The sequence below is a fragment of the Pseudomonas sp. KBW05 genome, from assembly GCF_003852405.1.
In the GTDB taxonomy this organism is placed as follows: Bacteria; Pseudomonadota; Gammaproteobacteria; order Pseudomonadales; family Pseudomonadaceae; genus Aquipseudomonas.
Window position 1 is genome coordinate 217,314 of the sequence record NZ_QAJM01000016.1, and the last position, 57,671, is coordinate 274,984.

Annotated in this window: 49 protein-coding genes and 1 pseudogene (2 of these 50 cut by a window edge); 32 read left to right on the plus strand and 18 right to left on the minus strand. The window is 62.5% G+C overall.

Annotated elements, in window-relative coordinates; all coding sequences use genetic code 11:
* Positions 1-123, minus strand: the beginning of a protein-coding gene (radC, locus tag DBR46_RS15600) for a DNA repair protein RadC (RefSeq protein ID WP_124526914.1). It extends 552 nt beyond the left edge of the window; the window shows 123 of its 675 coding nt (coding positions 1-123); the start codon lies at positions 121-123; its stop codon lies off the left edge, out of view.
* Between the two features lie 145 nt (positions 124-268).
* Between radC and coaBC the strand changes: the two genes are divergently transcribed.
* The 4 genes and pseudogenes from coaBC to argB all read left to right on the plus strand — a co-directional run bounded on the left by coaBC (position 269) and on the right by argB (position 4,528).
* Positions 269-1,477, plus strand: coding sequence for a bifunctional phosphopantothenoylcysteine decarboxylase/phosphopantothenate--cysteine ligase CoaBC (gene coaBC, locus DBR46_RS15605; RefSeq protein ID WP_015886530.1), 1,209 nt, complete (start codon positions 269-271; stop codon positions 1,475-1,477).
* Positions 1,478-1,482: 5 nt separating this feature from the next.
* Positions 1,483-1,938 carry a dUTP diphosphatase gene (gene dut, locus DBR46_RS15610; RefSeq protein WP_124526915.1) on the plus strand — a complete coding sequence of 152 codons (456 nt, stop codon included), beginning with the start codon at positions 1,483-1,485 and terminating at the stop codon, positions 1,936-1,938.
* 246 nt (positions 1,939-2,184) lie between these two features.
* Positions 2,185-3,600: pseudogene (locus tag DBR46_RS15620) on the plus strand (phosphomannomutase/phosphoglucomutase); the annotation flags it as partial.
* A 22-nt stretch (positions 3,601-3,622) separates the two neighbouring features.
* Positions 3,623-4,528: an acetylglutamate kinase gene (argB, locus tag DBR46_RS15625; RefSeq protein ID WP_017735763.1), complete on the plus strand. Its 906-nt coding sequence runs from the start codon at positions 3,623-3,625 to the stop codon at positions 4,526-4,528.
* A 217-nt stretch (positions 4,529-4,745) separates the two neighbouring features.
* Here argB and pyrE read toward each other — a convergent pair whose 3' ends face one another.
* Positions 4,746-5,390 carry an orotate phosphoribosyltransferase gene (pyrE, locus tag DBR46_RS15630; RefSeq protein ID WP_057975296.1) on the minus strand — a complete coding sequence of 215 codons (645 nt, stop codon included), beginning with the start codon at positions 5,388-5,390 and terminating at the stop codon, positions 4,746-4,748.
* An 82-nt stretch (positions 5,391-5,472) separates the two neighbouring features.
* Here pyrE and DBR46_RS15635 point away from each other — a divergent pair, with 82 nt between their 5' ends.
* Complete coding sequence (locus DBR46_RS15635; protein ID WP_003195493.1) at positions 5,473-6,252, plus strand: exodeoxyribonuclease III; 780 nt, start codon at positions 5,473-5,475, stop codon at positions 6,250-6,252.
* A 58-nt stretch (positions 6,253-6,310) separates the two neighbouring features.
* Here DBR46_RS15635 and DBR46_RS15640 read toward each other — a convergent pair whose 3' ends face one another.
* Complete coding sequence (locus DBR46_RS15640; RefSeq protein ID WP_017735761.1) at positions 6,311-6,679, minus strand: DUF4870 domain-containing protein; 369 nt, start codon at positions 6,677-6,679, stop codon at positions 6,311-6,313.
* A gap of 23 nt (positions 6,680-6,702) precedes the next feature.
* Entirely contained in the window at positions 6,703-7,425 is a 723-nt protein-coding gene (gene rph, locus DBR46_RS15645; protein WP_017735760.1) for a ribonuclease PH, read from the minus strand.
* A 176-nt stretch (positions 7,426-7,601) separates the two neighbouring features.
* On the opposite strand from rph, the gene DBR46_RS15650 reads away from it, so the two are divergent.
* The 7 genes from DBR46_RS15650 to DBR46_RS15680 all read left to right on the plus strand — a co-directional run bounded on the left by DBR46_RS15650 (position 7,602) and on the right by DBR46_RS15680 (position 13,694).
* Entirely contained in the window at positions 7,602-8,465 is an 864-nt protein-coding gene (locus tag DBR46_RS15650; protein WP_017735759.1) for a YicC/YloC family endoribonuclease, read from the plus strand.
* 10 nt (positions 8,466-8,475) lie between these two features.
* Positions 8,476-9,096: a guanylate kinase gene (gene gmk, locus DBR46_RS15655; protein WP_124526918.1), complete on the plus strand. Its 621-nt coding sequence runs from the start codon at positions 8,476-8,478 to the stop codon at positions 9,094-9,096.
* Positions 9,097-9,263: 167 nt separating this feature from the next.
* On the plus strand, positions 9,264-9,527 hold the full coding sequence (gene rpoZ, locus DBR46_RS15660; RefSeq protein WP_017735757.1) for a DNA-directed RNA polymerase subunit omega: 264 nt from the start codon (positions 9,264-9,266) through the stop codon (positions 9,525-9,527).
* Between the two features lie 60 nt (positions 9,528-9,587).
* On the plus strand, positions 9,588-11,693 hold the full coding sequence (spoT, locus tag DBR46_RS15665; protein WP_124526919.1) for a bifunctional GTP diphosphokinase/guanosine-3',5'-bis pyrophosphate 3'-pyrophosphohydrolase: 2,106 nt from the start codon (positions 9,588-9,590) through the stop codon (positions 11,691-11,693).
* Positions 11,694-11,717: 24 nt separating this feature from the next.
* Positions 11,718-12,098: a RidA family protein gene (locus tag DBR46_RS15670; protein ID WP_003176922.1), complete on the plus strand. Its 381-nt coding sequence runs from the start codon at positions 11,718-11,720 to the stop codon at positions 12,096-12,098.
* A 56-nt stretch (positions 12,099-12,154) separates the two neighbouring features.
* Entirely contained in the window at positions 12,155-12,898 is a 744-nt protein-coding gene (locus DBR46_RS15675; RefSeq protein WP_124526920.1) for a hypothetical protein, read from the plus strand.
* A 73-nt stretch (positions 12,899-12,971) separates the two neighbouring features.
* Positions 12,972-13,694, plus strand: coding sequence for a hypothetical protein (locus DBR46_RS15680; RefSeq protein ID WP_124526921.1), 723 nt, complete (start codon positions 12,972-12,974; stop codon positions 13,692-13,694).
* 125 nt (positions 13,695-13,819) lie between these two features.
* Here DBR46_RS15680 and DBR46_RS15685 read toward each other — a convergent pair whose 3' ends face one another.
* Positions 13,820-14,671, minus strand: coding sequence for an SDR family oxidoreductase (locus tag DBR46_RS15685; protein WP_124526922.1), 852 nt, complete (start codon positions 14,669-14,671; stop codon positions 13,820-13,822).
* Between the two features lie 187 nt (positions 14,672-14,858).
* Here DBR46_RS15685 and exbB point away from each other — a divergent pair, with 187 nt between their 5' ends.
* From exbB to DBR46_RS15715, 6 genes are all read left to right on the plus strand, one after another.
* A complete protein-coding gene (gene exbB / locus DBR46_RS15690) occupies positions 14,859-15,842 on the plus strand; it encodes a tonB-system energizer ExbB (RefSeq protein WP_124526923.1) in 984 nt (327 codons plus the stop codon).
* Positions 15,843-15,848: 6 nt separating this feature from the next.
* Entirely contained in the window at positions 15,849-16,274 is a 426-nt protein-coding gene (gene exbD / locus DBR46_RS15695; RefSeq protein ID WP_017735752.1) for a TonB system transport protein ExbD, read from the plus strand.
* Entirely contained in the window at positions 16,271-17,017 is a 747-nt protein-coding gene (locus DBR46_RS15700) for an energy transducer TonB (protein ID WP_124526924.1), read from the plus strand. Before exbD ends, DBR46_RS15700 begins: the two co-directional genes overlap by 4 nt.
* 184 nt (positions 17,018-17,201) lie before the next feature.
* Positions 17,202-18,122, plus strand: coding sequence for a hydrogen peroxide-inducible genes activator (locus DBR46_RS15705; RefSeq protein ID WP_124526925.1), 921 nt, complete (start codon positions 17,202-17,204; stop codon positions 18,120-18,122).
* Between the two features lie 8 nt (positions 18,123-18,130).
* Positions 18,131-20,206, plus strand: coding sequence for an ATP-dependent DNA helicase RecG (gene recG, locus DBR46_RS15710; RefSeq protein ID WP_124526926.1), 2,076 nt, complete (start codon positions 18,131-18,133; stop codon positions 20,204-20,206).
* A gap of 77 nt (positions 20,207-20,283) precedes the next feature.
* The gene (locus DBR46_RS15715; RefSeq protein WP_124526927.1) at positions 20,284-21,684 is read left to right on the plus strand and encodes an aminoacyl-tRNA deacylase and HDOD domain-containing protein; all 1,401 of its coding nucleotides are present in this window, start codon (positions 20,284-20,286) and stop codon (positions 21,682-21,684) included.
* A 108-nt stretch (positions 21,685-21,792) separates the two neighbouring features.
* On the opposite strand, the gene DBR46_RS15720 is transcribed toward DBR46_RS15715, so the two are convergent.
* The 13 genes from DBR46_RS15720 to tagH form a co-directional block, all read right to left on the minus strand.
* On the minus strand, positions 21,793-22,173 hold the full coding sequence (locus tag DBR46_RS15720) for a helicase (RefSeq protein WP_124526928.1): 381 nt from the start codon (positions 22,171-22,173) through the stop codon (positions 21,793-21,795).
* A 123-nt stretch (positions 22,174-22,296) separates the two neighbouring features.
* Positions 22,297-23,232 carry a type VI secretion system-associated lipoprotein TagQ gene (gene tagQ / locus DBR46_RS15725; protein ID WP_124526929.1) on the minus strand — a complete coding sequence of 312 codons (936 nt, stop codon included), beginning with the start codon at positions 23,230-23,232 and terminating at the stop codon, positions 22,297-22,299.
* Positions 23,233-23,315: 83 nt separating this feature from the next.
* Positions 23,316-25,025, minus strand: coding sequence for an SUMF1/EgtB/PvdO family nonheme iron enzyme (locus DBR46_RS15730; RefSeq protein ID WP_124526930.1), 1,710 nt, complete (start codon positions 25,023-25,025; stop codon positions 23,316-23,318).
* Complete coding sequence (locus tag DBR46_RS15735) at positions 25,018-26,202, minus strand: ABC transporter permease (RefSeq protein WP_124526931.1); 1,185 nt, start codon at positions 26,200-26,202, stop codon at positions 25,018-25,020. Before DBR46_RS15735 ends, DBR46_RS15730 begins: the two co-directional genes overlap by 8 nt.
* Complete coding sequence (locus DBR46_RS15740; protein ID WP_124526932.1) at positions 26,202-26,906, minus strand: ABC transporter ATP-binding protein; 705 nt, start codon at positions 26,904-26,906, stop codon at positions 26,202-26,204. Before DBR46_RS15740 ends, DBR46_RS15735 begins: the two co-directional genes overlap by 1 nt.
* Positions 26,906-29,845, minus strand: coding sequence for a serine/threonine-protein kinase (locus DBR46_RS15745; protein ID WP_124526933.1), 2,940 nt, complete (start codon positions 29,843-29,845; stop codon positions 26,906-26,908). The genes DBR46_RS15740 and DBR46_RS15745 overlap by 1 nt, the downstream gene beginning before the upstream one ends.
* Complete coding sequence (locus DBR46_RS15750; protein ID WP_124526934.1) at positions 29,842-30,561, minus strand: PP2C family serine/threonine-protein phosphatase; 720 nt, start codon at positions 30,559-30,561, stop codon at positions 29,842-29,844. The genes DBR46_RS15745 and DBR46_RS15750 overlap by 4 nt, the downstream gene beginning before the upstream one ends.
* On the minus strand, positions 30,562-31,215 hold the full coding sequence (gene tagF, locus DBR46_RS15755) for a type VI secretion system-associated protein TagF (RefSeq protein ID WP_124526935.1): 654 nt from the start codon (positions 31,213-31,215) through the stop codon (positions 30,562-30,564).
* Positions 31,212-34,712, minus strand: a complete 3,501-nt coding sequence (gene tssM / locus DBR46_RS15760; protein WP_124526936.1) for a type VI secretion system membrane subunit TssM — start codon at positions 34,710-34,712, stop codon at positions 31,212-31,214. The genes tagF and tssM overlap by 4 nt, the downstream gene beginning before the upstream one ends.
* Positions 34,709-35,998, minus strand: a complete 1,290-nt coding sequence (locus DBR46_RS15765) for a DotU family type VI secretion system protein (protein ID WP_124526937.1) — start codon at positions 35,996-35,998, stop codon at positions 34,709-34,711. The genes tssM and DBR46_RS15765 overlap by 4 nt, the downstream gene beginning before the upstream one ends.
* A gap of 6 nt (positions 35,999-36,004) precedes the next feature.
* Complete coding sequence (tssK, locus tag DBR46_RS15770; protein WP_124526938.1) at positions 36,005-37,339, minus strand: type VI secretion system baseplate subunit TssK; 1,335 nt, start codon at positions 37,337-37,339, stop codon at positions 36,005-36,007.
* Between the two features lie 18 nt (positions 37,340-37,357).
* On the minus strand, positions 37,358-37,867 hold the full coding sequence (gene tssJ / locus DBR46_RS15775; RefSeq protein ID WP_124526939.1) for a type VI secretion system lipoprotein TssJ: 510 nt from the start codon (positions 37,865-37,867) through the stop codon (positions 37,358-37,360).
* A gap of 54 nt (positions 37,868-37,921) precedes the next feature.
* Positions 37,922-39,187, minus strand: coding sequence for a type VI secretion system-associated FHA domain protein TagH (tagH, locus tag DBR46_RS15780; protein WP_124526940.1), 1,266 nt, complete (start codon positions 39,185-39,187; stop codon positions 37,922-37,924).
* A 394-nt stretch (positions 39,188-39,581) separates the two neighbouring features.
* Here tagH and tssA point away from each other — a divergent pair, with 394 nt between their 5' ends.
* The 14 genes from tssA to DBR46_RS15855 all read left to right on the plus strand — a co-directional run.
* Complete coding sequence (gene tssA / locus DBR46_RS15785; RefSeq protein WP_124526941.1) at positions 39,582-40,592, plus strand: type VI secretion system protein TssA; 1,011 nt, start codon at positions 39,582-39,584, stop codon at positions 40,590-40,592.
* A gap of 54 nt (positions 40,593-40,646) precedes the next feature.
* Positions 40,647-41,153 (plus strand): type VI secretion system contractile sheath small subunit, encoded by a 507-nt coding sequence (gene tssB, locus DBR46_RS15790; protein WP_003195557.1) that lies wholly within the window; start codon positions 40,647-40,649, stop codon positions 41,151-41,153.
* Positions 41,154-41,155: 2 nt separating this feature from the next.
* Positions 41,156-42,652: a type VI secretion system contractile sheath large subunit gene (tssC, locus tag DBR46_RS15795; RefSeq protein ID WP_017735733.1), complete on the plus strand. Its 1,497-nt coding sequence runs from the start codon at positions 41,156-41,158 to the stop codon at positions 42,650-42,652.
* Positions 42,653-42,766: 114 nt separating this feature from the next.
* The gene (locus DBR46_RS15800; protein ID WP_017735732.1) at positions 42,767-43,255 is read left to right on the plus strand and encodes a type VI secretion system tube protein Hcp; all 489 of its coding nucleotides are present in this window, start codon (positions 42,767-42,769) and stop codon (positions 43,253-43,255) included.
* 78 nt (positions 43,256-43,333) lie between these two features.
* A complete protein-coding gene (gene tssE, locus DBR46_RS15805; RefSeq protein ID WP_005792513.1) occupies positions 43,334-43,849 on the plus strand; it encodes a type VI secretion system baseplate subunit TssE in 516 nt (171 codons plus the stop codon).
* Complete coding sequence (gene tssF / locus DBR46_RS15810; RefSeq protein ID WP_124526942.1) at positions 43,846-45,705, plus strand: type VI secretion system baseplate subunit TssF; 1,860 nt, start codon at positions 43,846-43,848, stop codon at positions 45,703-45,705. Before tssE ends, tssF begins: the two co-directional genes overlap by 4 nt.
* Positions 45,669-46,712 carry a type VI secretion system baseplate subunit TssG gene (gene tssG / locus DBR46_RS15815; RefSeq protein ID WP_124526943.1) on the plus strand — a complete coding sequence of 348 codons (1,044 nt, stop codon included), beginning with the start codon at positions 45,669-45,671 and terminating at the stop codon, positions 46,710-46,712. Before tssF ends, tssG begins: the two co-directional genes overlap by 37 nt.
* Complete coding sequence (gene tssH, locus DBR46_RS15820; protein ID WP_124526944.1) at positions 46,705-49,365, plus strand: type VI secretion system ATPase TssH; 2,661 nt, start codon at positions 46,705-46,707, stop codon at positions 49,363-49,365. Before tssG ends, tssH begins: the two co-directional genes overlap by 8 nt.
* A gap of 159 nt (positions 49,366-49,524) precedes the next feature.
* Positions 49,525-51,468 carry a type VI secretion system Vgr family protein gene (locus tag DBR46_RS15830; protein WP_124526946.1) on the plus strand — a complete coding sequence of 648 codons (1,944 nt, stop codon included), beginning with the start codon at positions 49,525-49,527 and terminating at the stop codon, positions 51,466-51,468.
* 15 nt (positions 51,469-51,483) lie between these two features.
* Positions 51,484-51,918 carry a DcrB-related protein gene (locus DBR46_RS15835; protein WP_124526947.1) on the plus strand — a complete coding sequence of 145 codons (435 nt, stop codon included), beginning with the start codon at positions 51,484-51,486 and terminating at the stop codon, positions 51,916-51,918.
* 12 nt (positions 51,919-51,930) lie between these two features.
* Positions 51,931-56,295: an RHS repeat-associated core domain-containing protein gene (locus DBR46_RS15840; RefSeq protein ID WP_158619156.1), complete on the plus strand. Its 4,365-nt coding sequence runs from the start codon at positions 51,931-51,933 to the stop codon at positions 56,293-56,295.
* Positions 56,292-56,732 (plus strand): SMI1/KNR4 family protein, encoded by a 441-nt coding sequence (locus DBR46_RS15845; protein WP_124526948.1) that lies wholly within the window; start codon positions 56,292-56,294, stop codon positions 56,730-56,732. The genes DBR46_RS15840 and DBR46_RS15845 overlap by 4 nt, the downstream gene beginning before the upstream one ends.
* Positions 56,733-56,895: 163 nt before the next feature.
* A complete protein-coding gene (locus DBR46_RS15850; RefSeq protein WP_124526949.1) occupies positions 56,896-57,447 on the plus strand; it encodes a hypothetical protein in 552 nt (183 codons plus the stop codon).
* A protein-coding gene (locus DBR46_RS15855; RefSeq protein WP_124526950.1) for a hypothetical protein crosses the window boundary here: on the plus strand, positions 57,444-57,671 show its 5' portion. 81 nt of this gene lie beyond the right edge of the window; the window shows 228 of its 309 coding nt (coding positions 1-228); the start codon lies at positions 57,444-57,446; the stop codon falls past the right edge of the window. The genes DBR46_RS15850 and DBR46_RS15855 overlap by 4 nt, the downstream gene beginning before the upstream one ends.

Consider the following 57,671-nt stretch of genomic DNA (forward strand, 5'->3'; position numbering starts at 1 on the left):
TCTGCCGGAAACCCCGGTACGCAGGAAGATCGCCAACAGTTCGGCGTCAGACAGGCTTGCCGCGCCCCATTCCAACAGTTTCTCCCGTGGCCGTTCCGTCACAGGCCAGTCCCGAATACTCATCCCACCTCCCTCTGCACATGCGCGCCGCTGTTGCCCGACGGGCGCTGTGTTATCGTAAGCCCTCTTTTTTGCATGTGATTTCCCCTGGGGAGGGGGCATCGCAGGCGTCACTGAACTGGCATCACTGAACTGGAAAGGCAAACCAATGCAGCGTCTGTATCGGAAACGCATCGTTCTCGGCGTCGGCGGCGGCATTGCCGCCTACAAGAGCGCAGAACTGGTTCGCAGGCTCCTGGACCAGGGCGCCGAAGTGCGCGTGGTCATGACACGCGGCGGCAGTGAGTTCATCACCCCGCTGACCATGCAAGCGCTATCCGGCCACCCGGTTCACCTCGACCTGCTGGACCCGGCAGCCGAAGCCGCCATGGGCCATATCGAGCTGGCCAAATGGGCCGACCTGGTGCTGATCGCCCCGGCTACCGCCGACCTGATCGCCCGCCTGGCCCAAGGCATCGCCGATGACCTGCTGACCACCCTGGTACTGGCCACCGACGCTACCGTGGCCATCGCCCCAGCCATGAACCAGGCCATGTGGCGCGACCCGGCCACCCAGGCCAACACCCAACTCCTGCAAAGCCGCGGCCTCAAGGTGTTCGGCCCGGCGTCCGGCAGCCAGGCCTGTGGCGACGTCGGCATGGGCCGCATGCTTGAAGCCACCGACCTGGCGTTGTGTGCCGCGGAGTGCTTCCAGCACCTGGCCCTGACCGGCAAGCACGTGCTGATCACCGCCGGCCCAACCCAGGAAAACATCGACCCGGTGCGCTACATCACCAACCATAGCTCAGGAAAAATGGGCTTTGCCTTGGCAGAAGCGGCGGTCGAGGCAGGCGCACGCGTCACCCTGATCACCGGCCCGGTGCACTTGCCCACCCCTGATCGGGTCACGCGAATCGACGTGGTCAGCGCCCGGGACATGCTTGCGGCCTGCGAGGCAGCCATTCCCTGCGACCTGTTTATCGCCTCGGCAGCGGTTGCGGACTACCGTCCGGAAGTCGTCGCCCCGCAAAAGCTCAAGAAAGACCCTACGAGCGGTGACGGCCTGCTCCTGCAAATGGTGCGCAACCCGGACATCCTGGCCACCATCGCCACGCGTCCCGACCGCCCGTTCAGTGTCGGCTTCGCCGCCGAGACCGAGCATTTGCTGGACTACGCCGCACGAAAATTGAAAGACAAAAACCTCGATCTGATCGTTGCCAACGATGTCGCCAACCCGAGCATCGGCTTCAACAGCGAGGAAAACGCTTGCAGCGTGATCGACCGCGAACTGCACGCGACCCTTTTCGCCCAGACCAGCAAGGGCAAGATTGCCCGCCAACTGATCTCTTTTATCGCCCAACGGCTGAACCAGGTTTAATTTCCATGCACGCTTTGCAAGCCAAGATCCTCGACCCTCGCATCGGCACCGACTTCCCGCTGCCGGCCTACGCCACCCCAGGCTCCGCCGGCCTGGACCTGCGTGCCATGCTCAAGGAAGACACCGTCCTCGAGCCGGGCCAGACCATTCTTATTCCGACTGGCCTGTCGATCTACGTCGGCGACCCTGGCCTGGCGGCACTGATCCTGCCGCGCTCGGGCCTGGGCCACAAACACGGCATTGTGCTGGGCAATCTGGTCGGCCTGATCGACTCGGACTACCAGGGCGAGCTGATGGTGTCGTGCTGGAACCGTGGCCAGACCGCCTTCAACATCGTCGTTGGCGAGCGCATCGCCCAGCTGGTACTGGTGCCAGTGGTGCAGGCGCACTTCGAACTGGTCGAGGAATTTGCTGAAACACAACGCGGCGCAGGCGGCTTTGGCCATTCCGGCAGCCACTGACTAAGCTGAATCAGGCCGGGCACCCCAGCCCGGCCCGACGCCACCGCATGACTATTCAGGATGAAGAATGCGCGGTTCTGATCAGCGAGATTTCCCCAGCGAAATCAAAGCATTACGCAGAGAAAAGCACAGGGCCACTGCGCCGATGGCACTTTTGCACCACGAACTCTGCGCCAAAAAAGCCGTCATACCCTTCAGTTTGAGCCTGCCGGTCAGCCGCTTTACGGCCAGCCTTGCCCCCTTCAGATGGAGTTCCCCCCCGCGATGAGTACCGCAGCCCGAGTAGCCCCGACATTCCCCGACAGCATCTTCCGCGCCTATGACATTCGTGGCGTGGTGCCCAAGACCCTGACCGCCGAAACCGCCTACTGGATCGGCCGCGCCATCGGCGCCCAGAGCCTGGCCCAGGATGAGCCGAACGTCTCGGTGGGCCGTGACGGCCGCCTGTCCGGCCCTGAGCTGGTCGAGCAATTGATCCAGGGCCTGGCCGACAGCGGCTGCCATGTCAGCGACGTCGGCCTGGTGCCAACGCCTGCGCTGTACTACGCCGCCAACGTACTGGCCGGCAAGTCCGGGGTCATGCTCACCGGCAGCCATAACCCGTCGGACTACAACGGCTTCAAGATCGTCATCGCCGGCGACACTCTCGCCAACGAGCAGATCCAGGCCTTGCACACCCGCCTGAAGACCAACGACCTGACCAGCGGCAAGGGCAGCATCACCAAGGTCGACATCCTGCAGCGCTACTCGGATGAAATCACCCGCGACGTCAAACTCGCACGCCGCCTCAAAGTGGTGGTGGACTGTGGCAACGGCGCGGCCGGCGTGATCGCCCCGCAACTGCTCGAAGCCCTGAACTGCGAAGTGATCCCGCTGTTCTGCGACGTTGACGGCAACTTCCCCAACCACCACCCAGACCCGGGCAAGCCAGAGAACCTGGTGGACCTGATCGCCAAGGTCAAGGAAACCGGCGCCGACGTCGGCCTGGCCTTTGACGGCGACGGCGACCGTGTCGGCGTGGTGACCGAAACCGGCGAAATCGTCTTCCCCGATCGCCTGCTGATGCTGTTCGCCCGTGACGTCGTGGCACGTAACCCCAACGCCGAGATCATCTTCGACGTGAAGTGCACCCGCCGCCTCACCCCGCTGATCAAGGAATATGGCGGCCGCCCGCTAATGTGGAAGACCGGCCACTCGTTGATCAAAAAGAAAATGAAGGAAACCGGCGCCCTGTTGGCCGGCGAAATGAGCGGCCACGTGTTCTTCAAGGAGCGCTGGTTCGGCTTTGACGACGGTATTTACAGCGCCGCTCGTCTGCTGGAGATCCTCAGCAAAGAGAAATCGACTGCCGAAGAGCTGTTTCAGACCTTCCCGAATGATATTTCTACGCCAGAGATCAATATCCATGTGACCGAGGAGAGCAAATTCAGCATCATTGACGCACTGCACGATGCGCAATGGGGCGAAGGCGCCAACCTGACCACCATTGATGGTGTGCGAGTCGATTACGCCCAAGGCTGGGGCCTGGTTCGCGCGTCCAACACCACACCGGTGCTGGTCCTGCGTTTCGAGGCGGATACCGAGGCCGAGTTGCAGCGCATCAAGGACGTGTTCCACGCCCAGTTGAAACGTGTTGCCCCTGATCTCCAATTACCGTTCTGATTTTTTTGCACCGGAGCCCTGAATGACCCTCGAACGCGAAGCCGCTGCCAACACCGCCAAGGTCCTTTCCGAAGCGTTGCCTTACATTCGACGCTATGTCGGCAAGACGCTGGTGATCAAGTACGGCGGCAATGCCATGGAAAGCGAAGAGCTGAAAACCGGCTTTGCCCGCGACATCGTGTTGATGAAAGCCGTGGGGATCAACCCGGTGGTGGTCCACGGTGGCGGCCCGCAAATCGGCGACTTGCTCAAGCGTTTGTCGATCGAGAGTCACTTCATCGATGGCATGCGCGTGACCGACGCGCAGACCATGGACGTGGTGGAGATGGTCCTCGGCGGCCAGGTGAACAAGGACATCGTCAACCTGATCAACCGCCACGGTGGCAGCGCCATCGGCCTGACCGGCAAGGACGCGGAGCTGATCCGCGCGAAAAAACTGACGGTCACCCGTCAGACGCCGGAGATGACCCAGCCGGAAATCATCGACATCGGCCAGGTAGGCGAAGTGATCGGCATCAACACCGATCTGCTGAACCTGCTGGTCAAGGGTGACTTCATCCCGGTGATTGCGCCTATCGGCGTGGGCGCCAACGGCGAGTCCTACAACATCAACGCCGACCTGGTAGCAGGCAAGGTGGCGGAAGCGCTGAAGGCTGAAAAGCTGATGCTGCTGACCAACATCGCCGGCCTGATGGACAAGGAAGGCAAGGTATTGACCGGCTTGACCACGCAACAAGTGGACGAGCTGATCGCCGATGGCACCATCTACGGCGGCATGCTGCCGAAGATCCGCTGCGCGCTGGAAGCAGTGCAAGGCGGCGTGGGCAGCTCGCTGATCCTCGATGGCCGGGTACCGAATGCAATCCTGCTGGAAATCTTCACCGATACCGGTGTGGGCACGCTGATCAGTAACCGCAAGCGTCCTTAACCGCTGCAAACAAAAGGCCCCGCTCAACCTGATTGAGCGGGGCCTTTTTTATGTGCGCTGAACCTGCAGCCCAGTGGAGATCCCCTTGTGGGAGCGGGCTTGCTCGCGAAAACGGAGTGTCAGTCACCGGATATGTTTCTGAAACACCGTATTCGCGAGCAAGTCGAATCGTCGCACCGCCGCTCCCACACAAGCCCACCCCACAGGACTTACTGGGTCAAACGCCAAACTGCTCGCGGTACGCACGAACAGCCGGCAAATGCTGCTTGAGCTGCGAATCATCTTCCAGGAACTGCAACACCTGGTTCAACGACACGATGCTCACCACCGGAATGCCGAAATCGCGTTCCACTTCCTGGATCGCCGACAACTCACCGTTGCCACGCTCCTGGCGATTCAGCGCGATCAGCACACCAGCAGCCTTGGCGCCGTCCTGGGAAGCGATGATCTGCATCACCTCACGGATAGCGGTACCAGCAGTGATCACGTCGTCGATGATCAGCACATCGCCGGTGAGCGGCGCGCCCACCAGGCTGCCGCCTTCGCCATGGGCCTTGGCTTCCTTGCGGTTGAAGCACCACGGCAGATCCTGCCCATGATGTTCCGCCAACGCCACGGCGGTTGCCGCGGCCAGGGGGATGCCCTTGTAGGCCGGGCCGAACAGCACGTCGAAGGAAATACCGCTTTCAACGATGGCCGCCGCGTAGAAACGACCCAGCTGAGCCAGGGCCGAACCCGAGTTGAACAGGCCTGCGTTGAAGAAGTACGGGCTGGTGCGCCCGGACTTGAGAGTGAACTCACCGAAGCGCAAAACGCCGCGATCGATGGCAAAACGAATGAAATCGCGTTGATACGCCTGCATGAAAAAAGCCTCAGATACCACGGATTTAGCTAATTAGTTAGACGGCGTGTATCATACACGCACGCGATTTTTGGGGCCATTTATGCGGATCATCAGTGTGAACGTTAATGGTATTCAGGCTGCAGTCGAGCGTGGTTTGCTCAGTTGGCTGCAAGCCCAGAATGCTGACGTCATCTGCCTGCAGGATACCCGCGCCTCCGCCTTTGAACTGGACGACCCAGCCTTCCAACTGGATGGCTACTTCCTTTATGCCTGCGATGCCGAAGTGCCCACCCAAGGTGGCGTGGCTTTGTATTCGCGGTTGCAACCCAAGGCGGTCATCAGCGGCCTCGGCTTCGAGACAGCCGACCGCTACGGGCGCTACCTGCAAGCCGATTTCGATAAGGTCAGCATCGCGACCTTGCTGCTTCCTTCGGGGCAGAACGGCGATGAAGACTTGAACCAGAAGTTCAAGCTAATGGACGACTTCGCCCGTTACCTGGATAAACAGCGACGCAAACGTCGCGAGTACATTTATTGTGGCTCGCTGTACGTGGCGCAACAGAAGCTGGATATCAAGAACTGGCGTGACAGCCAGCAATCCCCGGGTTTCCTGGCGCCGGAACGGGCCTGGATGGACGAGATTGTCGGCAACATGGGCTATGTTGATGCCCTGCGCGAAGTCAGCCGTGAAGGCGACCAGTACAGCTGGTGGCCAGACAACGAACAGGCTGAGATGCTCAACCTGGGCTGGCGTTTCGATTACCAGCTGCTGACCCCGGGCCTGCGCCGGTTCGTGCGCAGCGCACGCTTGCCGCGCCAGCCGCGCTTCTCGCAGCACGCGCCGCTGATCGTGGACTACGACTGGACACTGACCATCTGAGGTCTTTTTCCAGGCACAAAAAAACCGACATCGCTGTCGGTTTTTTTGTGGGTGCTCATTATTTGATCAGTCGCCAGGTCAAGGGGTAGCGATAGGCGATCCCCTTGTTGGCCTTGATCGCACCGATGATCGTCAGCGCCACACCGGCGATGGCCAGCGCCGTCATCAGGAAGAACCCAATGACCGCGAAGGCCAGCACGATGCACACGATCCAGGCAATGGCCACGGTGATCTGGAAGTTCAGCGCTTCCTTGCCCTGATCATCAATGAACGGGTCCAATTCTTTCTTCATCTGCCACAGGATCAGCGGCCCGACGACGCTGCCGAAGGGGAACACAAACCCCAGAAACGCCGCGAGATGGCACAACATCGCGCCCTGGCGCACTTCGTAGGAAGGCGTAGGCACCGGCATTTGGCTGTCATTCATGGCGCTTCTCCTTGAGGCAGTTATCAGTCAGCCAGTGCGGCGTTCTGCAGTTCGAAGATTTCGGTCATGCCTTTCTGGGCCAAGGCCAGCATGGCGTTCAGCTCGGCCGGCTGGAATGGCGCGCCTTCGGCGGTGCCCTGCACTTCGATGAAACCACCGGTGCTGGTCATGACCACGTTGAGGTCGGTCTCGGCGGCCGAGTCTTCCAGGTAGTCCAGATCCAGCACAGGCTCGCCCTGGTACATGCCCACCGATACGGCGGCGATCATTTGCTTGAGCGGGTCGCCGCCCTTCAGGCCGCCACGTTTCTTGATCACTTTCAGCGCATCGACCAGGGCCACCATGGCGCCGGTGATGGATGCAGTGCGGGTGCCGCCATCTGCCTGGATCACGTCGCAATCGACGTACAGGGTCACGTCGCCCAGCTTGGACATGTCCAGGGCTGCACGCAGGGAACGGCCGATCAGGCGCTGGATTTCCAGGGTGCGCCCGCCTTGCTTGCCGCGGCTGGCTTCACGCTGGTTACGCTCGCCGGTGGCGCGCGGCAGCATGCCGTACTCGGCGGTCAGCCAACCCTGGCCCTGGCCTTTAAGGAAACGCGGCACGCCGTTTTCGACGCTGACGGTGCAGATCACCTTGGTATCGCCAAACTCGACCAGTACAGATCCCTCGGCGTGTTTGGTGTAGTTGCGGGTGATGCGGATCGAGCGGAGCTGATCGGCAACGCGACCACTTGGACGTTTCATAGGGGATACCTGTACTGAGGACGAAAAACTGCCGAGCATTATAGAGCCGCAGGCGGATTCGGGGCACTTCTAAAAAATCAGTTACGAATGGTCGCGCTGTCGCCCATTGTTTGGGCGTGCTCGCCCCACTGCGCTACAATCCTGCGCCTTCTTAACCTGCAACGCGAGGTACCTCCATGGTGCACAGCATGACCGCCTTCGCCCGCGTCGAAAAAGCCGGCGCCCAAGGCACCCTGAGCTGGGAGCTGCGCTCGGTCAACAGCCGCTACCTGGAACCGCACCTGCGCCTGCCGGAATCGTTCCGCGACCTCGAAGGCGCCGTCCGTGAGGCACTGCGCCAGGGCATCTCCCGTGGCAAGCTGGAATGCACCCTGCGCTTTACCGAGGAAACCACCGGCAAAGCCTTGCAGATCGACCGCGACCGCGCTGCGCAACTGGTTGCCGCCGCCGAAACCATTGCCGGCCTGATCAAGCAACCCGCCGCGCTGAACCCGCTGGAAGTGCTGGCCTGGCCCGGCGTGCTGGTGGCCGATGCCACCGACCCGCAAGCCCTCAACGCCGAAGCCCTCGCCCTGTTCACCCAGGGTTTGAAGGAGCTCAAGGCCGGCCGCGAGCGCGAAGGCGCCGAACTGGCCCGCCTGATCAACGAGCGCCTGACGTCGATCGAAGAAGACGTGGTGACCCTGCGCGAACTGGTGCCGCAGATGCTCGCGACCCAGCGCCAGAAGGTCCTCGACCGCTTCGCCGACATGAAGGCCGACCTCGACCCGACGCGCCTGGAGCAGGAGATGGTCTTGCTGGCGCAAAAGAGCGACGTCGCCGAAGAACTCGACCGTCTGAGCACCCACATCCTTGAAGTACGCCGCGTACTCAAGTCCGCCGGTGCCGCCGGTCGGCGCCTGGACTTCCTGATGCAGGAACTCAACCGCGAAGCCAATACACTGGGCTCCAAGGCGTTTGACCCGCGCAGCACCACGGCTGCGGTCAACCTCAAAGTGTTGATCGAGCAGATGCGCGAACAAGTACAGAATATTGAGTAAGGCAACTTCCATGACCCACAGCACCGGCACCCTTTACATCATTTCCGCCCCTTCGGGCGCGGGCAAGAGCAGTCTGGTCAAGGCCTTGACCGACGCTGACGAGCAGATCCGCATCTCGGTGTCCCACACCACCCGCGCCATGCGTCCGGGTGAGGTGAACGGCGTGCACTATCACTTCGTCGAGCGCACCGAGTTCGTCAAGATGATCGAACACGGCGACTTCCTGGAGCGCGCCGAAGTGTTCGGCAACCTCTATGGCACCTCGCAAAGCCACCTGCAGCAGACCCTGGACGAAGGCCACGACCTGATCCTGGAAATCGACTGGCAGGGCGCCGAGCAAGTGCGCAAGCTGATGCCCCAGGCGCGCTCGATCTTCATCCTGCCGCCGTCCCTCGAAGCCTTGCACCAGCGCCTGACCAACCGTGGCCAGGACAGCGACGAGATCATCGAAGGCCGCATGCGTGAAGCCGTCAGCGAAATGAGCCACTACGTCGACTACGACTACCTGATCATCAACGACGACTTTTCCCACGCGCTGGAGGATTTGAAGGCGATTTTCCGCACCAATCAGCTCCAGCAAAAGCGCCAACAGCAGCGTTTCGGCAAATTGCTGGCTGAACTGCTCGGCTGATTGGCTCTTCCCAAAACCGCTGCAGGGGCTTTACATTGGCACTTGCAGCGGTTTTACCAAGGCCTGCGAAAAATCAGCGCTTCCCTAAACGCTGGTGATTTTTTAAACTGTTGAGTCCGCTCGCCCAACCGGGCAGCGCGCATCTTGCATCCGCTCCGAGGAATATCATGGCCCGCGTAACCGTTGAAGACTGCCTAGACCACGTGGCAAACCGCTTTGAGCTGGTCATGCTCTCTACCAAGCGTGCCCGTCAACTGGCCACTGGCGGCAAAGAGCCCCTGGTTCAGTGGGAAAACGACAAGCCTACCGTTGTAGCCCTGCGTGAAATCGCTGAAGGCCTGATGAGCTACGAGTTCATCGCCAACGCTGAAATCGTTGAAGACGAACCGCTGTTTGCAGCGTTCGAGGACGAGTCCAACGAGGCCGTCTAAGCCTATGCCTGGTCGACGTAGCACGGCGCGGGGTCAACGCATGCGGCAGGAGTCATTCCTATGCCGAGCATAGACGCCCTCGCCGATCGCTTATCGACCTACCTCGGCCCAGACCAGGTCAACCTGGTCCGCCGAGCGTATTTCTACGCCGAACAAGCCCACGACGGCCAGCGCCGCCGCAGTGGCGAAGCGTATGTCACCCATCCCCTTGCGGTGGCAAATATTCTTGCCGACATGCACATGGACCATCAGAGCCTGATGGCCGCGATGCTGCATGACGTGATCGAAGACACCGGCATCGCCAAGGAAGCGCTCAGCGCACAATTTGGCGAAACCGTGGCCGAACTGGTCGACGGGGTCAGCAAACTGACCCAGATGAACTTCGAGACCAAGGCCGAAGCCCAGGCGGAAAACTTCCAGAAGATGGCCATGGCCATGGCCCGCGATATCCGCGTGATCCTGGTCAAGCTGGCCGACCGGCTGCACAACATGCGCACGCTGGAAGTGCTGTCCGGCGAAAAACGCCGGCGCATCGCCAAGGAAACCCTGGAAATCTACGCGCCCATCGCCAACCGGCTGGGCATGCACGCCATTCGTATCGAATTCGAAGACCTCGGCTTCAAGGCCATGCACCCGATGCGCTCCGCGCGCATCTACCAGGCGGTCAAGCGCGCCCGGGGCAACCGCAAGGAAATCGTCAACAAGATCGAAGAGTCCCTGAGCCATTGCCTGGCGATCGACGAGATCGAAGGCGAGGTCAGCGGCCGGCAGAAACACATCTACGGCATCTACAAGAAGATGCGCGGCAAGCGCCGGGCCTTCAACGAGATCATGGACGTGTACGCGTTCCGGATCATCGTCGACAAGGTGGACACCTGCTACCGTGTGCTGGGCGCTGTACATAATTTGTACAAACCGCTGCCGGGCCGCTTCAAGGACTACATCGCGATTCCCAAGGCCAACGGCTACCAGTCGCTGCATACCACGCTGTTCGGTATGCATGGCGTGCCGATCGAGATCCAGATCCGCACCCGCGAGATGGAAGAGATGGCCAACAACGGCATCGCGGCCCATTGGCTGTACAAGTCCAGCGGCGACGAGCAGCCAAAAGGCACCCACGCCCGCGCGCGCCAGTGGGTCAAAGGCGTGCTGGAAATGCAGCAACGGGCCGGCAACTCCCTGGAATTCATCGAAAGCGTGAAGATCGACCTGTTCCCGGACGAGGTCTACGTGTTCACGCCCAAAGGCCGGATCATGGAACTGCCCAAAGGCTCCACGGCGGTCGACTTCGCCTACGCCGTGCACACCGACGTGGGCAACAGCTGCATCGCCTGCCGCATCAACAGGCGCCTGGCCCCGCTGTCGGAACCGCTGCAAAGCGGCTCCACGGTGGAGATCGTCAGCGCACCGGGCGCGCGCCCGAACCCGGCGTGGCTCAACTTCGTGGTCACCGGCAAGGCGCGTACACATATCCGACACGCCCTGAAACTGCAGCGCCGCTCCGAGTCCATCAGCCTGGGCGAACGCCTGCTGAACAAGGTGCTCAACGGTTTCGACAGCGCCCTCGACAAGGTCCCGGCCGAACGCGTGCAAGCGATGCTCCACGAGTACCGCCAGGAAACCATCGAAGACCTCCTGGAAGATATCGGCCTGGGCAACCGCATGGCCTACGTGGTCGCCCGCCGCCTGCTTGGCGAAGGCGAGCAACTGCCAAGCCCCGAAGGCCCGCTGGCAATCCGCGGCACCGAGGGCCTGGTGCTCAGCTACGCCAAGTGCTGCACGCCGATCCCGGGCGACCCGATTGTCGGGCACCTGTCTGCGGGCAAAGGCATGGTGGTGCACCTGGACAACTGCCGCAACATCACCGAGATCCGCCACAACCCGGAAAAATGCATCCAGCTCTCGTGGGCCAAGGATGTCACCGGCGAGTTCAATGTCGAGCTGCGCGTCGAGCTGGAACACCAGCGCGGCCTCATCGCCCTGCTGGCCAGCAGCGTCAATGCGGCCGACGGCAATATCGAAAAAATCAGCATGGACGAACGCGATGGCCGCATCAGCGTGGTCCAGCTGGTGGTCAGCGTGCACGACCGCGTGCATCTGGCCCGCGTGATCAAGAAGCTGCGCGCCTTGACTGGTGTGATTCGTATCACCCGCATGCGTGCATAACCTGTCTCTTACAAGGAGTCACTCATGACCAAGACTGTTATCACCAGCGACAAGGCCCCGGCTGCCATCGGCACCTATTCCCAGGCCATCAAGGCGGGCAACACCGTCTACATGTCCGGCCAGATCCCGCTGGACCCAAAGACCATGGAACTGGTTGAAGGCTTCGAAGCCCAGACCGTACAAGTCTTCGAAAACCTCAAGTCCGTTGCCGAAGCCGCTGGCGGTTCGTTCAAGGACATCGTCAAGCTGAACATCTTCCTCACCGACCTGAGCCACTTCGCCAAGGTCAACGAGATCATGGGCAAGTACTTCGAACAACCTTACCCAGCCCGCGCCGCCATTGGCGTAGCCGCTCTGCCAAAGGGCGCGCAGGTTGAGATGGACGCGATTCTGGTCATCGAGTAAAACACCCGGCGCAGCCTCCACCGGCTGCGCCGACTTTGTTTCAGAAGGATTTCGTAATGCGCAAAGCGCTTGTAGCCTCATCATTGCTCACCCTGCTGCTCAGCGGCTGCGCCAGCAACCCCGCCGACCTGGATGTGAGCGGCACCTGGATCAACCAGGTCGCCATCGATGCGGCAGCCAAGGGCGGCCCTTTGCGCGAAGCCCTGCAAAGCTTTGGCCCGAACCTCGAATGGCAGGTCAACACCAAGGCGGCGCAGGCGCGCTACTACAACGGTTTTGAAGTAGCGGAAGGCAAGTTGCTCGGCGAGCAATCAGGCGCCTGGAGTGTGGATTTCTACGGCAGCTCCGCCACCGAACTCAAGCGCAAAGGCAAACAACTGCTGCAAGCGGCCAACGACAATGAGCCTGAACAGCTGTTCGCCCGCCCCGCAGAGCCAGCCCCGGAAGGTGCGCCACTGGGCGCCAACTTCGAACGGGCGCTGTACGCGGCATACCTGGGTGGCGACTGGAAGATTACCGACGGCTTCGGCAACGGCGCCATCGTGCAGTTCCAGGCCAACGGCAAGGTCGTCGGCCTGCCCAACGCTGATCAGTACTCGCTCTGCCTGGCGGGTGATTGCGCCTCCATGAGCGGCGGCTATGACAGCATCTGGTTGCAACTGAATGGCCAGGGCAATCCGTGGATTTTTGTGCGCAAGGGTGGGCAGCTGGAGATCTTCCAGGCGGTGAATACCGCGCAGGCGGATGAAGTGCCTTCATTTACCCCGGGGCCTCGGCAGTGGCTGCTGGAAAGACAGTGATACAGAACAAAGGAGCCCGCGGGCTCCTTTTTCTTTAGTCTGCGCCCTGGTTAGCCCACCAGAGGATTGCCCCATGCGCGCATTACTGACCATCGGCCTTTTGCTGCTGGGTGGCTGTGTGCATACACCGCCAGAAACGGATATCGACGGGATATGGATCAACCAGCCGATCATTGACGCCACCTCGCTGGGCCAACCATTGAACATCCACGGCACACCCCTGGAATGGCACATCGACACTCGGATGGGCAAGGCACAAGTGCGTAACGGCTTTGAGATGGCTGAGGGCCAACTGCTGAGAAAAGCTGCTGACACGTGGACTGTGGACTACGGCGATGGTCATACCGACGAACTGCGACTGGACGGCAAGCAGCTGACCCAAGAGGCCAGCCAGCACACATCGCAGCATGCGTTCAATCGCCCACCCGAAATGGTTAAAACAGGGGGCAACTGGGTCAACACCTTCGTGAACGCCCTCAATGCAGCCTATATGGCGGGAGAGTGGAGTATCGTCGAGGGCCCGGGGAAAGGCACGACGGCGATGTTCACCGCCGGGGGTCGTGTTTCAGGGCTTGGGAAAGCAGACAGGTACACACTGTGCCTGGACGGTGACTGCCGATCCCAGGGCTCTGGCAATGAGACCCTGGTCCTGAGCGGCGATGGCGCTAGCGACACATGGATCTTCGTGCGCAAAGGTAAGCGGATGGGAATTTTCCAGGCGTTGAATACGGCACAGGCCGATGAAGTACCCCAGTTCACGCCCGGCCCGCGCCAATGGTTGCTGGAAAAACAATAGGCGGCCAAACACAGATCTAAATGTGGGAGCGGGCTTGCTCGCGAATGCGGAGTGCCAGTCACTGAAGATGTCGACTGATCCACCGCATTCGCGAGCAAGCCCGCTCCCACATTTTTGACCGCGTTTCAGCCCTTTAGGATGGCCGCATAACCTTCACGATAGCTCGGGTAAGTTGGTTTCCAGCCCAGAGCCTTCACCCGCGCATTACTGCACTGCTTACTCCCCGCACGCCTCACACTGGCGTCATCCGCCCATTCCGTCACGCCCAGATACTCACGCAACCAACCCACCACCTCCGCCAACGGCGCCGGTGCATCGTCAACGCCGATATAGACCTTGTCCAACTGGCCGCCCTGCTCCACATGCCGCAACAAAAAGGCCAGCAAGCCCGCCGCGTCGTCCGCATGAATGCGGTTGCCATATAAAGGTGGGTCGATCGATACGCGGTAGCCTTGGCGCACCTGGGTCAGCAACCATTCACGGCCCGGGCCGTAGATGCCGGTCAAGCGCACGATGCTCGCCGGGATGCCGCTATCGAGCGCCACTTGCTCGGCTTCCAGCATCACTTGCCCGGAATAGCCCTGCGCCTGGGTGTCGGACGATTCATCAACCCACTCACCGTTCTGCTGCCCGTACACGCTGCTGCTGGAGACAAACAGCAGGTGTTTCGGCGCCTGCCCGTAGTCGTCCAACCACTCCAGCACATGCTTCAAGCCCTGCACGTAAGCCGCGCGATACCCGGCCTCGTCGTGGTCCGTCGCGGCAGCGCAATACACCAGGTAATCCACTCCGCCAATCGGCCAGGTATCCGGGCAGTCCTTGTTGAACAGGTCACCGGTAATGCCGATCACCCCGTCGGGCAGGCGCGAAACATCGCGACGCAGGCCATGGACCTCCCATTCCGAGGCCAGCAATTGGCTAGCCAGCCGACTACCCACATCGCCGCAACCGGCAATCACAACAGAAGGCGCAGACATCACAAAACTCCGTTCTCAAAGGTCTAGATTAGCCTTCACAGCTGACCAGCGGCCAGAAAAAGGACAAATAAAGTTACTGTATTACTTCTGTTAACAAGAATTACTTGCAATAATAAGCCCCCATTTGTCCTCGGCCCCTGGGTCTTGATGGACGATCACCCATTTTTTCTTCTCAGGTCCGGCCAGCATGACACGTAATACAACCCCCGCTTCGCCAACCACGTCCCGCGCCTGGCGCGCGATTGCCGCGCTGTTGTTCAGCGTCCTGCTGGCTCCGACCGCAGCCTTCGCCGACGCCACCGCCCCGGCAACCCCTGCCGCTGCCGAACACAACACTGCAGCACCTGCCGCTGCTCCGGCAGCCGCTCCAGCAGCTGCACCAGCCGCCACCGATCCGGCCCTGGCCGCAGACCCGGCAGCCGCTGACGAAACCGGCGTCGTCCTGGAAGAAGACAACACCCTGGGCATGGCCCATGACCTGTCGCCTTGGGGCATGTACCAGAATGCTGACGTCGTCGTGAAGGCCGTGATGATCGGCCTGGCCATCGCCTCGATCATTACCTGGACCATCTGGATCGCCAAGGGCTTCGAGCTGCTGGGCGCCAAGCGTCGCCTGCGCACTGAAATCGTCCACCTGAAAAAAGCCACCACCCTCAAGGAAGCCAGCGAAAGCGCGACCAAGAAGGGCACCCTGGCCAATACCCTGGTGCACGACGCGCTGGAAGAAATGCGCCTGTCGGCCAACACCCGCGAAAAAGAAGGCATCAAGGAGCGTGTGGCGTTCCGTCTTGAGCGCCTGGTTGCTGCCTGTGGCCGCAACATGAGCAGCGGCACCGGCGTGCTGGCAACCATCGGTTCCACCGCACCGTTCGTCGGCCTGTTCGGCACCGTGTGGGGCATCATGAACAGCTTCATCGGCATCGCCAAAACCCAGACCACCAACCTCGCCGTCGTTGCCCCAGGCATCGCCGAAGCCCTGCTGGCTACTGCCCTGGGCCTGGTTGCTGCGATTCCTGCGGTAGTGATCTACAACGTCTTCGCCCGTTCGATTGCCGGCTACAAGGCCCAGGTATCGGACGCGTCGGCAGAAGTCCTGCTGCTGGTCAGCCGCGACCTCGATCACCTGCCTACCGAGCGCAGCTCGCAACCGCACATGGTGAAAGTGGGGTAATCGGCCATGGGCCTGCATTTGAATCAAGGCGACGACGAACTCGTCGAGAACCACGAAATCAACGTCACGCCGTTTATCGACGTGATGCTGGTGCTGCTGATCATCTTCATGGTGGCCGCACCGCTGGCAACCGTGGATATCAAGGTCGACCTGCCCGCCTCCAGCGCCAAGCCGGCGCCGCGGCCAGAGAAACCGGTGTTCCTCAGCGTCAAGGCGGACCAGCGTCTGTTCCTGGGCGAAGAAGAAGTCAAATCCGAAACCCTCGGCCAGGTGCTCGACGCCAAGACCCAAGGCAAGAAAGACACGACGATCTTCTTCCAGGCCGACAAGGGCGTGGACTACGGCGACTTAATGAGCGTGATGGATGCCCTGCGGGCAGCCGGCTACCTCAAGGTAGGCCTGGTCGGACTTGAGACGGCAGCCAAGAAATGATCACGACGCGCCACAAACTGACGCGTTATGGCACAAGCCTCGCTGTCGTGCTGGGCGTGCATGCCGTCGCGATTATCATCGCGCTTCAATGGTCCGCGCCGCACACGGTGCAGTTGCCGCCGGCTGCCATGGTCATCGACCTGGCACCGATGCCCGCGCCGCCACCTCCGGCCCCGCCGAAGGTGATCACGCCGCCGCAACCGCCGACGCCGGTAGAAGAACTGCCATTGCCGAAACTGGCCGAAGCACCCAAGCCGACGATCCAGGTGCCCAAGCCGGTCAAGCCCAAACCGAAACCACAGCCGCCCAAGCCGGTGGAGAAAAAGGTCGAGCCGCCCAAGGAGAAACCTTCCGAAGAGCCGCCGAGCGACGCGCCACCGACCAACGTACCTGCGGAAAAATCGGCCCAGCCCGTACCTGGCCCATCGCCCCAACAGGTGGCGGCCAAGGCCTCCTGGGAAGGCACCCTGCTGGCGCACTTGCAGAAGTACAAGAAGTACCCGCCCGGCGCCCAGGCCCGTGGCAAGGAAGGCCTGAACCGCCTGCGCTTCGTGGTCGATGGTGAAGGCAATGTGCTGTCCTACGAGTTGGTGGGCCGCTCCGGCAACGCCGACCTGGACCGTGCCACCCTGGACATGATCCGTCGTGCCCAGCCACTGCCCAAGCCGCCGTCCGACATGCTCAAGGGTGGCAGCATCGAGATCGTTGCACCGTTCGTGTACAACATCGAGAGACGCCGCTAATTCAGCAGAAGCAAGACAATGTGGGAGGGGGCAAACCCCTCCCACATTTGATTTCATCGCCGCATAAAGTCCCTTTCCCACAAAATCCCCGGCATTCCCCGCTCAATCCCCAGCAAACTTCTGATAACGTGCGTCTATCGATTGCAGCCGTTATGCTTGGCCCGCAACCTCATGGACGCTCGCTATGACTCTTACAGAATTACGCTACATCGTGACCCTCGCCCAAGAACAGCACTTCGGCCACGCGGCCGAGCGTTGCCACGTCAGCCAGCCGACGCTGTCGGTGGGTGTGAAAAAGCTTGAAGACGAACTCGGTGTGCTGATTTTCGAGCGCAGCAAAAGCGCCGTGCGCCTCACCCCCGTGGGCGAAGGCATTGTTGCCCAGGCCCAGAAGGTGCTGGAGCAAGCGCAAAGCATTCGCGAGCTGGCCCAGGCCGGTAAGAACCAGCTGACCGCACCGCTGAAAGTCGGCGCCATCTACACCGTCGGCCCGTATCTGTTCCCGCACCTGATCCCGCAACTGCACCGCGTCGCGCCGCAGATGCCGCTGTATATCGAAGAAAACTTCACCCATGTGCTGCGCGACAAACTGCGCAACGGCGAGCTGGACGCGATCATCATCGCCCTGCCGTTCCACGAGGCTGACGTGCTGACCCTGCCGCTCTACGACGAGCCGTTCCAGGTGTTGATGCCGGCCGACCACCCGTGGACCAAAAAAGACACCATCGACGCCGCCCTGCTCAACGACAAGAGCCTGCTGCTACTCGGCGAAGGCCACTGCTTCCGCGACCAGGTACTGGAAGCCTGCCCGACCCTGACCAAGGGCAACGACGGCGCCAAGCACACCACGGTGGAATCCAGCTCCCTGGAAACCATCCGCCATATGGTCGCCTCCGGCCTGGGCATCTCGATCCTGCCGTTGTCGGCAGTTGACAGCCATCACTACGCCCCCGGCGTGATCGAAGTGCGCCCGCTGACGCCACCGGTGCCGTTCCGCACCGTGGCCATCGCCTGGCGCGCCAGCTTCCCACGGCCCAAAGCCATTGACATCCTCGCCGACTCGATCCGCCTGTGCTCGGTGGCCAAGCCGCCCGTTGCGAGCTAAGCCCGCGTATGACTGAGCTGTCGCAGGTATCGGTGACGGCACTCAAGGGTGTCGGTGAAGCCATGGCCGAGAAGTTGGCCAAGGTCGGCCTGGAAAATCTCCAGGACGTGCTGTTTCACCTGCCCCTGCGCTATCAGGATCGCACCCGCGTGGTGCCCATCGGCCATTTGCGCCCTGGGCAGGATGCGGTGGTCGAAGGCACCGTCAGCGGCGCCGACGTGGTGATGGGCAAGCGCCGCAGCCTGGTGGTGCGCCTGCAAGACGGCACCGGCGGCCTGAGCCTGCGCTTCTACCATTTCAGCAATGCGCAGAAGGAAGGCCTCAAGCGCGGCACCCGCGTGCGTTGCTACGGCGAAGCGCGCCCCGGTGCTTCGGGCCTGGAGATCTACCACCCGGAATACCGCGCCATCACCGGCGACGAACCGCCACCGGTGGACACCACGCTCACCCCGATCTACCCGCTCACCGAAGGCCTGACCCAACAGCGCCTGCGCCAACTGTGCACGCAGACCCTGACGATGCTCGGCCCAAAAAGCCTGCCCGACTGGCTGCCGCTGGAGCTGGCCCGCGACTATCAACTGGCGCCGCTGGACGATGCGATCCGCTATCTGCATCACCCGCCGGCCGACGCCGATGTGGACGAACTGGCCCTCGGTCACCACTGGGCCCAGCACCGCCTGGCCTTTGAAGAACTGCTGACGCACCAACTGTCCCAGCAACGCCTGCGCGAAAGCATGCGTTCCCTGCGTGCGCCCGCAATGCCCAAGGCCACAAAGCTGCCTGCGCAATACCTGGCCAACCTCGGCTTTGAGCCGACCGGTGCGCAGCAGCGCGTCGGTAATGAAATCGCCTACGACCTCAGCCAGAAAGAACCCATGCTGCGCCTGATCCAGGGCGATGTGGGCGCCGGCAAGACCGTGGTCGCCGCCCTCGCCGCCCTGCAAGCCCTGGAAGCCGGCTACCAGGTGGCACTGATGGCACCCACCGAGATCCTCGCCGAGCAACACTTCATCACCTTCAAGCGCTGGCTCGAACCTCTGGGCCTGGAAGTGGCGTGGCTGGCCGGCAAGCTCAAGGGCAAGAACCGCGCAGCGGCACTGGAGCAAATCGCCAGCGGCGCACCGATGGTGGTGGGCACCCACGCGCTGTTCCAGGACGAAGTAAAGTTCAAGAACCTGGCCCTGGTGATCATCGACGAACAGCACCGCTTCGGCGTGCAACAACGCCTGGCCCTGCGCCAGAAAGGCGTGGGCGGGCGCATGAACCCGCACCAGTTGATCATGACCGCCACACCGATCCCACGCACCTTGGCGATGAGCGCCTACGCCGACCTCGACACCTCGATCCTCGACGAACTGCCCCCCGGCCGGACCCCAGTCAACACCGTGCTGGTCACCGACACCCGCCGCGTCGAAGTGATCGAACGCGTCCGCGGCGCCTGTGCCGAAGGCCGCCAGGCGTACTGGGTGTGCACGCTGATCGAAGAGTCCGAAGAGCTGACCTGCCAGGCCGCCGAAACCACCTATGAAGACCTCACCAGCGCCCTTGGCGAACTCAAGGTCGGGCTGATCCACGGCCGCATGAAACCCGCCGAAAAAGCCGCGGTGATGGCCGATTTCAAGGCCGGCAACCTGCAACTGCTGGTGGCCACCACGGTGATCGAGGTCGGTGTGGACGTGCCCAACGCCAGCCTGATGATCATCGAAAACCCCGAGCGCCTGGGCCTCGCCCAACTCCACCAATTGCGCGGCCGCGTTGGCCGGGGCAGCGCCGCCAGCCATTGCGTGCTGCTCTACCACCCGCCGCTGTCACAAATCGGTCGCCAGCGCCTGGGCATCATGCGCGAAACCAACGACGGTTTTGTCATCGCCGAAAAAGACCTCGAACTGCGCGGCCCCGGCGAAATGCTCGGCACGCGCCAGACCGGCTTGCTGCAATTCAAGGTCGCCGACCTGATGCGCGACGCCGACCTGTTGCCCGCCGTGCGCGATGCCGCGCAAGCCTTGCTGGAGCGCTGGCCGGCACATGTCAGCCCACTGTTGGACCGCTGGCTCCGACATGGGCAGCAATACGGCCAAGTGTGACGCCTGACTCACTTATACGACCAACAGATGTACCAAGCTGGTTATACTCCGTTGACTGTAAGAAATTGGATCAGGCCATGTCAGAAGTTGCCCTCGCCACAGCCCCACTGACCGCCCCGCCGGTCATTCAGGCTCTGCTCGCAAAGCTCGCCATCCCCTACACGGAAGTCACCGAACACCCGGGCTTGAACCCTGCACGAAAGGTTCAAGCGGTGTTGCTGGAAGATGCGGTGGGCGCTCTGATGGTGCTGTTCCCGCAGAACCAACTGCTCGACCTCAACCGCCTCGCCGAACTCACCGGGCGCCGTCTTACAGCCGTGTCGCCAGAGCGCGTCGAGCGCATGCTGGGCAAGCACGACCTGGCCCTGCTGCCGGGCTTGCCGGCACTGACCAGCTCGCCGTGCCTGTACGAAGGCAGCCTGCTCAACGAATCGAGCCTGCTGGTGCATTCGGGGGAAGCCGGGTTGCTGCTGGAGATCGCCAGCGAGCACTTCAAAAGCATGCTCACCAAGGCCAGCGCCGCCCAGTTCGGCGAGCCCCTGAGCAACATCCGCCCGAACCTCGACCGCCCCAATGATGACCGTGAGGAAATCACCCAGGCGATGCAGGCGTTCACCGCCCGCCGCATCCAGCAGCGCCTGGAAGCGACCATCGAGATTCCGCCGCTGGCCGACACCGCGCAGAAGATCATCAAGCTGCGCGTCGACCCCAACGCCACCATCGATGACATCACTGGTGTGGTGGAGACCGACCCCGCCCTCGCCGCCCAAGTGGTGAGCTGGGCCGCGTCGCCGTACTACGCCTCGCCGGGCAAGATTCGTTCAGTGGAAGACGCCATCGTCCGCGTGCTGGGTTTTGACCTGGTGATCAACCTCGCGCTGGGCCTGGCCCTGGGCAAGACCCTGAGCCTGCCCAAGGACCACCCGCACCAGTCCACGCCGTACTGGCACCAGTCGATCTACACCGCCGCCGTGATCGAAGGCCTGACCCGCGCCATGCCCCGCGCCCAGCGCCCGGAAGCCGGCCTGACCTACCTCGCCGGCCTGCTGCACAACTTTGGCTACCTGCTGCTGGCCCACGTGTTCCCGCCGCACTTCTCGCTGATCTGCCGTCACCTGGAGGTCAACCCGCACCTGTGCCACAGCTATGTGGAACAGCATTTGTTAGGGATCAGCCGTGAGCAAATCGGCGCCTGGCTGATGCGTTACTGGGACATGCCGGACGAGTTGTCCACGGCCCTGCGCTTCCAGCACGACCCGACCTATGACGGGCAGTACGCTGAGTATCCGAATCTGGTGTGTCTGGCCGTGCGCTTGCTGCGCAGCCGTGGCATCGGTTCCGGGCCGGACGAAGCCATTCCCGATGAACTGCTTGAGCGCCTGGGCTTGACCCGGGACAAGGCGGAGGAAGTGGTGGGCAAGGTGCTGGATGCCGAGGTGCTGTTGCGCGAACTGGCCTCCCAGTTCAGCCAAGCCTAAACACTGTGGCGAGGGAGCTTGCTCCCGCTGGGCTGCGTAGCGGCCCCAAAATCCTGGGAGCGCTTCGCACTCCAGCGGGAGCAAGCTCCCTCGCCACAAAAGCCAGCCTCAAGCTTTCTTCTTTTTCTTCGGCTTCAAATACTTGGTCAACCCCTGGAACCAGATCACCAGCGCCGGGTTGCCCTTGATCTGGATCGACTTGTCCTGAATTCCCGTCATGAACGCCAGTTGCTTGTTCTTCGCCTGCATCGTGGCGAAGCCATAGGCGGCATCCTTGAACGCAATCGCAAACGCCGGCTCCGGGTGAACACCCGAACGGCTGATAATGCGCTGGTCTTTGACGATGAAGTGACGGGCAACCTTGCCGTCGAGGGTCTGCAACTGGAAGGCCAGGTCTTTATCGCCCAGCTGTTGCTGGAAGGCAGGGTTGGTGCGGCTGGCTTTGCCCATCATCAGGCCCAGCACCCACAGGAGAAGACGAAATTTCATGCACACGGCCTCGGGTAATTATTGAGTGGCCGCAGCAGTGTAACGATTTGCAAAAAGAACGCCACCGATCTGGCGCATTAGCGGAAGATCGGCTGGCGTTTGACGCTTATAGCAGCATGTTACTTAAACGTTAGGGCAAGGCACCGGCGCCCAGTCGGTCAGGTTCGGATCGCGGCAAGTGCCTTCGATCTGCGCTTTACCGGCGCTGGTGACCTTCTTGCTTTCAGCCTGGCTGACTTTCACGGTCTGGAAGCTCTTCTCGGTATCGACGGCTTCACGCGGCACCACTGGCAGTGGTGGCTTTTTCGGTGGCTTGACCACTTTGTTGCCTTTATTGGCTTTGCCCGCCGGCGGGACCACCGCTGCGGTGTCGGCCGTGGCCACGGTGACCACATCAGCACGTTGCACGCTGACCTGTTGCAGGTCTTTTTCGTACGCCTGGTTGTAGTTGTTCAGGTCCTCGGCGGCCTTGCCGTTGACCGCAACGATCAGGTCGTTGGATTCCTTCAGGCCCGCGACGATTTCTGCCAGGCGCTTGCGGCCTTCGGTGTCGTTGACGGTCTTGGCCTTGCGGTCATTGACCAGCTTGGTGAACGCGCTCTGGTAGCACTGCTGCGACGCCTTGGCATAGGCGGTGCTGCGGTCGATGTCGGACGCGCTTTTGTTGACGTCGGTGGCGTAGGACGCAATGCGCTGGTTGTCGTCGCTGATCTGCTTCTGACGCTCGGTGTAGTAACCCGCCGCGCCACCCGCCAGGGCGCCGCCCGCTGCGCCGATCGCCGCGTTGCGGCCGCGCTTGTCGGAGTCGCCGGTCAGGGCGCCCAGCAGTGCACCACCGGCTGCGCCGAGGGCGGCACCGGTGACCACCGACTTGGTCATGTCCGAATCAGTGCTGCGCAGGTGCTGCACCGGCTCGTAGCAGTTCGGGTAGTACTCGACCTTGGTGCTCGACGCGACCTTGGACGCCGGCGACGTGGCGCAACCGGTCAGCACGGTGCTGAAGCCGGCCGCGATCAACAACAAGTGACGCTTGGAAACCGCCTTACGGGAAAAAAGCATAGGTGTGTTCTCTTTTAGTTTGACTTGCCCAGCACGGCCCAACGCCGCCTGAGTCCCTTCCAAGCTCGCCATACAGCCAGCGCTCATCGCTGACCGCTCGCTGCGAGCAATTCCTTCAAGATCGTCGCCGGGTCGGCCCGCTGTTGCTTGCGGTAGTTGCCGACATGGCGGACGAACAGTGTCGCGCGCGTCACCAGGCTCTTGCCGAGCACCGGCTTGCGATCCAACTCTTCCTTGATTCGTTGAAACTGCGCCTGGATCACCGCATCGGTGTAGCGCGTGCCGGTGGCCAGGTTGTCGATGTAGATCGCTACCGCGCCATCGAGGGCGCTGCGACCGTTGGCAATGGCCATCGCAAACAGCTGCGCGCTGGCTTCGTCCTTGTTGTCCACGGCCTGCTGGCGACTCTTCTGCAAATTGGCCAGGCGGATGTTGTAGTTGCCGATGGTTTCGGCCACCAACGCCGCCGACTGGATCAGGTTGCCCGCCGCTTCTTCGCGTTGCTGGGCGATCAGCGAGACGTTGCGCTTGAGCTCTTCGTTGACCAACCCCAGCTCGGCTTGCAGCTTGGGATCGGCGCTGGCGGCGATGATGCTGTCCAGGCGCTTGGTCGGGTCCTGGGCGTCGTCGATGGCGTCGGTCAGCGCGGCCAGGCGGCCTTCTTTCTGCCACTGCGCAAACAGTTCCTTGTAGCGCGAACGCGGCGCCGACAACGCGCCAATCGCCACGCGAAAACCGGTGGTCTCGTTGCTTTGCTCGGTGCCGTCGGCGCCAAACAATGGGTACTCGCGGCGCATGCCGGTAAACAGCGTGCCCTCGCCTTCGAGGTAGTTGCCGCCCTTGACCACAAAGCCGCCATAGGTGCCCTGGCGACGTCCGGCGTGCACCAGTTGGAAGGATTCCTGAACCATCTCCGCGGCGTTGCCGATCACGTCGAACATCCCGATGGGGTTGGGCAATTTCGTCCCGATGGGCATCAGGCGCGCGGCCTGGCCGGTGCCACCAGCGACCTGGTTGAACACCGCGTAATCGCCCAGCGGGCCGTCGCTGTCACTGCCTTCGGCGCGGCGCGGGAACAAGCGCCCTTCCAGATCCTGACGGCTCACCGCCTGGCCGCCACGCGCGGCGAATTCCCATTCGACTTCGGTGGGCAAACGCACAAAACCGACGCCGCCATCCTCCGCCGACGAACCGCGCCCACTCACCGGCAGCAAGTCACGGTGGTATTTCAGCAGCCACGCGCTGTACACCGCCGAGAAGCGCTCCGCTTCAAAGCGCGACAACTTCACCTTGGGCAAACGCCCGGCCATGCCACTGGGAACATCGCAGGCCGGCGCCGGTTCGCCGCTGGCCAAGGATTGCGCCTGGGCCATGACCTGAGCGTACTGGCGGGCGGTCACTTCGTACTTGCCGATGAAGTACAGCATCGGCTTGAGCGGGGTCTTGGCGTCGGTCTTCGGCATCAAGGGCGTGATGGCCTTGCTCCACGCCTTGGGCAGATCCTTGAGGGTGAACTGGCCGTTGATAAAGTCGCGGCGGTAGCCGGAAATAAACGACTGTTGATAACCCGCCTCGCCCTCGGCGAAGGGGTATCCGAGGCTGATCTCACGATCATCCAGCGTGCCTTGGGCCAGCACGTAGGCGTAGCGGAACACCATGTTGCCGTCGCACGGCAACGGCAGGCTGACGTCGCCTTCCAAGGGTTTTGGATTATCGAGTTTATCGCTCGCTTCATCCGCCCAAGCCATCGAGGCCAAGCTCAGCGCCACGGCGGCGCCCAGTAACTTATACATCTCTGATTCCTTCAGAAGCCTGGATCCGCGCCACTCGCCACCCACCACACAGCGCTGCCACGGCGCTGACGCCCATGACTGCAACCAGGGCCAGGCCGTAATGACGCGCCAACAGGTGGCTGGCGTACTCGCCCGGCACCTGCACGAAAAGTTGATTCAAACCCGCCTCGGCCAGGCCATACAGCCCGGCACTGAGCACGGCGGCAAGCCCTGCGCTGTACAGCGCTTGCAGCACCACAAACACCAACAGCGCGCCGGTGGAAAACCCCAACAGGCGCAATACCGACAATTCCCGGCGCTTGCGCGCCACGGCGGCCAGCGCCCCGGCGAAGATCGCCGCAAACGCCCCCGCCAACGCCAACCCGCAGATCACCCAGAACACGATCGACAGGTTGCGGCTCAACGACTGCACCTGGGCGATGGTGTGCGCCTGGGTCGACACCAACAGGTTCTGCCCGGCGAAAAACACTCGCAGTGTTTCAACATCGGTGAGGCTGCGGGCGTACAAGCGAAACGCCGGATAGATCCGCTGCTCACCCACAGCGACCGCCTCACCGGTCCAACCCAGCGCCGGCACTGCACGGCCGTCGCGATAATCTTCCGCCGCTTCCAGCAGGCCCAAGCCGGCAAACAAACCGTCCCGGGCAAAGGCTGCCAGCGGCAACACAGCCAACACTTGCAAGCGCGTGGACTGGGCCTCGACACGCCCTGCCACTTGGCGCGCAAAACGGGTTTCCAGCCAATCCCCGGGCCGCGCCGCAAGCTTTTCGGCAGCGGTGTGGCTGAGCACGATCTGGTCGAGACCCTTGGGCATCGGCAGACCACTCAATAGCGGATCACCCGACGCCGTCGGCAGCATCTCCAACGTCAACGCCCCCACCTGCGCCGTCGCCGCAATCTGCCGCGTGCGCGGGACCGCGAACGCCACATCATTGCGCTCGCCCAACTGCTCGATAAATGCGCTGCTGAATCGACCACCGCCCAGCGGAATAATTTCACGGGTGGCGGGGTCGTTTTCCAAACGTTCGGTCAAACTGCTAACCAGTCCAAATTTCAGGCCGAACAACACCAGCAACGGCGCGATCACCGCCACCAGCGCCAGCACTGAACACGCCGACAGCCACGCGTCGTTGCGGTAGTCCTGCCAGGCCAGGGACGCCACCAGACCGCTGCGCATCAGCACACCTCCCCGAGGGTGGCGGTGACGCCGCCGTCGGCATCGCGGCGGCAACTGATGCGCCGTACCTGCAAGCCACTGGCGCGGGCCAGCGGCTCGTCATGGGTGGCGATCACACAGGCAGCGCGGTGTTCGCGGGCCTGGGCCAACAGCGCCTGCATCACGCGTTCTGCATTCAACGGATCAAGGGACGCGGTGGGTTCATCCGCCAACACCAATTGCGGCGCGTGGGCCAGGGCGCGCGCGCAACTCACGCGCTGGCGCTGGCCCACCGACAACGCGGCGGGTTTCTTCGCCAACTGGTCGCTGATTTCCAGTTGCTCCGCCAGGCGCGCCACGCTGCCGTCATCCGGCAAACCCAGCAGTTGCCGGGACAGGGCGATATTCCCGCGCACATCCAAAAAGCCCAGCAGGCCACCGGTTTGCAGCACATACCCCAGGTGCCGGCTACGTAACGCGGCCAGGCTGGACTGCTGATCCGCGCGCCATAGCCCGGCAATGTCCTGCTGATGGAATTCAAACCGCCCCACCTGATCCGGCGCCAACACCAGCGCGAGCACATCCAGCAAGGTGCTCTTGCCGCAGCCGCTCGGCCCGACAATCGCCACTTGCTCACCCGCACGCAGGTGCAGCGCCGGAATCACCAGGCTATAGCGCTGGCTACCGACGCCCCGGCTCTTGTGCACCGCGCTCAGGTCCAGCATCACGGCAACGTCGACAGCGGCACGCGGTACAACGCGTCACCCGGCTCGGCGTCGCCGAAACGCACCCAGTTGGCCAGGTCATTGTGGAAGGTCTCAAAGAGGCGGATTTTCGAATCCAGCTCATCGATAAAGTCTTCCTGCTCGGCCACGCTCAACGACAGCCACAAGTCCTGGGTCATGTTCAGCGACTTGCTGCGGTACGGCAGGCCTTCCAGGTACTCGCCAAGCAGGCCGCCATCCGCCAGGTTGCCGCCCTTGCGCAGGGCTTGCGGGTCGCGGCTCATGTAGGCCGAGGCGCTGGCGATTTCCTGGAAGAAATCCTTCGGCGAGGACTGGGTTTTGCGCGCCGCGTCGACGATCAGTTTCAGCGACTGCTGCAAGTCGTTGAGCTGCAACTTGGTCAGCATCACGCACACCTGGAACGCCGGCAGCGCCGGGTTGGTCAGGTCGCGGTCGGCGGTCCAGGCGCTGACCAGTTGCGGCGCCTGGCTCGCGGTTTTTTGCCCGAGGAAATCCATGTGCATGGCATAGCCGACGGCGGCGGATTTGTCCGCCAGGCTCGGCGCGCTGCCCAGCAATGGCGACGGCTGTGGCGTGTTGCTGCGCACCTGGTGCACGAGGTTGGCGAACACCGTGCCGATCTCATCCACACGCTCGCCCAACTTGCGCACATCGCCGCCCGGCACCGCCGTGTAGAGGTCGCCGATCTGCGGGTTGGCGTCGGCGGTGAGGATGCGGTATTGGCTCTCGGCACCGGCGTGGGTGGCCTTGCCAGCGTCGGTGCGCAGGTGCAGGGCGTAGATCTTGATCTGCTTGCCCAACGCCGCCTGGCGCACTTCGGCCTCGTTCATCTGGGTGGCGGCGAACGGGTCGTTCTTGCGCAGCGCACCGGCGTCGGTGACCAGCAGGATGATACGCCCGCCGTAACCGGACCAATCCATGCCATCCACGGCCTGCATCACCCCGGCAAACGCGTCTTCGTTGAAGGAATGGCTGGAGACGGTGGACGCCTTGACCTGCCGCGCCATGTCGAGGAAGCGCTGCGGATCGCGGCCTTGATCCAGGGTGATGAGCGTTTTGGACACGTACTCCAGGCCCGGCGTCTTCTTGGTGCTGCTACGGAAACCGACCATGCCGAAGCTCACACTGTCCAACTCGCCACGCTCGGCGATGCGCGTTTGCAGTTCGTGCACCACGTCGCGGACCTGGTCGATATAGGGCTGCATTGACACGGTGGTATCAACCACCAACACCACGGCGGTGCGGAACGCATCGGCATTGGCCACAGGCTTGGCGGCGCGGGTGCCCGGGTCGATGGACGCGACATTGAGCAACTGCACCGGCTGGCCGTTTTCGTCAAAGCTCTCTTTGGAATCGAAGATCGGCAACAGGTAGAACTGGTTCTGCGGCACGGCGCTGGCAGTCGGCTCCAGGGCCAGGACCAGGCTGTTGTCGTCGCTGTTTTTCTGCGCCTTGGCCAAGGCGCCTTTGGCGGCAGCCGGATCTGCCAGGAGTTTTTCCACTTCGGCAGATTGGCGCAGAAACATCACCGGCGCCCGGCCCGAGCGCTCGGTGAACTTGAGCACCAGGCTCTGCTTCCAGTCACTGACCTGGGCCGCCGGCAACCAACCGTCACTGCGGCCATCAGTGGCGGCGCCGACGCGCACCCATGGGCTGCCGTCGACGTCCTTGCGCTGGTACACGTAGAGCACGGAGAACGCCGGCAAGGCTTTGCCCGGCGCACTGCCGGCGTCGCTGGAAAGCTTGGCGCCGGGCTTGCTCAGCACACGTTGGAACAGGGTTTTCTTGCCCGCCATCAGCAGCGGGCGCTGGCCGCCGTCCACTTCGGGCGCTACCGGTGCCACGCTCGGCACTGCTGCAATCGGCGGTTTAGCCACCGGTGCATCACTGCCGCTCAACCACCAATAACTCGCGCCGCCAATCGCCAACGCCACCGCCACGGCAACCGCCGCCAGCGCCAACACCGGGCCACGGCGCTGTTCGCTGTGCTGGGTCGGCGGCACCACCGGTTGGCGCAGCGGCTGGGGTTTGTCGGTGGGGATCTCGATGGACTCCGGCGTGATCCCCGCTAAATCAAAACTCATCGGGATCGGCAGCGGCCGCACCAAGGTGGCCTCCGGCGATTCCATCGGCAATTGATCCAGCGCCAGCAACAGCGCCGCCGCATCCGGGAAACGCTCGGCGGGGTCCTTGGCCAACAGTTTGCGCAGCACGTTCTGATAACGGCCGTGGTGCACCGGCAATTCCGGCAACGGCTCGGTCAGGTGCGCCAGTGCCGTCGACAGCGCGTCGGTGCCGCTGTAGGGCAGCTTGCCGACGAGGATTTCATACAACACCACGCCCAGCGCATACAGGTCGGCGCGGCCATCGATCTCCTGGCCCCGCGCCTGTTCCGGGCTCATATAGCTCGGCGTGCCCACGGCAAAACCGGCCTGGGTGAACTGGGTGCGGTCGTCCAGGGACTTGGCGATGCCGAAGTCCGACAGCACCGCCGTACCGTCCGCGCGGAACAGAATGTTCGCCGGCTTGACGTCACGGTGCACCAAGCCTTGCGCGTGGGCATAACCCAGCGCCGAGGCGATCTGGCGGATCAGCGTCACCCCCTGTTCCGGGGTCATGCCGGCGGCGATGCGTTCCTTGAGCGTGCCGTTGGGCAGGTATTCCATGGCCATGTAATACAGCTCACCGACGTTGCCGATGTCATGGATGGTCACCGTGTGCGGGTGCGACAGGCGCGCCAGGGTCTTGCCCTCGCGCAGGAACCGCTCGCAGAAGGTTGGGTCGGCCGCCAGCGCCGCCGCCATCACCTTCAACGCCACCTTGCGCTCCAGCGAACGCTGGGTCGCCAGGTACACGCTGGCCATGGCGCCTTCGCCGATCTCGCCGTGGATGTCGTAGCCAGGGATCAGGATATTCATGGGCAGACCTTCACGACGATCGTGGTGATGTTGTCCGGCGCGCCCCGGTTAAGCCCCAGGTGCACCAGGCTGCGCACGATTTCGTCCGGCGCGTCATGACTGAGCACCTCGCGGATTTCGTGGTCTTCGACGGTCTTGTTGAGGCCGTCGCTGCACAGCAGGTAGCTGTCGCCGGGGGCGATCAGCAGGTCAACCACCGCCAGCTCCAGCTGCGCTTCGACGCCGATGGCGCGGGTGACGATATTGGCGCGCGGGTGCACGCGGGCATCGGCTTCGCTGAGCAGGCCGCTGTCTTGCAGGTCTTGCACGTAGCTGTGGTCGCGGGAGATGCGCTCCAGCATGCCGTCGCGCAGGCGGTACAGGCGGCTGTCGCCTGCCCACACGCACACGCCGCGCAAGCCGCGCGCGGCCAGCAGCACCACGGTGCTGCCCATCAGGGTCACGCCACGGTTGGCGGTTTCTTCACGCACGGCAGCGTTGATGCGGATCAGGTCGTTGCGCAGCGCCGCCGCGTATTCGTCGAGGGAGCGGCCCAGGGGCACCGTGCGCAGGCTGTCGACGATCAAGCTACTGACGTAATCCCCCGCCGCATGCCCGCCCATGCCGTCGGCGACCACCCACAGGCGGTTTTCCGGCAGGTCCAGACAGGCGTCTTCGTTGACCTGACGCACCATGCCCACATGGCTTTTGCTCGCGGATTTGTACGTTGCGCCCATCTACACCACACCTTCTTGTCCGAGCAAAAACTGCGCAAAATCGTCGGTGGCAGGCAAACCCTGGCACCGTAGTAAACCTGGGGCAATCCGTTCAGAACCCCGTCCCCACCACAGGCTGGCACCTTCGCAGGCCTGTTCGGCGAGCGCGGTCATGCGCCCGTGGGGCAAGGTCGCGGCCACCCGTTGCAGGCCAGCAAACCGGCTGTCCACCGCACGCGGCTCGGTCAGCGGCACGCCCAGTGCGTCGATGCCGGCGTTGAACCCTTCAAAGGTCGCGCCGCTGTCGAGGGTGCTGAGCAGCAGCTCTTCGGCCTGTTCAAACCAGGTGTCCGGCCCACCCACGAGGGAGGCGGGATTGGTGTCGTGGTCGAGCAACGTGACCACCGCCAACGGGAAATAGCGCCCGACCCGATCAATGCTCGGCATCACCACACCCGCCGCCGCATCCGGCCCGCACACACCCGGCGCCAGCACAAAGCGCCACAGCGGGCTGACCAGGTACACGTTGAGCCAATCGCCCCCCAGGCGCTGTTGGCTGGCGAGCAAACCCGCCGCCAGCCAGCTGTCCCACGGGCCGACAAAACTCTGGGGCAAGGCGCGGCTGACAAAGTCGCCGCGGCTGGCCAACTTGCCGTAGAAACCCACCGTGGTCATAACCGCTCCGGCAGGCTGAAGCCGCTGAGCACGCGGCTCTTGAACGGGTTGAACGCGCTGTTGGCGCGCAGCTCGTAGGCGATGCTCGCGCCATCTACGCGCAGGCGCAGGTTGAAGCGGTCCGGCGAGTTGCCGGCGCTGAGGTCCGATTGCTCCAGCAGGCGGAACCACGCCCACGGGCCATCCAGGGTCACTCCGGAACGGCCGCTGGCGGCAGGCGGCATGATCGACAGGCGCACCACGCCGATGCTGCCGGGGTTCGGCCATTGCATGGCGACGGGGCGACTGGGGCCGTGGTCGTAGCTCAGTTGCTGGCCGTCGAGGTCGAGCAGGAACTGGGTGATGGTCGGGTCCATCGACACCGGCTTGAGCTCGAAACGCACGATGGGTTGGGTGCCACCTGCGCGGAAGAACGCATCACGAATCGTCGCGGCACGCTGGAAGGTTTGCAGCACACCCGGTGCAATCCCCAGTTTCTGCGCCGCGCCCGGCTGCCAGCGCCAGGTCTGCGCGGACGTGTCCACGTAGGGCTGCAAGTACTTGCGGAAGTAGTTGTCCATCACCCCGCCCACGCCGAAGAACATGCCGAAATCATCCAGCGTCGCGTCCCGCGCACTGCCCGGCGACATCGGGTAACGACCCGCCAGCGACTGGCGATACACGTTGACCACTTCGCTCATCCACGCCGCATTCAGTTGGTTGCGCACGCCGCCCATCATGCTGTTGGTGGTGGAATTGACCACCGACTTGACCATGCCCTGCACCAGCGGCGGCTGGCGTTCGGCATTCAGGCTGACCCGCGTGGCCGCAGCCGCCGCCTGGTTCTTCGCCTCACCGAGCAACGCATCGCCGCTGGCGCCGACCATGGCGCTGACCTGCACATACAGCGCGTTCATATCGGCCAGCAAGCCGTCGATGGCCGCCGGTTCGCCATCGTTCTTGCTGACGATGCTGTTGAGTTCGGCAAAGTGCGCCGTCACCGGATCATCCGTTGCCTGCGGGGCATTGGCGCTTGGCTGCTCCTGGCCGAGCAGGTTGCCCAGGCGTTCCTTGAGCTTGTCCACACCGCCTTCCACCGGCACGCCCTTGGCCGCCAACTGGCGTTCTTCGGCTTGCAGATCGGTTTCCTTGGCCACCGCCACCAGCAGTTTTTTCAGCGGCGAGGTCGGGCCGGAAATCACCCGCAGCACATCGGCCGCCTGGGCCACGCTGGTGATGGGCACGAAGTCGATGTCGGCGAGCAGCGCGTCCCACTGCCGTTGGTAGTCCTGGAAGTACAGGCGGCGCACATCCCCGGCCAGGCTGATCACGTTCTGCTGGTCGGCCTGCTCATGGCCCAGCACCCATTGCTCTTCGGCGAGGGTGCCGGTCTGGTTCAGGCTGCTCAACAGGAACGCCTGGCGATAACCCTTGGCGGTGAAGAAGCCACTCAGCGGCTCGCCCAGCGGCTTGCCACTTTTACGGCTGAACACCAGCGCCGCATCGCGACCAGCCGCTTCGTTGAGACGGAAATCGGCGATGCCTTCGGGCAGCTTCTGGCGTTTGACCCGGTCGTACACGCGCTGGGCCACCGGCAGTTGTTGCAGTTGGCGGCGCAGGTCGTCGATCAAGCGCGGATCAAGCCGCGCAGTCGGCGGATGACGCTCGAACAGCGCCTGCAAGTGCCCGGCCAGGGCCTGGCGCTGCTCAGCGGGCAGGTCGCGGGGCAGGCTGCGGTCCCAGTCGAGGGCGATCCAGGCCTTGATGAATTCCGGGTCGTAATGCTCGCTGTCGGCGAGCATCAGATAGGCCTTGAGGCCTTCGTAGAGGAAGTCGGAATTGCCGCCGCCGTGCAGTTGCTCCTCGATCCGCGTCACCAGGCGTGGCGCGAACACGGCGATCAACAGCTTGCGATAGACGCTGGCCGACTCGGCTTCAAGCATGTCGCCCTGATACAGGCCCAGGCCTTCGGACATATTCGGCGAGTCCCCGGCGAGGTTCCTCACCGCGTTGAGCAGCGGCAGCACGGCGAGCACTTCGCGCTGGGCCGGGCTGAGGTTCTGCACAGCCTGGCCCAACGGCGCAACCTTCTGATCGACCTGGGTGATATACGCCTGGTTGGCGCGGTAACTCACCCACCACAGGCCGCTGACCACCACGACCAACGCCACGGTGGCCGCGAGCACACCACGGGCAATCCACTTGCGCCGCCGCTCGACCTTGGGGTTCACACCCACCAGCCCGCGCTCGGCAAACGCCACGGCGGTGAAGAGTTTTTCGATGAAGTAACTGCGCCCGGTGCCGCTCTGCCGCGCCAGGTGCTGGCGGTCGAGGTTCATGCTCTGCGCCATGGCACCGATCAGGCGATCAATCGGGCTGCCTTCCTGGGTGCCGCTGGTGAAATACACGCCGCGCAGCAACACGCGCTCTTCAAAGGCGTTGGGTTTGAACACGCCGTCGAGGAAGCTTTGCAGGCAGTCTTTCAACGCGCCGAACTGCTGCGGGAAGCCGTAGATCAGGTCGCGGCGCGCCGGGTCGCGCTCCTGTTGCAGGCGCTCCACCAGGCGTTCGTTGAGGCGCTGTTCCAGCCCGGCGAATTCGCTTTGCAGGTGGGCCAACGGGCTGTCGCTGTGTTTGCCGTCATCCAGAGCAAAGGTCATGCCCCACACCTGGGCGCGTTCTTCCTTGCTCAGGTTGTCGAAGTACTCCATGAAGCCCGGCACCAGGTCGAGCTTGGTCAGCATCAGGTAGATGGGGAAACGTACGCCCAGCTGGGTGTACAGCTCCTGGATGCGCAGGCGGATGGCCGCGGCGTGGGCGGCGCGCTCGGCGTCGGTGCCGAGCAGCAGGTCCGACAGGCTGATGGCGATAAAGGCGCCATCGATGGGCCGGCGCGAACGCTGCTTTTTCAGCAGGTCGAGGAAGCCCAGCCACGCGGCTTTATCCACCGTGGAGTTGCTGTCCTGGGTGGTGTAGCGGCCAGCGGTGTCGAGCAGCACGGCCTGGTCGGTAAACCACCAGTCGCAGTTGCGTGTACCGCCGACGCCACGCACGGCACCGGCGCCCAACTGCGCGGCCAGCGGGAAATGCAGGCCGGAATTGACCAGCGCCGTGGTCTTGCCCGAGCCCGGCGGGCCGATGATCACGTACCACGGCAGCTCGTAGAGGTTGCGCCGCTCATCGCCACCGAGCTTGGCTTTTTTCAGCAGGGCCAGGGCCTCGTCCATGCGCTGGCGCAGGGTGCTGAGTTCTTCGGCAGTGGCCACGCTGTTGGGATCAGCCGGGGTTTCGGCGGCCAGGCTGCGCATCACTTCGGCGGCTTGGCGCTGCGCCTGGACGATGCGCCATACGCGGTAGGCAATCCACACGCCGAACACCAGGATGATCAGCGCCCAACGGCGCCCTTCGGGCACCAACACGTCGAGCAACGGCCCGACAAACCAGATGATCAGGCTCAGGGCGATCAGCCCCAGCAACGGGATCACCCAGCGAATCATGAAACTGAACAACGCCTTCACTCGACGCCCTCCGCCAATACGGTGATTTCAACCCGACGATTGCGGGCGCGGCCTTCGGCTGTGCTGTTGGTGGCCACCGGCTCGGTGTCGCTGCGCCCTTCGGCGCTGAAGCGCTCACCCTGGCCGGTCTTGGCCGCCAAGATGTCCAGCACCGACTTGGCCCGCGCCTCGGACAACGCCCAGTTGGACGGGAAGCGCAGCGTGGCAATCGGACGGTTGTCGCTGTGCCCGGTGACGCGCACCTGGCCCTTCACTTTGCGGATGGCATCGGCGATGCGCAGCATCAGCGGCTGGTAGTCATCGACAATGCTGGCGCTGGCGGAAGCAAAGAGTTCGTCACCGCGAATGGTCACCACGGAGCGGTCCACCGCATCTTCCACGGCCACGCGACCGGCCCTGATGTCGTCCACCAAAAAGCCCGCCAGGCGTGGCCGCTCGATGACTTTCGGCTGCGCCACGGGGCGGTCGATGGCCTGCACCGGGATCTCGCCCAGGGCATGGATATTCTTGAACACCGGCTCGGCATCCGCCGCCAGCTTGAGGCGCAAGCCAAACAGCAGCGCCAGCAGCAACGCCACGCCGATGGCCACGGTGATCCACGGCGGCATGAATTGCGCCAGGCGGTCGCGCGCCACGCTGACGCCGCGCCAGTGGGGCGACAGTTCGCGCTCGTGTTCGCCACGGGCGCTGCGAATCGCCGCCGCCGTGCGCTCGCGCAAGGCTTCCAACTGGCTGCGGCCGTCGCTCATCACGCGGTAACGGCCTTCGAAACCCAGGCACAGGCACAGGTACAGCAACTCCAGCAGGTACAGGCGTTCCCGCGGGCTTTGTAGGCAGTGGTCGAGCAACTGGAAGACTTTTTCGCCGCCCCAGGCTTCGTTGTGCACGGTGATCAACAGGCTTTGCTTGCCCCAGTCACTGGTGCTGCCCCACGGCGTGCTCAACACCGCTTCATCAAGGGCAGTACACAGCGCATAACGCGCCAGCAGCACTTCGTTGCGGGCGATGCCGGCCGCTTCGGCGCGCTCTTCGAACTGGCGCAGGTACGCCAGCAATTGCGCGCGCAGGCTGGCCGGCGCCGGGTGGGCGATGGTATTGCGCAGGCGCGTCAGCAGCGCCAGCAACGGGCCGGCGGCGCTTTCCAGGGGGTTGAGGCCCTGGCTTTTGCCGGTGAGCATCGGCGCGGCCGGCACCGACAAGGGCGCGGGCTCGGCACGCGCAGGCTCCGGCGCACGGCCACCGGGACGCGGCATGAACTGGGTGCGATCGTCATCATTGGGGTGCATCGCGGTTTATCCTCGGATCGCCCAGAAGGCCAGGTTCAAGCCCGGGAACTGCCCGGCGATATGGAAGGCGAAACCGCCGGAATTGTGCAGTTGCTGCCAATGCTCGCTGCCGCGATCCAGCTCGTAGTAGGTGGAACCGGCGTGATACGGGATCTGCCGTGGTGCCACCGGCAACGGCAGCAGGCTGATGCCCGGCAGTTGCAGGTTGACCATGTCGCGGATGTGCTCCACCGAGCCGACTTTGCTTTGCTGGCCGAAACGTGCGCGCAGGGTTTCGGCGGGCACGTCGGCGCGCACCACCAGGATGAAACTGGCGCTGTCGAGCAGGGTTTTGTCGGCCAGCATCGCCACGTGGATGCCGTAGGCCTTCTCCACAATCGGGATCGGCGTGGCCTTGCTGTCGATCAGCATCGACAGCGCTTCACGCAACGCCAGCATCACCGGAGCGAAGCTCAGGGCCAGGTCGTCGTGTTGGTACTGCGGGTATTCCTGCGGGCGCCGGCCAGAAGTGGAGAAGGTCGAGAACTCGCCGGCCAGGCTCACCAGTTCGCTGAAGAAACGCTCCGGGTGCAGCGGGCTCAACTGGTTGAAATGCTGGATCAGCGGCTGCGCGCGGTTGACCAGTTGCAGCAGCATGAAGTCGGCAATCTCCGACGCACCACCGGCGCCCGAAGCGACTACGCGGCCCGCCAATGCCTCGCCACGCTGGTGCAGCAGGCCCAGCAGTTCGCTGCGAAAGGCCGCCAGCGGTTTGCTCGCGGCCACGTCGAGCACCGGTGGGATGTAAGTGTCGTCGAGCACCAAGGCGCGGTCGGCGCGTTTTTCCTTGATGCGCACCAGACCGATGGCGGCGTAGTCGCTGATGCCGTCTTGTGCGGTCAGCAGGCGCAGGGCGCGGGAGCCCACGGCCACCGGCGCACGGTTTTCGAACGGCGCGTTGTCGTCGCGCACTTCGCGCACCTGGCTCACATAACGCGCGGCTTCCAGGGCTTCGCCCTCATCCACGGTGTCGCGGGCGCCGGCACGCTTGAGCGGCAAGGCCAGGTAGACCAGGCCGTCGCGCAGGTTGTCGTCGATATTCAGCGGGCTCGGCGCCAGGTCATCCTGGGGGATGTTGAACGGCGTGCCATCGGGCAACAGGCCGCGTGCCGAAACGATGGCGAGCTTGCCCTGGGCCAGCAGGCCCTGGTCGATCAGCAACTCGGAAAAGCCCCAGCTGCCTGCGGACAACGGGCGGCTGCGGGCGTCGATCAGGTTTTCCAGGTAACGGTCATGCTGCTGGAAGTGCTGCGTTCCGATGAACATGCCTTCCGACCAGACCACGCGATTGTTCCAGGACATGGGGGCTCCGATTGCTTGTTATTGGGCTGGGCTGGATGGGGAGACCACGACGTCGGCGCGCACGGCACGCACATCGAGGCTGATCTGGTATTCGGTGTATTGGCGCGCGGGCACGTTGATCACCGTGCGCCATTGCGCGCGGTCCAGTTCTCGGTAGCCCACCAGCAAACCGATCTGGCGAGTGGACGGGTCAAGGTCACGCTGAATGCTCAATTGCTGGCCGGGCTGCACCACCACTTCGTCCTGGTCGAGCAAATCCAGACCGAGGGTGGATTGGGCGCGGTCGGCCAGGGCGAAGTAATCGGAGCGGGCGAAGGTGGCGGCGTTTTTCAGTTCGAAGATGCGCACCCGCACCGGGGCGGCCTGACCATTGGCGCCGGGGTTGAGCCCGCTGATCGCGTGGAAGTGCAACTCGATGGCAGCGGTGTCCGCTTCAACCTCAGGGGTCGCGGCGGGCGCGACGGCGTCTTTGGCACACGCCGTCAGCAGCAGCACGGTGGCGACTGCGAGTAAAAACCTGGGAATCATCCTGCGTCCTCAATGACGTACTTAGCTATCCGTTAAATCCATGTGGTGCGGTTTTTAGCGACGCTGTCGTGCGCTGTGGTCTTCGTAGGCGCGGCTGAATTCGCGGCCGAACAGGTCCTGGAAATCGTCCTGGGCCTCGCGGGAAATATTGCTGTAGAGCTCGGTGAACTGCTGCCAGTACTGGGCCTGGCGCGAACCGTTGAACAGGCTCGACAAGCCGCCGGGCTTGCCCATGCGCTCTTCCAGTTGCGCCGGTTCAAAGCGCGTGAGCAGGTGCTTGATCGCCGCTTCCACCCCGGCCATCACCGCCAGTTGGTGGGCGCGCAGGTCGTTGAAACTGTCACGCACGGCGGCATCCGGCGCCATAAACGCCTGGTTGCCGTGGCGAAGCAGCAGCAGTAACGCTTCGTCGGCGTTCGGGGCGAATTTCAACGGATTGTTTTCGGCGGGCTGGATCATCGTCTGCTGCATGCGGAACTCGCCCTTGAGGCTGGCGCGGGCACGCAATACGTCGATCAGGCCTTCGACCATCAGGCGGTAGCTGCGGCCGATATTTTCCATCTGGGCAGCGGCATCGGCGGTGTCCAGGCGCAACTGGTCGAGGCCGGCGCCACGCAGGAAGGCTTGCAGCAGGTCGGCTTGGGGCGCGGTATCGGCCACCGGTGGCGGCTGGATAACCGGCGCAACGACGGGCGCGGGCGCGTCGGCCAACAGGTCCCAGTCATCCGGGATCACCGCACCCGACATCACGGGCTTTTCCACGGCTACAGGGGTCGGCGGGCGGAAGTCGTGCTGCTCGCTGGGCACATGATCGGCCACGGTCGGCGGCGGTACGGCGCTGGGGCTGAGGAAGTCGAACAGGTCCGGCAGGGTGTCCATCGACGAGGCGCCCTGGAACTGCGGCGCGATCACCGGCTGGCTCGCCACGGCGCCCATCAGCGCTTCAAAACTGTTCGCGGCATCGGCGGCAAAAGGCTGGTTGTCGCTGGCCTGCACGTTGAAGTCGATACGCGCCTGGATCTCGTAGTCACCGATACGGATCAACTCGCCATTTTGCAGGAGCTCGCTGTTGCCCCGACGCAGGCGAATACCGGCGTTCACCAACTCCACACCGTTGGTGCTGTTATCGGTTAAATAATAACGGCCATCTTTGTACTGAATAACGCAATGTTGCGAGGAGACGAGGCGCTCAGGGTCAGGCAATACCCAGTCATTATCCAAACTGCGGCCAATAGCCATCACGCCCTGATCCATGGACTTTTCGGCGCATTGCCCTGGGGTAATCTTGTGATAACTAGTGATAGTCAAACACAGCGACATCTTGCCTCCTTGCTGATACTTCGCGCGCGCTCTACTTCCTGGACGTTAGTTCCAGAAAGTCTCTCCATAAGGTCGTGCAACCCACCGTAAAACCTTGCAACACCCGCACAATTGCTGATCTTAACCGGGCTCCATGACAAAAATCCTGTCCCGGTATGTCGTTAGACCCACCAGTCGCGCAGAGTTGTTAAGCACCGCACATCTGTCACAGAGGGCGAATAGCTTACCTTGACAAGGCGTAAGTACTACACCAAAAATGCACAACTTCTCAGATAGGCGTGATGGCACACTAGTGGCATCTTGCTTATAAGACCGAGAAAACATGCAAAGTTCCTCGCGCAACTAATGCATGCATTGCCCGCCATCTAACGGGCTGATAAGGAGATCAAATTCAGTGGATGTGCCGTTGCTGCTCGCCGCCTTTTCCGCGAATTCGCCGTGTGGCGAAGACATGGAATATGACGCGGACTTTCTTCAACTAGAGCGTGCCGCCAAGGGCCAACCCGAGCGCAGCATGGGCGACTCGATCCTGCCCGCTGAGCCACCGCAATGGCGCGACATCCAGCAGCAGAGCCTCGACTTGCTGCAGCGCAGCAAAGACCTGCGCATCACCCATTTCCTGTTGCAAAGTGCCCTTGCCCTCCAGGGTGTGGCCGGGTTGGCGCAAACCCTCTCGTTGATCAACGCACTGCTGCGTGACTACTGGGCCGAGCTGCATCCGCGCCTGGACGCCGACGACGATAACGACCCCACCGTGCGCATCAACGCCCTCACCGGCCTGACCTGCGACACCAACATCCGCCTGCTGCGCGAAAGCATCCTCACGCGCTCGCGCACCTTCGGCCCGGTGAGCCTGCGCGCGGCGCTGAACGCCAGCGGCCTGCAGTCATTTGCCGATGAACAACTCGGTGCCCAGCAGCTCAATGCCGCGTTTCTCGACAGCGACCCCGAGCAGCTGCAAGCCACCCGCGATGCGTTGAGCGCCGCGCGTGCGGCCTGCGAAGCCATCGAGCAACAGGTCAACGAACAGGTCGGTTCCGCCCAGGGCGTGGACCTCAGCGCCTTGAAGCAACCGCTCAAGCAGGCGTTGCAAATCCTCAATCAAGCCGTACCCGGCAGCAGCGTTCCCGAGGCCGTCAGTGAAGACAATGCCCCCTCGGTCGAATCCGCCGCCGCCCCCGCAGCATCACGCCCCCTGGGCGATATCGCCAACCGTGATGACGTGCTGCGCAGCCTCGACAAGATCCTTGCGTACTACACCCGGCACGAGCCTTCGAGCCCGCTGCCGGTGCTGTTGAACCGGGCGAAGAATCTGGTGCACGCCGACTTTGCGGCAATCGTGCGCAATCTGATTCCCGACGGCATGTCCCAATTTGAAAACCTGCGCGGCCCGGACGGCGAGTAAACCGCCCGGCCGTGCAGTAACAACACCGTCGCTCAAGCGACCAGGAGCAGCAACGTGGCGAAGCAAAGTTCTCAGAAATTCATCGCGCGCAACCGCGCGCCTCGGGTGCAGATCGAGTACGACGTCGAGCTCTACGGCGCCGAAAAAAAGGTCCAGCTGCCCTTCGTGATGGGCGTGATGGCTGACCTCGCCGGCAAGCCCGCCGAGCCTCTGGCGCCGGTGGCGGATCGCAAGTTCCTCGAAGTGGACGTGGATAATTTCGACTCGCGCCTCAAGGCCATGCAGCCGCGCGTAGCGTTCCATGTGCCGAATGAGCTGACCGGCGAAGGCAACCTGAGCCTGGACATCACCTTCGAAAGCATGGACGACTTCAGCCCGGCCGCCGTGGCCCGCAAGGTCGATTCGCTGAACCAACTGCTCGAAGCCCGTACCCAACTGGCCAACCTGCTGACCTACATGGACGGCAAGACCGGCGCTGAAGAAATCATCATGAAGGCGATCAAGGACCCGGCACTGCTGCAAGCACTTGCCAGCGCGCCCAAGCCTGCAGGGGAGCAGTAATCATGAGTGACAATACCGCCCGCGAAGGCGCGCCGATCCTGGGTGCCACCGAGGAAGCCAGCGAGTTCGCCAACCTGCTGCTGCAAGAGTTCAAGCCCAAGACCGAGCGTGCCCGCGAAGCCGTGGAAACCGCCGTGCGCACCTTGGCCGAACAGGCTCTGGCGCAAACCGATCTGGTGTCCAACGACGCGATCAAGTCGATTGAATCGATCATCGCCGCCATCGACGCCAAGCTCACCGCCCAGGTCAACCAGATCATCCACCACCAGGATTTCCAGCAGTTGGAAAGCGCCTGGCGTGGCCTGCACTACCTGGTCAACAACACCGAGAGCGATGAGCAGCTGAAGATCCGCGTGCTCAACATCTCCAAGCCGGACCTGCACAAGACCCTGAAGAAATTCAAGGGCACCGCGTGGGACCAGAGCCCGATCTTCAAGAAGATGTACGAAGAAGAATACGGCCAGTTCGGCGGCGAACCTTACGGTTGCCTGGTGGGCGACTACTACTTCGACCAGTCGCCACCGGATGTGGAATTGCTGGGCGAGCTGTCGAAAGTCTGCGCCGCCATGCACGCCCCGTTCATCGCTGCGGCTTCGCCGACTGTGATGGGCATGGGCTCGTGGCAGGAACTGTCGAACCCGCGCGACCTGACCAAGATCTTCACCACCCCGGAATACGCCGGCTGGCGCTCCCTGCGTGAATCGGAAGACGCGCGCTACATCGGCCTGACCATGCCGCGCTTCCTCGCGCGCCTGCCGTACGGCGCCAAGACCGACCCGGTGGAAGCCTTCGCCTTCGAAGAAAACACCGACGGCGCCGACAGCTCCAAGTACACCTGGGCCAACGCTGCCTACGCGATGGCGGTGAACATCAACCGTTCGTTCAAGCACTACGGCTGGTGCTCGCGCATCCGTGGCGTGGAGTCCGGCGGTGAAGTTGAAAACCTGCCGGCCCACACGTTCCCTACCGATGACGGTGGCGTGGACATGAAGTGCCCGACCGAAATCGCCATCAGCGACCGCCGTGAAGCGGAGCTGGCGAAGAACGGTTTCATGCCGCTGCTGCACAAGAAAAACACCGACTTCGCCGCGTTCATCGGCGCGCAATCGTTGCAGAAACCGGCCGAATACGACGACCCGGACGCCACCGCCAACGCCAACCTGGCCGCGCGCCTGCCGTACCTGTTCGCCACGTGCCGCTTCGCCCACTACTTGAAGTGCATCGTGCGCGACAAGATCGGTTCCTTCAAAGAGAAGGACGAGATGCAGCGCTGGTTGCAGGACTGGATCCTGAACTACGTGGACGGTGATCCGGCCCACTCCACCGAAACCACCAAGGCCCAGCACCCGTTGGCAGCGGCCGAAGTGATCGTGGAAGAAGTCGAAGGCAACCCGGGGTACTACAACTCCAAGTTCTACCTGCGCCCGCACTATCAGCTGGAAGGGCTGACCGTGTCGCTGCGTCTGGTATCGAAGCTGCCTTCGGCGAAATCCGCCTAAACCATTCGCTCGTCTGTGGGAGGGGCTTTGTGTGGGAGCGGGCTTGCTCGCTCCCACACAAAGCCCCTCCCACACAAATCAAATTTCGTGGCCCACGCCACACAGGGAGAAAACATGGCTGTTGATATTTTCATCAAGATCGGCGACATCAAGGGCGAGTCCATGGACAAGGCCCACAAGGACGAAATCGACGTGTTGAACTGGAGCTGGGGCATGGCCCAGTCCGGCAACATGCACGTGGGCGGTGGCGGCGGTGCAGGCAAGGTGAATATCCAGGACCTGTCGCTGACCAAGTACGTCGACAAGGCCTCGCCGAACCTGATGATGCACTGCGCCAGCGGCAAGCACATCGACAAGGTCAAGCTCACCGTGCGCAAGGCCGGTGGTGAAAGCCAGGTCGAGTACATGGTGATCAACCTGGAAGAAGTGCTGGTCACGTCCCTGAGCACTGGCGGCTCGGGTTCCGATGATCGCCTGACCGAGAACGTCACCCTGAACTTCGCCCAGGTGATGGTCGACTACCAGCCACAGAAAGCCGACGGCACCAAAGACGGCGGCGCGATCAAGTTTGGCTGGAATATCCGTTCCAATACCAAGCGCTGATAGCCTTTGTGGCCGTGGCCCAGCGCCACGGCCGCAATTCAATTGTCCCTCTCACAACCCGTCCGTGGAGCTGCTTTGGTGGTCACTGAAATCGCTTCCCGCGACCGTCTGCAACCGTCCCTGCTGGACCGGTTGACCGATGACGATCCAACCAATCCCAAGGAAAGCGCCGACAAACGCGTGCTGTCCCTGACCCAATTGAAAGCCTCGGTTCTGCGCGACCTGGCGTGGCTGCTCAACACCACGTCGTTGCTGGATGCCGATGCCACGCTGCACACCCCGGCCGGTACCTCGGTGGTCAACTACGGCCTGCCGGCGCTGGCGGGCAACAGTGTGTCCAGCGTCGATATCAAGGCCCTGGAAGCGTTGATCTACCAGGCTATCGCCACCTTTGAACCGCGCATCCTGCGCCACACCTTGCGGGTCAAAGCCCGCGTCGGCCATGGCGAGATGAACCACAATGCGCTGAGTTTCGAGATCGAAGGTGACCTGTGGGCGCAGCCGGTGCCGTTGCGCCTGTTGCTGCAAACCGACCTCGACCTGGAATCCGGCCACGTGCGCGTGGTCAATGCCGACCAGCGGAGACGCCCATGAACCCGCGCCTGCTGGAGCTGTACAACCAGGAACTGCACCACGTGCGCGAAAGCGCCGCCGAGTTCGCCAAGGAATACCCGAAGATCGCCAGTCGGCTGACCCTGTCCGGTATGGACTGCGCCGACCCGTACGTCGAACGCTTGCTCGAAGGCTTTGCCTACCTGACTGCCCGCGTGCAGCTCAAGCTCGACGCCGAGTACCCGACCTTCACCCACAACCTGCTGGAAATCGCCTACCCGCACTACCTGGCGCCAACGCCATCGATGACCGTGGTGCAATTGCAGACCGACCCGGACGAAGGCTCGCTGGCCAGCGGTTTCCCCCTGCCCCGCGACACCGTCCTGCGTGCCGCGTTGGGCCGCGAAACCCAGACCTGCTGCGAGTACCGCACCGCGCACCCGGTGACGTTGTGGCCGCTGCAAGTGAGCAACGCCGAATACTTTGGCAACCCCGCCGCCGTGCTCGGGCGCCTGGCCGCCAGCGAACCGAAAGCCAAGGCCGGCCTGCGCCTGACCCTGCGCACCGGCGCCGAACTGCCGTTCAACAGCCTCGACCTGGAGACCTTGCCGCTGTACCTCAGTGGTGCGGATGAGCAACCATTCCGCCTCTACGAACAATTGCTCGGCAATGCCTGCGCGGTCTTCGCGCGCAAACCCGGGGGCGATTGGGTCGAGCGCTTGGCGCAGGATGCGCTGCGTTCCCGTGGTTTTGATGACGCCGACGCCGCCATGCCGGTGGTGGCGCGGGCGTTCCAGGGCTATCGCCTGTTGCAGGAATACTTCGCCCTGCCCCATCGCTATCTGTTCGTCGAGTTCGCCGAGTTGAGCCGCGCGGTCAAACGCTGCGACGGCCAGGAACTGGAACTGATCGTGCTGTTCGACCGCCACGAGCCGAGCCTGGAAGGCAGCGTCGGCGCGGCGCAGTTCCTGCCGTTCTGCACGCCAGCGATCAACCTGTTCCCGAAACGCGTGGACCGTATCCACCTGTCCGACCGGGTCAACGAACACCATGTGATCGCCGATCGCACGCGGCCGATGGATTTCGAAATTCATTCCCTCAACGGCCTCACCGGCCACGGCACCGGGCCGGAGCAGCCGTTCTTGCCGTTCTATGCGGTGCGCGATCCGTCACGTTACGGCCGCGACCAGGCTTATTACACAGTGCGCCGCGAACCCCGCGTGCTGTCCAGCGATCAGCGCCGCAACGGCCCGCGCTCCACCTATGTGGGCAGCGAAACCTTTGTCAGCCTGGTGGACAGCCGCCAGGCGCCGTACGGCCACGACTTGCGTCAGCTCGGCGTCACCGCGTTGTGCACCAACCGCGACCTGCCGCTGTTCATGAGCGTGGGCAACGGCAAGACCGACTTCACCCTGGCCGACAGCGCGCCGGTGTTGGCCGTGCGTTGCGTGGCCGGGCCGAGCCGCCCGCGCGCCAGCCATGCGCATGATGCCAAGGCGTGGCGATTGATCAGCCAGTTGTCGCTCAATTATTTGTCGTTGAGCGAACAAGGCCAGGGCGCCGGCGCCTTGCGTGAACTGCTGCGCCTGTACGGCGACAGCAACGACGCGGCGTTGCAATTGCAGATCGAAGGCCTGCGCGAAGTCAGCAGCAAGGCCGTGACCCGCCGCCTGCCGATGCCCGGCCCGATTGTGTTTGGCCGGGGTTTGGAGATCACCTTGGAGTTTGATGAAAACGCGTTTCGCGGCACCGGCGTGTTCCTCCTCGGCGCGGTGTTGGAGCGTTTCCTCGCGCGCTACGTGTCGATCAACAGCTTTACCGAAACGGTGATCCGCACCACCGAGCGCGGCGAGATCATGCGCTGGAAAGCCAAGCCCGGCCGGCGACCAACCCTGTGAAGACCCTGGATGCGATGCATCAGGAGCCCTGGGAATACGATTTCTTCCAGGCGCTGCGGCGGATCGAATGCGAATCGCCGGACCTGCCGCGCCTGGGCCATTCCCTGCGCCTGGCGGACGATCCGTTGCGCCTGGGCCAGCAGGCCGATTGCACCTTCGCCCCGGCCACGTTGGCTTCGGTCGATCCGGGTGGCGACGGCAAGCCCGCGCGCCTGGAGCAGTTCTTCTTCGGCCTCGGCGGCCCCAACGGCCCGCTGCCGCTGCACATCACCGAGTACGTGCGCGAGCGCCAGCGCAACAACGCCGACAGCACCAGCAAGCAATTCCTGGACGTGTTCCACCATCGCCTGCTCAGCCTGTTTTACCGGGCCTGGGCCGAGGCGCGGCCGACCGTCAGCCACGACCGCCCGCACGATGACTACTGGTCCGCCCGCCTCGCCGCCTTGAGTGGCCGTGGCATGCCGAGCCTGTTGAATCAGGGCTTGATCCCCGACACCGCGAAGCTGCACTACAGCGGCCACCTGTCGGCGCAAACCCGTTACCCGGACGGCTTGAAGGCGATCCTCGGCGAGTACTTCGGCCTGCCGGTGGCGATTGAAGAGTACGTCGGCCAATGGCTGGAACTGCCCGAACGCAGCCGCGTCGGCGTGAGCGCCAACCGCCTGGGTGTGGACTTTTGCTTGGGCAGCCATGTGTGGGACCGCCAGCATAAATTCCGCATCCGCCTCGGCCCGCTCAGCCTCGATGACTACATGGGCATGTTGCCCGGCCAGCAGCCGTTCAACGAGCTGGTGGCGTGGGTCGCCGAGTACCTGGGCCATGAATTGGACTGGGACTTGAACCTGGTTTTGCAACAACCCGAAGTGCCGGCGCTGCAACTCAATGGGCAGTTCCGCCTGGGCTTCAATACCTGGCTCGGTCAACCCGAGCGAGACGCCAACGACCTAATCCTGGCCCGGCATTACGCCGATCACGCCACCACCTCAAGGAATCCAGAGCATGGGTGAAATCAGTCGCGCCGCGCTGTTCGGCAAACTCAACAGCGTGGCCTACAAGGCCATCGAAGCCGCCACGGTGTTCTGCAAATTGCGCGGTAACCCGTATGTGGAATTGGCGCACTGGTTTCACCAGTTGCTGCAACTGCAGGACTCGGACCTGCACCGCATCATCCGCCAGTTCAACGTCGAACCAGCGCGCCTGGCCCGTGACCTCACCGAAGCCCTGGACCGCCTGCCGCGCGGCTCGACATCGATCACCGACCTGTCCTCCCATGTGGAAGAAGCCGTGGAACGCGGCTGGGTCTACGGCAGCCTGATGTTCGGCGAAAGCCAGGTGCGCACTGGTTACCTGGTGCTGGGCATCTTGAAGACGCCAAGCCTGCGCCATGCGCTGCTGGGCTTGTCCGCCGAGTTCGACAAGATCAAGGCCGAAGCCCTCAGCGAGCGTTTTGACGAATACGTCGGCGACTCACCGGAAAACGCCCTGAGCGCCAGCGACGGTTTTAATGCCGGCGTTCCCGGCGAAGCCAGCGGCGCCATGGCGCCGAGTGCCATGGGCAAGCAGGAAGCCCTCAAGCGCTTCACCGTCGACCTGACCGAACAGGCGCGCAGCGGCAAGCTCGACCCGATTGTCGGCCGCGACGAAGAGATCCGCCAACTGGTGGACATCCTCATGCGCCGCCGCCAGAACAACCCGATCCTCACCGGCGAAGCGGGCGTGGGCAAGACCGCCGTGGTCGAAGGTTTCGCCCTGCGCATCGTCGCCGGAGACGTGCCGCCAGCGCTCAAGGACGTTGAACTGCGCAGCCTGGACGTCGGCCTGCTGCAAGCCGGCGCGAGCATGAAAGGCGAGTTCGAACAGCGCCTGCGCCAGGTCATCGAAGATGTGCAGGCGTCGCCCAAGCCGATCATCCTGTTTATCGACGAAGCCCATACGTTGGTCGGTGCCGGTGGCGCTGCCGGCACGGGTGACGCGGCCAACCTGCTCAAGCCCGCCTTGGCTCGTGGCACCTTGCGTACCGTGGCTGCCACGACTTGGGCCGAGTACAAGAAACACATCGAGAAAGACCCGGCGCTGACCCGCCGTTTCCAGGTGGTGCAAGTCGCCGAACCGTCAGAAGACAAGGCGCTGCTGATGATGCGCGGCGTGGCCTCGACCATGGAAAAACACCATCAGGTGCAGATCCTCGACGAAGCCCTGGAAGCCTCGGTCAAGCTGTCCCACCGCTACATCCCCGCGCGCCAGTTGCCAGACAAATCCGTCAGCCTGTTGGACACCGCCTGCGCCCGCGTCGCCATCAGCCTGCACGCGGTGCCGGCGGAAGTGGACGACAGCCGCCGCCGCATCGAAGCCCTGGAAACCGAGCTGCAAATCATCGCCCGCGAACATGCCATCGGCATTGCGATTGGTGCGCGCCAGACCAACAGCGAAGCGCTGTTGAGTGCTGAACGTGAGCGTCTTGCCACCCTGGAAAGCCGCTGGGCCGAAGAAAAAGCCCTGGTGGACGAACTGCTCGCCACCCGCGCAACCCTGCGCGAAACCGCAGGCGTGGTCGACAGCGGCAACGATGGATTACGCGCCCAACTGGTGGACCTGCAACAGCGCCTCAGCGCCCTGCAAGGCGAAACCCCGCTGATCCTGCCCACCGTGGATTACCAGGCCGTGGCCTCGGTGGTCGCCGACTGGACCGGCATCCCGGTGGGCCGCATGGCGCGCAACGAACTGGAGACGGTGCTCAACCTCGACCAGCACCTGAAAAAACGCATCATCGGCCAGGACCATGCCTTGCAGATGATCGCCAAGCGCATCCAGACCTCCCGCGCCGGCCTCGACAACCCGAGCAAGCCGATTGGCGTGTTCATGCTCGCCGGCACCTCGGGCGTGGGCAAGACCGAAACCGCCCTGGCCCTGGCCGAAGCCATGTACGGCGGTGAGCAGAACGTAATCACCATCAACATGAGCGAGTTCCAGGAAGCCCACACCGTATCCACCCTCAAGGGCGCGCCACCGGGCTACATCGGCTACGGCGAAGGCGGCGTGCTGACCGAAGCGGTACGGCGCAAACCCTACAGCGTGGTGCTGCTGGACGAGGTGGAAAAAGCCCACCCGGACGTGCACGAGATCTTCTTCCAGGTGTTCGACAAGGGCGTGATGGAAGACGGCGAAGGCCGCGTGATCGACTTCAAGAACACTCTGATCCTGCTGACCACCAACGCCGGCACCGAGCTGATTTCCCACGTGTGCAAGGACCCGGCGAACGTGCCGCAGCCGGAAGAGATCGCCAAGGCGTTGCGCCAGCCGCTGCTGGAGATTTTCCCGCCGGCACTGCTGGGGCGCCTGGTGACGATCCCGTACTACCCGCTGAGCGACGAGATGCTCAAGGCGATCACCCGCCTGCAGCTGAACCGCATCAAGAAGCGCGTGGAGAGCACGCATAAGGTGGCGTTCGATTACGACGACGCGGTGGTCGACCTGATCGTCTCGCGCTGCACCGAGACTGAGAGTGGCGGGCGCATGATCGACACGATCCTGACCAACAGTTTGCTGCCGGACATGAGCCGTGAATTCCTCACGCGGATGCTGGAGGGCAAGGCGTTGGCGGGGGTGCGGATCAGTAGTCGGGATAACGAGTTGCACTACGCCTTCAGCGACGCCGATTGACCTGACGGAACGCGGAAAAACCTGTGGGAGCGGGCTTGCTCGCGAATGCGGTGTGTCAGTTGATACATCCGGCGACTGACACACCGCATTCGCGAGCAAGCCCGCTCCCACATTTTTGAGCCGGTTTCTTCAGGTATTACGACATTTACAGGACAACCGATGCTATTCAACCAAGCCTCACGCCTGGCCAAGATCACCAGCCCCCTCGGGCCGGATGTGCTGCTGCTCAATGCCATGGGCGGCGGTGAGGAGCTGGGGCGGCTGTTCAACTATGAGCTGCAACTGACGTCCCTGGACGCCAACATCGACCTCAACCAGTTGCTCGGCAAACCCATGAGCGTCGGCCTGCAATTGGCGGACGGCGGTGAGCGGCACTTCCACGGCATCGTCGCGCGGTGCAGCCAGGACATCGACCAGGGCCAGTTCGCCAGTTACCAGGTGGTGCTGCGCCCGTGGTTCTGGCTGCTCAGCCGCACCTCGGACTGCCGGATTTTCCAGAACCTGAGCATCCCGCAGATCATCAAGCAGGTGTTTCGCGACCTCGGTTTTTCCGATTTCGAAGACGCCCTGAGCCGCCCGTATCGCGAGTGGGAATACTGCGTGCAGTACCGCGAGACCAGCTTCGATTTCGTCAGCCGCCTGATGGAACAGGAAGGCATCTACTACTTCTTCCGCCATGAACAGGACCGCCATGTGCTGGTGCTGGCCGACGCCTATGGCGCCCACACCACGGTGCCGGGCTACGCGTCGATCCCGTATTACCCCAAGGACGAGCAGCAGCGCGAGCGCGACCATATGCACAACTGGCACCTGGCGCAGCAAGTGCAGCCGGGCTCGCTGGAGCTCAACGACTACGACTTCCAGCGCCCCAGCGCGAGCATCGACGTGCGCTCGGCCATGCCGCGCCCGCACACCGCCGGCGACTATCCGCTGTACGACTACCCCGGCACCTACGTGCAAAGCCAGGATGGCGAACATTACGCGCGCACCCGCATCGAAGCCCTGCAAACCCTGCATGAACAGATCGAGTTCAGCGGCAATGCGCGGGGCCTGGGCTCGGGGCATTTGTTCAGCCTCACCGGCTTCAGTCGCCAGGACCAGAACCGCGAATACCTGATCGTCGGCATTCGCTACCACATCACGCAAGAGAGCCTGGAAAGCGGCGGCGGCTCGGGCGCGGCGCAGTTCAGCAGCAGCCTGAACTGCATCGATGCCCAGCAAAGCTTCCGCCCGCTGGCCAGCACCCATCGGCCCATCGTCAAAGGCCCGCAGACCGCGCTGGTGGTGGGGCCCAAGGGCGAGGAAATCTGGACCGACCAGTACGGCCGCGTGAAGGTGCACTTCTACTGGGACCGTCACGACCAATCCAACGAAAACAGCTCGTGCTGGATTCGGGTGTCGCAATCCTGGGCCGGCAAGAACTGGGGCTCGATGCAGATCCCGCGGATCGGCCAGGAAGTGATTGTGAGTTTTCTTGAGGGTGATCCCGACCGGCCGATCATCACCGGGCGCGTGTACAACGCCGAACAGACGGTGCCTTACGACTTGCCGGAGAACGCCACGCAAAGCGGCATGAAAAGCCGCTCCAGCAAGGGCGGCACGCCGGCCAACTTCAATGAAATCCGTATGGAGGACAAGAAGGGGCTAGAGCAGTTGTACATCCACGCCGAGCGCAATCAGGACATCGTGGTGGAGGTGGATGAGAGCCATTCGGTGGGGCATGACCGCAACAAGAGCATCGGGCATGACGAGGTGGTGACCGTTGGCAATGACCGCCTACGTGCGGTCAAGCATGACGACATGCTCATGGTGGGCTTCAGCAAGACCGACGCCATCAGCAAAAGCTACTTGATCGAGGTGGGTGAAAACCTGCGCCTGGTCTGTGGCAAAAGCGTGCTGGAGCTCAATGCCAGCGGGCAGATCAACCTCACCGGTGTGCAGATCAATGTGTATTCCGAAGGCAGCTCCGAGATCAATACCGGCGGCAACCTGCATTTGAACATTGGCGGCAAGGGCGGCACCACGCCCATGGGCCAAGGGATCAAGGGCGAAATAGATGCTGCCGTCAATTCCATGTTTCCCAAGCCGCCGTCCGGCCAATAACGAGACCCGTGTTTCATGACCTACCGACTCAACGAACTGCAATTCACGTTGCCCAGCGATGAGGTTCAGGATGCTTCTATCAACATCCTGAAATTCGCTACGCTGGGCACGTCATTAATCGTCAGCCGAAGCCTCCTGGGTGACGGCGAGACGTTGCAGAGTAATTTTGAAGAGCAGCTGGCCAAGCTCGAAAAACAGGTGCAAGACCTGCGCTACCAGCCAGCCCAGGCCGTGCGCGTGGGCGCGGCGCAGGATATCGACGCCATCGAAGTGCATAACCAGTTCAGCCAAGGCACCGAGCGTATCTACCAATACCAGCTGGCGCTGCTGATTCCGGGAACCCGGCAGATGCTTGCCCTCAGTTATGTCAAAGCCCAGCCCCTGGGCAACGCCGAAAACGCCCACTGGGTGACGATCAAAAACACCCTGCTGCTGAACGCAAAACCTTGAAGCCCTTCTTCCATGTCTGACGCACTCTGGGCGGCGCGCCTCGGCGACGGCTTGCTTCACACCTCGGCGATGGCCGACATCCTCGGTGGCGTGTTGGAAATTGCCGCCAACATCGCGATTACAGCGGTCGCGACTGCTGCGATTGTGGCTGCCACAGGCATTACGGTGGTGACCGGCGGGCTCGGCTGCTTTGTGCTGGGCGCGGTGGTTGGCATCATCGTCGGCGTGGGCATGAGCAAGACGGGGGCGGACAAAGGGCTGACCAAGCTGTGCGACTGGATAGGCAGCGCGTTATTTCCGCCGGTGGTGATGGCGACCATTGCCACCGGCTCACACAACACCTTCACCAATGGCCTGCCTTCCGCGCGCGCGGCAGGCGCCATCGGCCCCGTCAGTTCACAACCCAGCGAAGGTGGCAGCCCTGAAGAGGCCAGCTACCTGGACATGGCCAAGGGTTTCTTTGCGCAGATGTGGCGGCCCACCGTGGCGGTGCCAGCACCAGGGGCAGTCCCCAAGCCACTGGATATTGTGATCTGCACCAAGCATCCGCCCATGCCGCCGCAGTTCATTGCCGAAGGCTCCAGCAAGGTCACCATCAACGGCCAGCCGGCAGCCCGCAGCGGCGACCGCAGCACCTGCGACGCCTCGATTGTCGAGTCGGGAATGATCTCCAGCAATGTGCGCATTGGTGGCGGCCCGGTGGTCGTCCGCGAGATCCGCAGCGGCAAGACGCCAGGGGTTGGGCTGGCCGTGACGGCGTTGTTGATGCTGCGCGGTGGTGGGTCGAAGTTCTTCAGCAAATTGCCGTGCATGGTCGTGGGTGGGCTGGTGTCGTGGGGCACCAGCCAGGTGACCAATGCCATGACCTCGGCAGTGGTCGGTTCGCCCAACCCGGTGCATAGCCCGACGGGCGCGAAGATTCTCGACGGTGAGGATGACCTGGATTTCGTCCTGCCCGGCCTGCTCCCCATCGAATGGCAGCGCTATTACAGCAGCCGGGACGAGCGCCGCGACGGTCTATTCGGTGCCAGTTGGAGCGTGATTTACGAGATCTTCGTCGAGATCAGTGCGCACCCCGAAGGTGGCGAGCAACTGATCTATACCGATGAACAGGCACGACAGATCGACATGGGCGTCATCCCCTTGGGTGGCGCGGTATTCAGCGCCGGCGAAGGCTTGAGCGTGCGGCGCAATACCAATGGCCAGCTGTTGATTGAAAGCGTCGATGGCCTCTATCGGCTGTTCGAACCAACGCCGGGCACGCCCTCGCATCTGCGCCTGAGCCAGTTGGGTGATCGCAATGACAACCGTATCTTCCTCGACTATGACGCCCAAGGGCGCCTGAACCAGCTGCGCGATACCTTTGACCAAGGGTGCGTCGAACTGGGCTATAGCCAGCAGTGGCCAGGACGCGTCGAGCGCGTTGACCGCCTGTATCCCGATCACGGTCAGGAGACACTGGTCAGTTATGTCTACGACGCACGGGGCGACCTGGCTGAAGTTCGCGATACTACTGGGCTCACGCAACGCCGCTTCGCCTATGACAGCGCTCAGCGCATGGTCGAGCACCAGTTGCCCACCGGGCTGCGTTGCTACTACCAGTGGGCCTGCGTGGACGACAGCGAATGGCGCGTCGTGCGGCACTGGACCGACGAGGGCGACGAGTACCGGTTCGACTATGACTTGTCGGCCGGCGTGACCCGGATCACGGATGGCTTGCAGCGTGTCAGCACGCGCCGCTGGAACCCGCAGTACCAAATCACCCAGTACACCGACAACCTGGGCAAGACCTGGCAATTCGCCTGGAACGACGAGCGTCAGTTGCTCAGCGCGACCGACCCGCAAGACGGCCAGTGGCAGTTCAGCTACGACGAGTCCGGCAATTTGTGCAGCACCCAGGACCCCTTGGGCCGTATCGAATCGACATTGTGGCTGGAACATTGGTCGCTGCCGTTGGTGGAGACCGATGCTGCAGGGAGCGCATGGCAGTATCAGTACGATCAGCGGGGCAATTGCGTCAGTGAGATCGACCCGTTGGGGCATGTCACGCGTTATCGCTATGACGCCTTTGGCCAGGTGGTGGAAATCATCGATGCCACGCAAAAGAGCAAAACCCTGCGCTGGAATGAAACGGGGCAGCTGATCCAGCATATCGACTGCTCGGGGTACCCCACCGCGTTTGAGTATGACTACCGGGGCCATTTGCAGGTGGTCATCGACGCATTGGGCGAGCGCCTGCGCTATCAACACGACAGCCAGGGCCGCCTGCTGCAAACCGAAATGCCGGATGGACGCACCGAGCACTACCAGCGCGACACCAGCGGCCTGCTGATTGGCTATACCGATGCGGCCGGCCACACCACCCGCTACCAATATGGCCGCCGTGGACAAGTGCGCCAGCGGATCGACGCCCAGGGTCGGCAGATCGAGTTCCGCTACGACGCCTACGGCCACTTGCAGACGCTCACCAATGAAAACGGCGAGCACTACCGTTTTACCTGGGACCAGGGCGACCGCCTCACGGCGCAGCAAGACCTCGATGGCAGCGCCCGGCGGTACGCCTATGACTCGTTGGATAATCTGGCGGGCGTCGAATACGTGCCCTCGACGGATGCGCCCGCTATCGTGCATCGCATGGAGCGCGACGCCGTCGGTCGCCTGTTGGTGAAGCACACCGCTGATGGTCGTACCGACTATGCCTACAACCCTGTGGACCAACTCACCGCCGTCACCTTTACCGATAACAATGAGACGACCCAGGCGCTGGCCTTTGCCTACGACCCTCTTGGCCAGTTGCTCACCGAACAAAGCGCCGCCGGCAGCCTGAATTACCACTACGATGAACTCGGCAACCTGATCCAGACCCAACTGCCGGACGGCCGCTGGCTCAATCGCCTGTACTACGGCAGCGGCCACCTGCATCAGATCAACCTCGATGGCCGCGTCATCAGCGACTTCGAGCGCGACCGCCTGCACCGTGAAGTGCTGCGCACCCAGGGTCAGATCACCACCCGCAGCGAATACGACCGCAGCGGCCGCGTGCGCTCGCGCATCCGCCGCCCCAACGGCCAGCCCACGCAACTGCCGGCGGCCCAGCAAACACACTTCGACTACGACCCGGCCGATAACCTGATCGGCCGCTTGGAGCGCGACCGCGACAACCGCCGAGACCAGCGCCAACTGCTGCACTACGACGCCACCGGCCGCATCATCGCCAGCCAGGACAACGTCCAGGGGCAGCGTGAAACCTTCGCCTACGATGCCGCCGCCAATTTGCTCGACGGCCCGCCAGCCAATGCGGGTCTCGTGGTGCATAACAAGCTCTTGACCTACCAGGACAAGCGCTACCGCTACGACGGCTTCGGCCGGATGATCGAAAAGCACAGCACTGCACGTGGCTTGCAGCGTTTTACCTACGATGCCGAACACCGCTTGATCGAAGTACGCAGCCAGAAGAATGGGCGGGAAACGGTCGTGAACATGACCTATGACCCGCTCGGTCGGCGAATCGCAAAAACCGAGCACGACAGCCACGGCTATCCGCTGGGAGAAACTCGATTCGATTGGGAAGGTTTACGCCTGCTACAGGAGCACCGGCACAGCCAGACCAGCCTCTACATCTACGAAGAAGACAGCTATGCGCCGCTGGCCCGCGTGGATGGAACCGGCGAGCATCAAAGCGTGCGCTACTACCATAACGACCTGAATGGGTTGCCTGAGCAACTGACCGAGGCGGACGGCAAAACCGTTTGGCAGGCGCGGTATCAGGTGTGGGGCAATACCGCTGAAGAGGTGCGCGAAGCGTACTTCATCGAAGAACAGAACTTACGGTTCCAGGGGCAATATCTGGACCGGGAGATCGGGCTGCACTACAACACGTTTCGGTTTTATGATCCGGATGTGGGGCGGTTTACTACGCCGGATCCGATTGGGTTACTAGGTGGCGTCAACCTCTATCAGTACTCACCAAACCCCATCACGTGGATTGATCCACTGGGTTGGGCTCCAGCAAAACCGGGCGACGTTATTGACTATGGAAAAAGCGCGCCAGGCTTCGAAAAACACCATGGGATACTCGATGCATGGTCCAAGCACAACATCAAGGACTACGTATCTCGAAACGGCCAAACCCCAACCGTAGTGATGACTGTAGACCAACACAATGCCACCAAAGAGGTTGCTAAAGACTGGGTTCAAAAGAAAACAGGGAAACGCGGTTTTAAAGGTTTCGATTGGAAGAAGGTGTCGAAATTCGAAATACTCAGGCTGTCCAACAAAATGTTTGCAGCCGCCGAGGCTAAAGGTTTCCCGAAGGCTTCACGTGGTTTGTACAACAAAGCAATGAAAACCTATCTGCGTAAAGGATGCGGAAGATGAGCCTGATTAAAATCGTGGACTTGATTGAGAACGCTGACTGCACAACATCACCCTCTACTGGGTTACCGAGTCATCCAGTCCCAGATGACTTGGCGGAATTTTATAAGTCCTACAGCAGTGCGGTGTTCTACCCACAGGCACGGTACAGCTTCACGATTCAGGCGCCAGATCTCGAACGCTCCGACTTCGTGATCATGAATGAAGACTTGGAAGATCCCGACTCTGCCAACTGGTACGCGTTGGTTAAATGTGAAGATCAAGTCATTTCAATTGATCTGACACCAGGCCCGCACTTTGGGTACTGCTATGACTCGTTCTGGGACAGCTATCCGACGGCCGATGAGAGCACGCTGATCGCAAAATCCTTCACTGAGCTGGTGGAGAGAATCATCAAGTCTGGAGGAAAAAACCTATTCTGGATACCCGGTCACAGTTGATAGCGAGACAACACGTGTGTGGTAATCAAAATCCTGCCCTAACTTAAGACAATGGACGGGTAACGGGGACTCATTTATTCACCGCTCCATCTATCTTTACAGCCAAAATAAATCTGTCCCCTTTCTCACAAAAACCAACGCGTAAATCCAAAGGCCCTGGTAGATGCTGAATAAAATTACGTGGCAAGAAGGCAAGGTGCTCAGCTTAAAACTGAAAGATGATCTTTTTACGCTTGTGCAGATGAGAAAAAATTTCTACCTCCAGTTTTTTGACTTGAGAAGTGCTCAAGATACTTGGACAGACGTAGACCTCGAAAAAGCTGACACCTTGTTTTTCATTTTCACGTCCACGAAGGCCTTAAAAGGCCTGGCCGTCAGTACGCAATCACAGGAGAAAATCTCCTTAGATAAGCGTTCCGCCGAGAAGAAAATGCTCAGGGCTATCATCGGCGGCGACTACGGAGCCGACCTGATAGAGCTGACCGACTCTTTTGAAACACTTGACGCGACCACGCTAAAAACAAATTTAATCGTCGCCGACGATCTGGACATTATTTATAAGTATGAACTTTCAGGCATGATCGGCGACCCGGAAAAGCTGAAAAACCGTCTGATCAATTATTTTGACAACGGCATTAACTGGGACACGTCCAAGGAATTTCTTTTTAAAGGAATACCGACGCCCCCGGCAAAAATCAAAAACGAACAGCCATGAAAAATACAGAATTAAACTACTGTCGAACTCATCGCCTTAATCTGGAAGGCGAAGAAGAACTGGTCGCCGGCATCAAGGTCGTGTTCGACAGACTTATCGATCACCTGCTACGCCTTCCGGAGGATACGGATCAACCGACTATCCTGGCCTGCTTCAAACAATGCATGTTTGATATCAACGATTTTGAGCAAGACATCGAAACTGTTGAGCGTGAATCCATATTT

Coding starts and splice junctions, on each gene's coding strand:
- pyrE (WP_057975296.1), bottom strand. CDS start 5,390: ATGCAGGCGTATCAACGCGATTTCATTCGTTTTGCCATCGATCGCGGC.
- DBR46_RS15840 (WP_158619156.1), top strand. CDS start 51,931: ATGTCTGACGCACTCTGGGCGGCGCGCCTCGGCGACGGCTTGCTTCAC.
- DBR46_RS15745 (WP_124526933.1), bottom strand. CDS start 29,845: ATGAATATCCTGATCCCTGGCTACGACATCCACGGCGAGATCGGCGAA.
- DBR46_RS15715 (WP_124526927.1), top strand. CDS start 20,284: ATGTCAGAAGTTGCCCTCGCCACAGCCCCACTGACCGCCCCGCCGGTC.
- spoT (WP_124526919.1), top strand. CDS start 9,588: ATGCCGAGCATAGACGCCCTCGCCGATCGCTTATCGACCTACCTCGGC.
- DBR46_RS15680 (WP_124526921.1), top strand. CDS start 12,972: ATGCGCGCATTACTGACCATCGGCCTTTTGCTGCTGGGTGGCTGTGTG.
- tssH (WP_124526944.1), top strand. CDS start 46,705: ATGGGTGAAATCAGTCGCGCCGCGCTGTTCGGCAAACTCAACAGCGTG.
- DBR46_RS15735 (WP_124526931.1), bottom strand. CDS start 26,202: ATGCGCAGCGGTCTGGTGGCGTCCCTGGCCTGGCAGGACTACCGCAAC.
- tssJ (WP_124526939.1), bottom strand. CDS start 37,867: ATGATTCCCAGGTTTTTACTCGCAGTCGCCACCGTGCTGCTGCTGACG.
- rpoZ (WP_017735757.1), top strand. CDS start 9,264: ATGGCCCGCGTAACCGTTGAAGACTGCCTAGACCACGTGGCAAACCGC.
- DBR46_RS15835 (WP_124526947.1), top strand. CDS start 51,484: ATGACCTACCGACTCAACGAACTGCAATTCACGTTGCCCAGCGATGAG.
- tagF (WP_124526935.1), bottom strand. CDS start 31,215: ATGACCACGGTGGGTTTCTACGGCAAGTTGGCCAGCCGCGGCGACTTT.
- rph (WP_017735760.1), bottom strand. CDS start 7,425: ATGAAACGTCCAAGTGGTCGCGTTGCCGATCAGCTCCGCTCGATCCGC.
- DBR46_RS15700 (WP_124526924.1), top strand. CDS start 16,271: ATGATCACGACGCGCCACAAACTGACGCGTTATGGCACAAGCCTCGCT.
- argB (WP_017735763.1), top strand. CDS start 3,623: ATGACCCTCGAACGCGAAGCCGCTGCCAACACCGCCAAGGTCCTTTCC.
- DBR46_RS15750 (WP_124526934.1), bottom strand. CDS start 30,561: ATGGGCGCAACGTACAAATCCGCGAGCAAAAGCCATGTGGGCATGGTG.
- exbB (WP_124526923.1), top strand. CDS start 14,859: ATGACACGTAATACAACCCCCGCTTCGCCAACCACGTCCCGCGCCTGG.
- DBR46_RS15765 (WP_124526937.1), bottom strand. CDS start 35,998: ATGCACCCCAATGATGACGATCGCACCCAGTTCATGCCGCGTCCCGGT.
- DBR46_RS15685 (WP_124526922.1), bottom strand. CDS start 14,671: ATGTCTGCGCCTTCTGTTGTGATTGCCGGTTGCGGCGATGTGGGTAGT.
- DBR46_RS15830 (WP_124526946.1), top strand. CDS start 49,525: ATGCTATTCAACCAAGCCTCACGCCTGGCCAAGATCACCAGCCCCCTC.
- DBR46_RS15675 (WP_124526920.1), top strand. CDS start 12,155: ATGCGCAAAGCGCTTGTAGCCTCATCATTGCTCACCCTGCTGCTCAGC.
- tssK (WP_124526938.1), bottom strand. CDS start 37,339: ATGTCCTGGAACAATCGCGTGGTCTGGTCGGAAGGCATGTTCATCGGA.
- tagQ (WP_124526929.1), bottom strand. CDS start 23,232: ATGCTTTTTTCCCGTAAGGCGGTTTCCAAGCGTCACTTGTTGTTGATC.
- DBR46_RS15800 (WP_017735732.1), top strand. CDS start 42,767: ATGGCTGTTGATATTTTCATCAAGATCGGCGACATCAAGGGCGAGTCC.
- tssF (WP_124526942.1), top strand. CDS start 43,846: ATGAACCCGCGCCTGCTGGAGCTGTACAACCAGGAACTGCACCACGTG.
- DBR46_RS15845 (WP_124526948.1), top strand. CDS start 56,292: ATGAGCCTGATTAAAATCGTGGACTTGATTGAGAACGCTGACTGCACA.
- DBR46_RS15670 (WP_003176922.1), top strand. CDS start 11,718: ATGACCAAGACTGTTATCACCAGCGACAAGGCCCCGGCTGCCATCGGC.
- DBR46_RS15650 (WP_017735759.1), top strand. CDS start 7,602: ATGGTGCACAGCATGACCGCCTTCGCCCGCGTCGAAAAAGCCGGCGCC.
- DBR46_RS15705 (WP_124526925.1), top strand. CDS start 17,202: ATGACTCTTACAGAATTACGCTACATCGTGACCCTCGCCCAAGAACAG.
- gmk (WP_124526918.1), top strand. CDS start 8,476: ATGACCCACAGCACCGGCACCCTTTACATCATTTCCGCCCCTTCGGGC.
- coaBC (WP_015886530.1), top strand. CDS start 269: ATGCAGCGTCTGTATCGGAAACGCATCGTTCTCGGCGTCGGCGGCGGC.
- DBR46_RS15850 (WP_124526949.1), top strand. CDS start 56,896: ATGCTGAATAAAATTACGTGGCAAGAAGGCAAGGTGCTCAGCTTAAAA.
- exbD (WP_017735752.1), top strand. CDS start 15,849: ATGGGCCTGCATTTGAATCAAGGCGACGACGAACTCGTCGAGAACCAC.
- DBR46_RS15635 (WP_003195493.1), top strand. CDS start 5,473: ATGCGGATCATCAGTGTGAACGTTAATGGTATTCAGGCTGCAGTCGAG.
- tssC (WP_017735733.1), top strand. CDS start 41,156: ATGAGTGACAATACCGCCCGCGAAGGCGCGCCGATCCTGGGTGCCACC.
- DBR46_RS15730 (WP_124526930.1), bottom strand. CDS start 25,025: ATGTATAAGTTACTGGGCGCCGCCGTGGCGCTGAGCTTGGCCTCGATG.
- dut (WP_124526915.1), top strand. CDS start 1,483: ATGCACGCTTTGCAAGCCAAGATCCTCGACCCTCGCATCGGCACCGAC.
- DBR46_RS15740 (WP_124526932.1), bottom strand. CDS start 26,906: ATGCTGGACCTGAGCGCGGTGCACAAGAGCCGGGGCGTCGGTAGCCAG.
- recG (WP_124526926.1), top strand. CDS start 18,131: ATGACTGAGCTGTCGCAGGTATCGGTGACGGCACTCAAGGGTGTCGGT.
- tagH (WP_124526940.1), bottom strand. CDS start 39,187: ATGTCGCTGTGTTTGACTATCACTAGTTATCACAAGATTACCCCAGGG.
- DBR46_RS15640 (WP_017735761.1), bottom strand. CDS start 6,679: ATGAATGACAGCCAAATGCCGGTGCCTACGCCTTCCTACGAAGTGCGC.
- DBR46_RS15720 (WP_124526928.1), bottom strand. CDS start 22,173: ATGAAATTTCGTCTTCTCCTGTGGGTGCTGGGCCTGATGATGGGCAAA.